The sequence below is a fragment of the Microcoleus sp. Z1_B2 genome (assembly GCF_036700325.1).
Lineage (GTDB): Bacteria > Cyanobacteriota > Cyanobacteriia > Cyanobacteriales > Microcoleaceae > Microcoleus.
Map to the genome: position 1 here is coordinate 1 of NZ_JAUBOQ010000027.1, position 52,530 is coordinate 52,530.

The 52,530-nt window shown below is 44.7% G+C and carries 59 protein-coding genes, 1 tRNA gene and 1 pseudogene; 30 read left to right on the forward strand and 31 right to left on the reverse strand.

Features of this window, described 5'->3' with window-relative positions; translation table 11 throughout:
* Positions 1 to 742 precede the first annotated feature (742 nt).
* The 8 genes from QT984_RS16950 to QT984_RS16985 all read right to left on the reverse strand — a co-directional run bounded on the left by QT984_RS16950 (position 743) and on the right by QT984_RS16985 (position 3,185).
* The gene (locus tag QT984_RS16950) at positions 743 to 931 is read right to left on the reverse strand and encodes a hypothetical protein (protein WP_333053426.1); all 189 of its coding nucleotides are present in this window, start codon (positions 929 to 931) and stop codon (positions 743 to 745) included.
* A 197-nt stretch (positions 932 to 1,128) separates the two neighbouring features.
* Entirely contained in the window at positions 1,129 to 1,467 is a 339-nt protein-coding gene (locus QT984_RS16955) for a hypothetical protein (RefSeq protein WP_333053425.1), read from the reverse strand.
* Between the two features lie 165 nt (positions 1,468 to 1,632).
* Complete coding sequence (locus QT984_RS16960; protein WP_333053424.1) at positions 1,633 to 2,001, reverse strand: DUF5615 family PIN-like protein; 369 nt, start codon at positions 1,999 to 2,001, stop codon at positions 1,633 to 1,635.
* Complete coding sequence (locus tag QT984_RS16965) at positions 2,001 to 2,225, reverse strand: DUF433 domain-containing protein (protein ID WP_190742266.1); 225 nt, start codon at positions 2,223 to 2,225, stop codon at positions 2,001 to 2,003. The genes QT984_RS16960 and QT984_RS16965 overlap by 1 nt, the downstream gene beginning before the upstream one ends.
* Positions 2,226 to 2,260: 35 nt before the next feature.
* Complete coding sequence (locus QT984_RS16970; protein ID WP_333271679.1) at positions 2,261 to 2,395, reverse strand: hypothetical protein; 135 nt, start codon at positions 2,393 to 2,395, stop codon at positions 2,261 to 2,263.
* 4 nt (positions 2,396 to 2,399) lie between these two features.
* Complete coding sequence (locus QT984_RS16975; RefSeq protein ID WP_333053423.1) at positions 2,400 to 2,786, reverse strand: hypothetical protein; 387 nt, start codon at positions 2,784 to 2,786, stop codon at positions 2,400 to 2,402.
* Between the two features lie 10 nt (positions 2,787 to 2,796).
* Positions 2,797 to 2,973, reverse strand: a complete 177-nt coding sequence (locus QT984_RS16980; RefSeq protein ID WP_190738037.1) for a hypothetical protein — start codon at positions 2,971 to 2,973, stop codon at positions 2,797 to 2,799.
* Positions 2,970 to 3,185, reverse strand: a complete 216-nt coding sequence (locus QT984_RS16985; protein WP_333053422.1) for a hypothetical protein — start codon at positions 3,183 to 3,185, stop codon at positions 2,970 to 2,972. The genes QT984_RS16980 and QT984_RS16985 overlap by 4 nt, the downstream gene beginning before the upstream one ends.
* Positions 3,186 to 3,273: 88 nt before the next feature.
* Here QT984_RS16985 and QT984_RS16990 point away from each other — a divergent pair, with 88 nt between their 5' ends.
* From QT984_RS16990 to QT984_RS17000, 3 genes are all read left to right on the forward strand, one after another.
* Positions 3,274 to 3,441: a hypothetical protein gene (locus QT984_RS16990; protein WP_333053421.1), complete on the forward strand. Its 168-nt coding sequence runs from the start codon at positions 3,274 to 3,276 to the stop codon at positions 3,439 to 3,441.
* Between the two features lie 103 nt (positions 3,442 to 3,544).
* Positions 3,545 to 3,802 (forward strand): hypothetical protein, encoded by a 258-nt coding sequence (locus QT984_RS16995; RefSeq protein ID WP_333053420.1) that lies wholly within the window; start codon positions 3,545 to 3,547, stop codon positions 3,800 to 3,802.
* Positions 3,792 to 4,019 (forward strand): hypothetical protein, encoded by a 228-nt coding sequence (locus tag QT984_RS17000; RefSeq protein ID WP_333144411.1) that lies wholly within the window; start codon positions 3,792 to 3,794, stop codon positions 4,017 to 4,019. The genes QT984_RS16995 and QT984_RS17000 overlap by 11 nt, the downstream gene beginning before the upstream one ends.
* Before the next feature lie 147 nt (positions 4,020 to 4,166).
* Here the strand turns inward: QT984_RS17000 and QT984_RS17005 are convergent, their stop codons facing one another.
* Complete coding sequence (locus QT984_RS17005; RefSeq protein ID WP_333374520.1) at positions 4,167 to 6,518, reverse strand: dynamin family protein; 2,352 nt, start codon at positions 6,516 to 6,518, stop codon at positions 4,167 to 4,169.
* Positions 6,519 to 6,817: 299 nt separating this feature from the next.
* A complete protein-coding gene (locus QT984_RS17010) occupies positions 6,818 to 7,033 on the reverse strand; it encodes a hypothetical protein (RefSeq protein WP_333374522.1) in 216 nt (71 codons plus the stop codon).
* Positions 7,034 to 7,259: 226 nt separating this feature from the next.
* Here QT984_RS17010 and QT984_RS17015 point away from each other — a divergent pair, with 226 nt between their 5' ends.
* Entirely contained in the window at positions 7,260 to 7,763 is a 504-nt protein-coding gene (locus QT984_RS17015; protein WP_333374524.1) for a DNA-binding response regulator, read from the forward strand.
* Here QT984_RS17015 and QT984_RS17020 read toward each other — a convergent pair.
* Positions 7,760 to 7,930 carry a hypothetical protein gene (locus tag QT984_RS17020; protein WP_333374526.1) on the reverse strand — a complete coding sequence of 57 codons (171 nt, stop codon included), beginning with the start codon at positions 7,928 to 7,930 and terminating at the stop codon, positions 7,760 to 7,762. The genes QT984_RS17015 and QT984_RS17020 overlap by 4 nt on opposite strands.
* A 4-nt stretch (positions 7,931 to 7,934) precedes the next feature.
* On the opposite strand from QT984_RS17020, the gene QT984_RS17025 reads away from it, so the two are divergent.
* Complete coding sequence (locus tag QT984_RS17025) at positions 7,935 to 9,722, forward strand: cellulose-binding protein (RefSeq protein WP_333211692.1); 1,788 nt, start codon at positions 7,935 to 7,937, stop codon at positions 9,720 to 9,722.
* Positions 9,723 to 9,739: 17 nt separating this feature from the next.
* Here QT984_RS17025 and QT984_RS17030 read toward each other — a convergent pair whose 3' ends face one another.
* From QT984_RS17030 to msrA, 4 genes are all read right to left on the reverse strand, one after another.
* Positions 9,740 to 10,321, reverse strand: coding sequence for a DUF948 domain-containing protein (locus QT984_RS17030; protein ID WP_333053413.1), 582 nt, complete (start codon positions 10,319 to 10,321; stop codon positions 9,740 to 9,742).
* A gap of 37 nt (positions 10,322 to 10,358) precedes the next feature.
* Positions 10,359 to 10,700: a YtxH domain-containing protein gene (locus QT984_RS17035; protein ID WP_333053412.1), complete on the reverse strand. Its 342-nt coding sequence runs from the start codon at positions 10,698 to 10,700 to the stop codon at positions 10,359 to 10,361.
* Positions 10,701 to 10,821: 121 nt separating this feature from the next.
* Positions 10,822 to 11,145, reverse strand: a complete 324-nt coding sequence (locus QT984_RS17040) for a hypothetical protein (protein WP_333053411.1) — start codon at positions 11,143 to 11,145, stop codon at positions 10,822 to 10,824.
* Positions 11,146 to 11,274: 129 nt separating this feature from the next.
* Positions 11,275 to 11,928 (reverse strand): peptide-methionine (S)-S-oxide reductase MsrA, encoded by a 654-nt coding sequence (msrA, locus tag QT984_RS17045; protein WP_333053410.1) that lies wholly within the window; start codon positions 11,926 to 11,928, stop codon positions 11,275 to 11,277.
* 316 nt (positions 11,929 to 12,244) lie between these two features.
* Here msrA and QT984_RS17050 point away from each other — a divergent pair, with 316 nt between their 5' ends.
* Both QT984_RS17050 and QT984_RS17055 read left to right on the forward strand, forming a co-directional pair.
* Positions 12,245 to 12,382, forward strand: a complete 138-nt coding sequence (locus QT984_RS17050) for a hypothetical protein (protein WP_333053409.1) — start codon at positions 12,245 to 12,247, stop codon at positions 12,380 to 12,382.
* A gap of 914 nt (positions 12,383 to 13,296) precedes the next feature.
* A complete protein-coding gene (locus QT984_RS17055) occupies positions 13,297 to 14,313 on the forward strand; it encodes a hypothetical protein (RefSeq protein ID WP_333053408.1) in 1,017 nt (338 codons plus the stop codon).
* Between the two features lie 387 nt (positions 14,314 to 14,700).
* Here the strand turns inward: QT984_RS17055 and serS are convergent, their stop codons facing one another.
* On the reverse strand, positions 14,701 to 15,981 hold the full coding sequence (serS, locus tag QT984_RS17060) for a serine--tRNA ligase (protein ID WP_333053407.1): 1,281 nt from the start codon (positions 15,979 to 15,981) through the stop codon (positions 14,701 to 14,703).
* Between the two features lie 540 nt (positions 15,982 to 16,521).
* Here serS and QT984_RS17065 point away from each other — a divergent pair.
* Together QT984_RS17065 and QT984_RS17070 are read left to right on the forward strand one after the other, a co-directional pair.
* Complete coding sequence (locus QT984_RS17065) at positions 16,522 to 17,697, forward strand: glycosyltransferase family 4 protein (protein WP_333053406.1); 1,176 nt, start codon at positions 16,522 to 16,524, stop codon at positions 17,695 to 17,697.
* A 106-nt stretch (positions 17,698 to 17,803) separates the two neighbouring features.
* Positions 17,804 to 18,184 (forward strand): hypothetical protein, encoded by a 381-nt coding sequence (locus tag QT984_RS17070; protein ID WP_333053405.1) that lies wholly within the window; start codon positions 17,804 to 17,806, stop codon positions 18,182 to 18,184.
* A gap of 135 nt (positions 18,185 to 18,319) precedes the next feature.
* Here the strand turns inward: QT984_RS17070 and QT984_RS17075 are convergent, their stop codons facing one another.
* Positions 18,320 to 18,568, reverse strand: coding sequence for a chlororespiratory reduction protein 7 (locus QT984_RS17075; protein ID WP_333211696.1), 249 nt, complete (start codon positions 18,566 to 18,568; stop codon positions 18,320 to 18,322).
* A 298-nt stretch (positions 18,569 to 18,866) separates the two neighbouring features.
* Here QT984_RS17075 and sir point away from each other — a divergent pair, with 298 nt between their 5' ends.
* From sir to QT984_RS17110, 7 genes and pseudogenes are all read left to right on the forward strand, one after another.
* Positions 18,867 to 20,858, forward strand: coding sequence for a sulfite reductase, ferredoxin dependent (gene sir, locus QT984_RS17080; RefSeq protein ID WP_333053403.1), 1,992 nt, complete (start codon positions 18,867 to 18,869; stop codon positions 20,856 to 20,858).
* A 240-nt stretch (positions 20,859 to 21,098) separates the two neighbouring features.
* Positions 21,099 to 21,914, forward strand: coding sequence for an RsmE family RNA methyltransferase (locus QT984_RS17085; protein WP_333053402.1), 816 nt, complete (start codon positions 21,099 to 21,101; stop codon positions 21,912 to 21,914).
* A gap of 80 nt (positions 21,915 to 21,994) precedes the next feature.
* The gene (locus tag QT984_RS17090; protein ID WP_333053401.1) at positions 21,995 to 22,225 is read left to right on the forward strand and encodes a hypothetical protein; all 231 of its coding nucleotides are present in this window, start codon (positions 21,995 to 21,997) and stop codon (positions 22,223 to 22,225) included.
* On the forward strand, positions 22,215 to 22,562 hold the full coding sequence (locus QT984_RS17095; protein ID WP_333053400.1) for a type II toxin-antitoxin system PemK/MazF family toxin: 348 nt from the start codon (positions 22,215 to 22,217) through the stop codon (positions 22,560 to 22,562). The genes QT984_RS17090 and QT984_RS17095 overlap by 11 nt, the downstream gene beginning before the upstream one ends.
* A 176-nt stretch (positions 22,563 to 22,738) precedes the next feature.
* A pseudogene (locus QT984_RS17100) lies at positions 22,739 to 23,806 on the forward strand (ISKra4 family transposase).
* A 151-nt stretch (positions 23,807 to 23,957) separates the two neighbouring features.
* Positions 23,958 to 24,398, forward strand: a complete 441-nt coding sequence (locus QT984_RS17105) for a lysozyme inhibitor LprI family protein (protein WP_333210353.1) — start codon at positions 23,958 to 23,960, stop codon at positions 24,396 to 24,398.
* A gap of 53 nt (positions 24,399 to 24,451) precedes the next feature.
* Positions 24,452 to 25,204 carry a hypothetical protein gene (locus QT984_RS17110; protein ID WP_333053398.1) on the forward strand — a complete coding sequence of 251 codons (753 nt, stop codon included), beginning with the start codon at positions 24,452 to 24,454 and terminating at the stop codon, positions 25,202 to 25,204.
* Between the two features lie 18 nt (positions 25,205 to 25,222).
* On the opposite strand, the gene QT984_RS17115 is transcribed toward QT984_RS17110, so the two are convergent.
* Positions 25,223 to 25,441: a YgiT-type zinc finger protein gene (locus QT984_RS17115; protein WP_333053397.1), complete on the reverse strand. Its 219-nt coding sequence runs from the start codon at positions 25,439 to 25,441 to the stop codon at positions 25,223 to 25,225.
* A gap of 95 nt (positions 25,442 to 25,536) precedes the next feature.
* Between QT984_RS17115 and QT984_RS17120 the strand changes: the two genes are divergently transcribed.
* Positions 25,537 to 26,694 carry a tetratricopeptide repeat protein gene (locus QT984_RS17120; RefSeq protein WP_333053395.1) on the forward strand — a complete coding sequence of 386 codons (1,158 nt, stop codon included), beginning with the start codon at positions 25,537 to 25,539 and terminating at the stop codon, positions 26,692 to 26,694.
* A 104-nt stretch (positions 26,695 to 26,798) separates the two neighbouring features.
* On the opposite strand, the gene QT984_RS17125 is transcribed toward QT984_RS17120, so the two are convergent.
* Positions 26,799 to 27,260, reverse strand: a complete 462-nt coding sequence (locus QT984_RS17125; RefSeq protein WP_333053394.1) for a hypothetical protein — start codon at positions 27,258 to 27,260, stop codon at positions 26,799 to 26,801.
* A 318-nt stretch (positions 27,261 to 27,578) separates the two neighbouring features.
* On the opposite strand from QT984_RS17125, the gene QT984_RS17130 reads away from it, so the two are divergent.
* From QT984_RS17130 to QT984_RS17145, 4 genes are all read left to right on the forward strand, one after another.
* Positions 27,579 to 28,196: an alpha/beta fold hydrolase gene (locus tag QT984_RS17130; RefSeq protein ID WP_333053393.1), complete on the forward strand. Its 618-nt coding sequence runs from the start codon at positions 27,579 to 27,581 to the stop codon at positions 28,194 to 28,196.
* 2 nt (positions 28,197 to 28,198) lie between these two features.
* The gene (locus tag QT984_RS17135; RefSeq protein ID WP_333053392.1) at positions 28,199 to 28,810 is read left to right on the forward strand and encodes an alpha/beta fold hydrolase; all 612 of its coding nucleotides are present in this window, start codon (positions 28,199 to 28,201) and stop codon (positions 28,808 to 28,810) included.
* 145 nt (positions 28,811 to 28,955) lie between these two features.
* Positions 28,956 to 29,228: a hypothetical protein gene (locus tag QT984_RS17140; RefSeq protein ID WP_333044472.1), complete on the forward strand. Its 273-nt coding sequence runs from the start codon at positions 28,956 to 28,958 to the stop codon at positions 29,226 to 29,228.
* 2 nt (positions 29,229 to 29,230) lie between these two features.
* On the forward strand, positions 29,231 to 29,683 hold the full coding sequence (locus tag QT984_RS17145) for an HNH endonuclease (RefSeq protein ID WP_333053390.1): 453 nt from the start codon (positions 29,231 to 29,233) through the stop codon (positions 29,681 to 29,683).
* A 33-nt stretch (positions 29,684 to 29,716) separates the two neighbouring features.
* Here the strand turns inward: QT984_RS17145 and QT984_RS17150 are convergent, their stop codons facing one another.
* On the reverse strand, positions 29,717 to 30,148 hold the full coding sequence (locus QT984_RS17150) for a VOC family protein (protein ID WP_333053389.1): 432 nt from the start codon (positions 30,146 to 30,148) through the stop codon (positions 29,717 to 29,719).
* Positions 30,149 to 30,159: 11 nt separating this feature from the next.
* On the opposite strand from QT984_RS17150, the gene QT984_RS17155 reads away from it, so the two are divergent.
* Positions 30,160 to 31,026: a TIGR00297 family protein gene (locus tag QT984_RS17155; RefSeq protein ID WP_333053388.1), complete on the forward strand. Its 867-nt coding sequence runs from the start codon at positions 30,160 to 30,162 to the stop codon at positions 31,024 to 31,026.
* Positions 31,027 to 31,325: 299 nt separating this feature from the next.
* On the opposite strand, the gene hetR is transcribed toward QT984_RS17155, so the two are convergent.
* The 4 genes from hetR to QT984_RS17175 all read right to left on the reverse strand — a co-directional run bounded on the left by hetR (position 31,326) and on the right by QT984_RS17175 (position 36,040).
* Positions 31,326 to 32,231, reverse strand: a complete 906-nt coding sequence (gene hetR / locus QT984_RS17160) for a heterocyst differentiation master regulator HetR (protein ID WP_333053482.1) — start codon at positions 32,229 to 32,231, stop codon at positions 31,326 to 31,328.
* 853 nt (positions 32,232 to 33,084) lie between these two features.
* Positions 33,085 to 33,312 carry a hypothetical protein gene (locus QT984_RS17165; RefSeq protein WP_333053386.1) on the reverse strand — a complete coding sequence of 76 codons (228 nt, stop codon included), beginning with the start codon at positions 33,310 to 33,312 and terminating at the stop codon, positions 33,085 to 33,087.
* Positions 33,313 to 33,914: 602 nt separating this feature from the next.
* Entirely contained in the window at positions 33,915 to 34,142 is a 228-nt protein-coding gene (gene patX / locus QT984_RS17170; RefSeq protein ID WP_333053385.1) for a heterocyst-inhibiting protein PatX, read from the reverse strand.
* Between the two features lie 104 nt (positions 34,143 to 34,246).
* Positions 34,247 to 36,040, reverse strand: a complete 1,794-nt coding sequence (locus tag QT984_RS17175; protein WP_333053384.1) for an FAD-dependent oxidoreductase — start codon at positions 36,038 to 36,040, stop codon at positions 34,247 to 34,249.
* 345 nt (positions 36,041 to 36,385) lie between these two features.
* Between QT984_RS17175 and cysC the strand changes: the two genes are divergently transcribed.
* The 5 genes from cysC to QT984_RS17200 all read left to right on the forward strand — a co-directional run bounded on the left by cysC (position 36,386) and on the right by QT984_RS17200 (position 44,724).
* Positions 36,386 to 36,910 (forward strand): adenylyl-sulfate kinase, encoded by a 525-nt coding sequence (cysC, locus tag QT984_RS17180; RefSeq protein WP_333053383.1) that lies wholly within the window; start codon positions 36,386 to 36,388, stop codon positions 36,908 to 36,910.
* A gap of 37 nt (positions 36,911 to 36,947) precedes the next feature.
* A complete protein-coding gene (locus QT984_RS17185) occupies positions 36,948 to 38,675 on the forward strand; it encodes an SLBB domain-containing protein (RefSeq protein ID WP_333053382.1) in 1,728 nt (575 codons plus the stop codon).
* A 143-nt stretch (positions 38,676 to 38,818) separates the two neighbouring features.
* Entirely contained in the window at positions 38,819 to 41,143 is a 2,325-nt protein-coding gene (locus QT984_RS17190) for a polysaccharide biosynthesis tyrosine autokinase (RefSeq protein ID WP_333210362.1), read from the forward strand.
* A 433-nt stretch (positions 41,144 to 41,576) separates the two neighbouring features.
* Positions 41,577 to 42,944, forward strand: a complete 1,368-nt coding sequence (locus QT984_RS17195; RefSeq protein WP_333260228.1) for an NAD-dependent succinate-semialdehyde dehydrogenase — start codon at positions 41,577 to 41,579, stop codon at positions 42,942 to 42,944.
* 142 nt (positions 42,945 to 43,086) lie between these two features.
* Positions 43,087 to 44,724 carry an acetolactate synthase large subunit gene (locus QT984_RS17200; protein WP_333053376.1) on the forward strand — a complete coding sequence of 546 codons (1,638 nt, stop codon included), beginning with the start codon at positions 43,087 to 43,089 and terminating at the stop codon, positions 44,722 to 44,724.
* Positions 44,725 to 44,776: 52 nt separating this feature from the next.
* On the opposite strand, the gene QT984_RS17205 is transcribed toward QT984_RS17200, so the two are convergent.
* From QT984_RS17205 to QT984_RS17215, 3 genes are read right to left on the reverse strand one after another with little or no spacing between them, the layout of a single operon-like run.
* Complete coding sequence (locus QT984_RS17205) at positions 44,777 to 44,944, reverse strand: type II toxin-antitoxin system HicB family antitoxin (protein ID WP_333053375.1); 168 nt, start codon at positions 44,942 to 44,944, stop codon at positions 44,777 to 44,779.
* An 11-nt stretch (positions 44,945 to 44,955) separates the two neighbouring features.
* The gene (locus QT984_RS17210) at positions 44,956 to 45,180 is read right to left on the reverse strand and encodes a DUF4926 domain-containing protein (RefSeq protein WP_333053374.1); all 225 of its coding nucleotides are present in this window, start codon (positions 45,178 to 45,180) and stop codon (positions 44,956 to 44,958) included.
* Between the two features lie 8 nt (positions 45,181 to 45,188).
* Positions 45,189 to 45,524: a DUF6883 domain-containing protein gene (locus QT984_RS17215; protein ID WP_333053373.1), complete on the reverse strand. Its 336-nt coding sequence runs from the start codon at positions 45,522 to 45,524 to the stop codon at positions 45,189 to 45,191.
* Between the two features lie 192 nt (positions 45,525 to 45,716).
* On the opposite strand from QT984_RS17215, the gene QT984_RS17220 reads away from it, so the two are divergent.
* The gene (locus QT984_RS17220) at positions 45,717 to 46,340 is read left to right on the forward strand and encodes a type II toxin-antitoxin system antitoxin SocA domain-containing protein (protein ID WP_333053372.1); all 624 of its coding nucleotides are present in this window, start codon (positions 45,717 to 45,719) and stop codon (positions 46,338 to 46,340) included.
* A gap of 407 nt (positions 46,341 to 46,747) precedes the next feature.
* Here the strand turns inward: QT984_RS17220 and QT984_RS17225 are convergent, their stop codons facing one another.
* From QT984_RS17225 to murA, 4 genes are all read right to left on the reverse strand, one after another.
* On the reverse strand, positions 46,748 to 47,623 hold the full coding sequence (locus tag QT984_RS17225; RefSeq protein WP_333053371.1) for a DMT family transporter: 876 nt from the start codon (positions 47,621 to 47,623) through the stop codon (positions 46,748 to 46,750).
* 195 nt (positions 47,624 to 47,818) lie between these two features.
* Positions 47,819 to 47,900: transfer RNA gene (locus QT984_RS17230), tRNA-Leu, on the reverse strand.
* Positions 47,879 to 48,748, reverse strand: a complete 870-nt coding sequence (locus QT984_RS17235; protein ID WP_333210367.1) for a M48 family metallopeptidase — start codon at positions 48,746 to 48,748, stop codon at positions 47,879 to 47,881. The genes QT984_RS17230 and QT984_RS17235 overlap by 22 nt, the downstream gene beginning before the upstream one ends.
* A gap of 224 nt (positions 48,749 to 48,972) precedes the next feature.
* Positions 48,973 to 50,391: a UDP-N-acetylglucosamine 1-carboxyvinyltransferase gene (gene murA, locus QT984_RS17240; RefSeq protein WP_333053368.1), complete on the reverse strand. Its 1,419-nt coding sequence runs from the start codon at positions 50,389 to 50,391 to the stop codon at positions 48,973 to 48,975.
* A 409-nt stretch (positions 50,392 to 50,800) separates the two neighbouring features.
* Between murA and QT984_RS17245 the strand changes: the two genes are divergently transcribed.
* Together QT984_RS17245 and QT984_RS17250 are read left to right on the forward strand one after the other, a co-directional pair.
* A complete protein-coding gene (locus QT984_RS17245; protein ID WP_333053367.1) occupies positions 50,801 to 51,892 on the forward strand; it encodes an RNA-guided endonuclease TnpB family protein in 1,092 nt (363 codons plus the stop codon).
* A 132-nt stretch (positions 51,893 to 52,024) separates the two neighbouring features.
* On the forward strand, positions 52,025 to 52,530 hold a 506-nt coding region (locus QT984_RS17250; protein WP_333240709.1), incomplete at its 3' end, for an AAA family ATPase.

Genomic DNA, 52,530 nt, shown 5'->3' on the forward strand with positions numbered 1-52,530 from the left:
TAAAATCCTCAAGCCCCCGAATTTATCTCGCGCAAGTCAATCCAAAATCTAAAATCTAAAATCTAAAATCGAATGACAGGTTTAGTCTCCTTATTTGCCCGAAGTGAACCGCAGCAGTTTCAAGAATATTTTTTGAGTTGGGTAAATGCGATAATCGGGGAATTAGAACTAAACGCGATCGCCCTTCATTGATGGCAAAACAATGAAACTATCTTATGACCGAAATGAGCAGCAAAAAGCCCTATATATATTCACTGCATGGTCTTCAACTCATCAATTAGTTTGAGGGCAAAAAAAAAGAGATAAAAAATTTAATGAGCTAGATGAGTATGAATCCGTAGAATGGCGGCTGAGTGTGTCGGAGTTAGTTTGAATAATTCATGTAGGGGCGATTCCCTACGGGATAGCTGCGCTTCATGCACTTTTTGACAATTGGGGATGTAAGGGCGATCGCACTTTCGGAAAAAGAACAATTGCGTTACACCCAAAACATTATCTGACAAGACTGATGCACTCCGACTAAAGAAACGGGGTTTTTTACCGAATTTGCAGGCTACAACGAAGTATTTGGATAAAAAACCCGGTTTCTGGGCCTCATGGGTAAGTCCTATTAAATAGATGACAAGGGATGTCGGCCGCAATCAAAGCTTCGAGAGGGCGATCGAGCTTTGACGAGTCTTCGTAGATGCCGACAAACTGACTAACGCAACCTAAAGATTCGTCTTAAGGCATTTTTTACCTGTCACTGAAGAGTCTGTACATCAGGATATGCCAGAATTTTTGCATCAGCAGTTAGTAAGGGACACCCGCAAATCCTCGCAGTTGCCACAATGATTTGATCTGCTGGATCGCGGTGAAAACCTGTGAGTTTAGTTGACTCAACAATGATGGGAATGGTGAGTTCGAGTAGCTGCACTCCGGGATAAGCCAAAGCTTGTTTTAACTACTCATCAACTATAACGGACAAAGTAAGTCTTCCCATTTCTACTAATTTAGCAACCTCCCAACAAGAAATGATGCTGATTCCTAAACCTTGAGATTGATATTGTTGTATCCTGTCCCGATGTTTCTGAGTTAGTCGTGTGTTATCGTCAACCCACCAAACCCATATATGAGTATCTAGTACAATCATTGTAACACTTCCCAATCTTCCAAGGAAACCGCAGGTTCAAACGGCTCATTATAGCCAATGACAGTGCCTCGCAAAGGATATAGAAAAGTATTTTTCATGGTTTCATTTACCAAATTTAGATAGCTAATGAATTCTCGATATCCATCCAATTCTGTTTGTTCTTCGGGAGTGAGATTTGATGCTTGTTGTTGAGCTGTTAAAGTTTGAATTCGTTCCTGGGTTTGAATAGAAGCGCTAAATATTAAGAGTCCGTTGACTAACTCAATGCGGACAGAACCTTCGCTGGGCAAGCTGTTGGGTAAGTGAGGCAGCTTGATGGGCAAATTAGCAATCATGGCATTAATTGACTGTATTTGATGTTGTTTTTTTAATTATACCGATCGCTCTGTTGAATTTGACAGTGGTTGCCATGCTGAAATTATAGGGCGATCGCACTTTCGGACAATAAGGGCGATCGCACTTTTGGTTATTTGGGGGAAAAGGGATCTCGCTATCAATTTTTACTCTCGAATGCGAATTCTGTAAACTTCTACCAGTAGTAATTTACCTCGATAATGCTCCTCACTATCGTGCAATGATAAGTATTCTGTTAGCCTTGCCATCAACTGAGGAATAATTTCAGGGTGATTTCTCAGTTGAATAGAAATGATTCCTTGATATGAACTTGGCGGATAAGTCACAATATCTGAGAAGTCTCCATTCAGAGAAACAAGTATGGCATTGAATTCCTGAGCTTTGGCAATGACAATAGTATCTGGAGATTCTATTGAGATGTAATCTCCCAATACAAAAACTTCATGTCCGGTATCACGAAGTATTTGAATAATAGACTTAGGAACGCATTGATCGATGAACAATCTTAAACTCATTAGGCAACTGTTTCAAAATCCGACAAATCGCGAGCATAATCAAGACAAGCAGCTATCTGTTCTTTGGTGATATCTGGAAACTCGTCGATGATTTGTTCTACAGTGTTATTTGATGCTAAATATCCTAAAATCAGGCCAACGGGAATTCTAGTCCCTTTGATTCTTGGTTTACCTCGCAGTACATCGGGGGTACTAACGATATGTTCTCTCCAGTTTACAGGCATAACTTGTCCTTTCTGAATCTGAGAAGTTATATTATCTAATCTGACAAGTTATATTTTAACTTAAGGAATGGCGATCGCCCTTTGGGATTTGACATGGGAAAGGCGATCGCACTTTCGGACAATAAGGGCGATCGTACTTTCGGAAAAAGAAACAATTGCGCTACACTCAAAGCATTATGAGACAGCTTTGAGGTATTGCGTTACAGGCTTCAAATCGATGTCATCGTTGTCAGTCAGTATTTTAAATAAATGACGCGGGATGCCGGCTGCAATCAAAATTTCCAAATCGCGATCGAGCTTTGAGAAGTCTTCATAGATGCCCACAAACTGACTTACGCAAGCTAAAGATGAATCTTTCGGGTCATTGACTCCCGTGTATTTGTACTGAATATCAAAACCTGCTTTTTCGCCAATTTCTTCGATATCCCAGTCTACAAGATTAAGATCGATCGCTTCAACGGCCAGGGCAATATGACCGGGCGGTATGGGGTCAAGAGGCTCGCAGCACCAACCCTCAGAATGGTTCCAGACACTTTGACCAACTGATTCTCGAATTTTCATGTATTTTCCCTCACTGAAAGTAGCAGCGAAACCAGGCTTTGCCTTCAGGGCGAACATCTGCAAGAGACCGTTCATATTCAGTTGCTAGCTGTTGGCATTTCTTTTTCGCTTCTTTTAGGTTATACGCTTGTACGGGTTCGTTGATGGGATTGCCAAGCTCTTCTTTTTCCCGTTCTGGATCTCTCACTTGTCCCCCTTTTTGCTGCTCTTGCTGGATGAGGGGACTTGCTGAGCCTGAAACCACATCTCGATCGCCTCTTCCAACCCTTCTCCTATATTTAGCTGCTTCAGAGTACACGCAGCTTTAAACTGAAGTCCTAGTTCTTTTCGGACATCTCCCGATAGCTGTATGTAATTTGGGTCGTGTCGCTTGGCTGGCACTTCCGTACTTTTTCCCATTTAGGCTTCCTCCAATTTTTATATTCTCACGATCGTACACCTGTTCTGCTTATATGTTATCATGTTAACAAGTTGAATATGTGCGCGAGTGAATAAAAAAAGGGCGATCGCACTTTGGGATTTGACATGGGAAAGGCGATCGCACTTTGGGTTATTTGGGAAAATAAGGTATATCGCACTTTCGGACAATAAGGGCGATCGAGCTTTGAGTAGTCTTCATAAATGCCGACAAACTGACTTACGCAAGTTAAAGTAAAATAAGATTAATTAAGCTTGACAATTTGCAATTGAAACTTAGGTTATATTAAAATGTTCTCAACAAGACCGCTTCTCCACCATACCGCACAGGAATCAGTGCCATGTCCATTTCTCAACCTGAAAAGCCACAGTATTTAAAACCGATTAATCCCCCGGATCTTCAAATGCGGGCGATCGCCTACAGTTTAGATACTTTAATTCCAGGGCTATACATTTGGCTGGGTGCTATCAAAATTAGGATTGGGGGTAGCGAGCCCGAAGAAAGCTATCCGGGGACTATTCACAGTCCCATTGGCATTGCTTTAGTATTCCCTGGCTACCGTATCTATAGCACTTACCAAGGTAGCTATGACCCTTGATAAGCATAAGCTTGACGGCATCATTCAAATTACTGCCAAAACTTTGCCTTCTACAGAATTTGAGTTACTTCTATTGACAGCAGGGTATGGTAAAATTGGTACGGCTCCGGCTCAAGGAAATCGCCTGAAAGTATGGTGGACTCATTCTACTTTTAGACGCATCGAAGCCATTTACAGTGCTGATGGAATAGTTGCTATTACTGCTTATCACGTTTAGAGTTGTAGTTCCAACTCAGAAGTTTTTATTGATTGATGAAAGAGCGATCGCACTTTCGGACAATAATGGCGATCGCCCTTTTGGTTATTTGGAGGAAAAGGGCGATCGCACTTTTGGAAGAAAAGGGCGATCGTACTTTCTCTAACTTTACTTAACTGGCTTCCAACTATTGAGAGATTCCCGAATCGAACTCAATTGACTGAGGTACTCAATAAGCTTGGCTTTTTGATACTCAAGACGAGCTAGAATTTCCGGCGCTTCTGCTTCTTTCGTTTTCCGTTCCTTCAAAACGCGATCGAAGTCATTTTGAAACCTTTTTATGTAATCATTAATTTGCTTTTCGGCACTTCTAAAATCAGCCGAAACCTGTTTGTTAATAACTCGCTCTAACAAATCTTTGTTTGTAAAAGTTTGCACATCTATTTTTTGATTTATTGACTGTAATGTTTGCTGTAAATTAACTTCAAAAAAATTGCGATTTTGGGTAACAGGTTCATCAGTATAATAGACTTGATCGGAGTCACAACAACGACTTTTTTTACCTTTTTTCCTTTCTATTTCTACCACGGCTACTTGTACATCTTTAATTCTTGCATCAATTCCGGGAAAATCAAAACTTGGAAACTGAATCGGGTTTATGTTGAGTTTTACTTCTAAAGCATCACCCAGATAATTAGATAATTCATCTGATATTTCTTGGATATCTTCTTGAATTATTATTGCCAATTTTTCGCGAATATTCGTCCCCTCTCGAACTAATTCATCCTGAGTATCTATCCACCAACTTTGAATATAGGGCGGACAAAACTTATTAATTGTTTTAATTATTTTTTCAGCTTCAGCCTTAGTTTTACACCGAATAATGTACGGATCAAACTCTTCACTATCAACAATATGTTCAGAAACAGAAATATTGAAAGCTTCTGGAATAGACTCACTCAGTCCATCCAACAAAGACGTAGTGACTTTGAATGCTTTTCCTAATACTGGACCGAAAGAAGGTATCAATTCTAACAGTCTTTCTCCAATTTCTCCCACTATTTGTCCAAAACCCCCATTGTTAGTCTTAACTTCTACTGATTGGGGCAACAAGAGATTTTCTTTTAACTTAGGAGATTTAGCGGATCGACGAGATTCGGCAATTTTATGAATCTCACTGCCTATCTGCTCTTTAGCCTTATCCGCAAATATGTTAATTCCTTGACTAAATCCTTGGATTAGTATTTGTTTTTCTTGCTCGACAGTATTTTTGACTAACTCAACTTTGTACCTCGCATTCTCTGAGCGTTTCCTGTACTCTTCAACTTTTTGTTTGAGGGCTTCAATCCCCATTTCCCAACCCCTGATATCTGTATTCAGAGTATCTTCAATTGCCTTAGCAGCTTTATCGATTTCTGCCACCACCTCACTCAATAGATTCCACCCAGAATTTTGCGTAATCCTTTGAATGACTGTTTCTTGAATGGTCGGAATACCGCTATCTTGCAAAGCTCTTGGTGCAATCTCTTCAGGTAAAGGAATTACTCTCCTACCTTTTTCATCTCTCTCAGCATATTTGGCACTAAAGAAATCCTCAAAATCTTTTATCTCCTTTTCAGTGGCCTTTTCTTGCTGAATCAGTTTCGCTAGAAGCCCTTGTCGAGAACTAGCAGGGTAAATAACTGGATTGCAAAAGCCAAAGCCAACTAACTCTCGCTCTAAATCTTTAATGACATCAGCAATTTCTTTGTCTCTCTCTGTTTTTTGGTCAACTTTATTCAAAATAAAGTAAATTTTCCCCGTGTTCTCAGCTATAAAATCCTTACGATTTTCAACAACATCCTTAAACAAATCAGCAACTGCATTATCTTTGTAGGAAGCGTAGTTTAAAATAAACAGAATGGCATTGCAGGTTCGCAGTGCTTCTAGTGCTGTCTGCTTCAGTGCATTTATGTTGAAGTTTGCAGACTCCCACTCATTAGGGCCGGGAGTATCAACTAAGGTAAAGCCTGTGAGAGAAGATAATTGGCTAATTGCTTCAATCGGATGCTCTATCTCAAAGCGTGTAGTGTTATCAGGATTGCCTTGTTCTCTGATTTCACGGGTACGCTGCAGGAACTTTTGCTGAATTTCGCCTGCGTCACCCTCAACAAGAATGACTGGTTTTCTTTCTCCTTCTCGATACTCTAAAAGTTTAGGAGTTTCGCCCGGTTTAATGTGTCGGACATCTGTACGGCAGATAGTACAGGCGGCCGTTTCACTCGCCAGCACATCAGCACCGATGATAGAATTTAAGAAGGTGCTTTTGCCAGCTTTCATTGCTGCTATGACGGCTACTTGATATTTCTGATCTTGCAAAGCCTTTAAAGCTTTGTTAATTTCATCTTCAATGCTTTGTAGCCCTTGACTTTCATCTCCCTGAATGCGGAGTCCGTCTCGAAATTCTTTGAGATATTGTAAGAGGAAAGTGCCTGTACTGTCAATGCTGGTGTATGCTGCTTGAAATTCTTGAGAAGACATAAGTTAACACTTTTTAGTTGAGGGACGGGCTAAGTTAGAGCTAGAAATTCGCGGTTCAAATTGAAAGATATTTAGCGCTTACCCACCTATCCGCCAGGGGTTTAAACCCCTGGCTAACAGCGAAAGTCCTCTGAAGAGGACTGAAAATTTTGTACATTAGGTATTTAGTCCTCTTTAGAGGACTTTCGCTATGAGACGGGGGTTTTTAACCCCCGGCGGACTCGTGCAACAAGCGCTAAATATCAACAACCGACTTGAGTTATTAGCCTGGGATTTAAGTCCCTGGCGCGAGTCAATATTTAGTCGTCAGAAAAAGCCTTGCTAATCCCGTAAAATGCCAAACCAGCCAACGCACCTACGGCTATACCAACTGGGCCAGCAGCAGCACCCATACCAGCACCTCCACCAACAGCACCAATTGCCGTAAAACCTGTAGCAGCTACCACACCAGCACCCACAGCACCACCCGCAGCAGCGGAACCTGCCGCTTTCGCTATTTCATCACCTTTAGCCATTGGAATACCTCAGTTTAAGGAACAAAAACTAACTTTTTGACTAATGAAAGTTAACTAAACAGGTAAAATTTGAAATATCACGATCGCGCCTCCCCGCTTAGCTAAGTATTTACACTTATATCTTTAGTATTAGTATAATACTACACTAGCTATCGATAGCAAGCAACTAACAAACGCTAGCAATTTCCGTTATGCTATCGTTAGCCACATCTCACCACACCCGACAATGGTACCAAAGGAAGATTTATTTGCCGAAGGCGCCAAACACTGGGACTTAGAAAGGCTGTACCAAGCTTTTGCAGAAGCTAAACGGCAAATCTCTCCCCGATCGCGCAGGGGACTAACAGAAACAGAAAAACTTTACCTCCGAGGATTGCTTTCCGGTTGCAGCCCCGCCGAAATCGCCCGCCAACTGTTTCAGAGTTCCAAAAGTGCAGAGGTTTATTTATGTAAAACTTTATACCAATATGTTAAAAAACTCGCCGATGTACCTAACGAACCTGTAGGAAATTGGCGCAATATTTGCGATCGGCTACAGGAAGCCGGATATAAAACTCAGTCTTCTCCTGAATTTAAAATAAATAATTCTGTACCTACAGAAGCATTAATAAAGATAGTTAATATAGGTTGGCTGGAGCAAAGTACAATATCAATGGATATTAACATTCAATTAACATTCCCCTCCACTTCAGAAACTACGAAAAAAGAAGATTTGGATAAAGAGGATTAGATGGGCGATCGCACTTGGGGACAAAAAGGGCGATCGCCCCTCCACACAGAGGCAAAAATGTTAATAATCTTATAGCCGATCGTTTTAGAAGGAACTTTTTGATAAAATATCAAAATTAAAACAGCTTCACCCGCTTCGATTTTACCTAAAACAATAAAATCAGTCAAATTTATGTCTCGATTAAGTATCAGATCGAACAAAAAAGCTCTGGGCTTTGTGCTGGGTTTATTAATTTTTGTCATTTTTATTCCCGGATGTTGGGCTTTAACAACTAATATTGCTCCCACAGCAGTACGGCAAGTAGATAACACAGTAGCTGTGCGGGCAGATGTACAAAATACATCAAATTCTCGCTCTTCTTTAGGAGTTGGGCTTCACGGTATTGCTGACTCGTCAACACAATTACCCTTTTTAGATGCTTTCAAATCTTCTAGACAATGGATAACTCAATGCGTCAGCGGACAACCAAACTGTCAAGGTGAATGGGATACAGAAGAGTATAATCTTTTAAACCTTGATGAAAATGGGTGGGTGAAGTCTCTCCCCTCGCCCGAAGATGCTCCTAAATATACTAGGGTAAGTACCCTATTACTTAGGGAAATCCCCAATCGCTATCCTTCAGGGCAATATATTGTTACTTATGAGGGTGAAGGTGCGATCGAATATAGGTTTGATGCCAAAAAAGATGAGGCTGCGTCGAAACCTGGGAGGGATATCATTAATGTCGATGCCACACAAGGCGGAGGCATAATGATTACAATTACTGCTACCGATCCCAATAAAACAGGGAACTATATCCGCAATATTAAAGTTGTTCACTCCCAAGATGAACAGCTTATTCAAAGCGGTGAAATATTTAATCCGCTGTTTATAGACAAGATTAAAAAATTTAGAGTTTTGCGTTTTATGGACTGGATGGAGACAAATGGTTCTGAACAAAAACAATGGTCAAACCGACCTAAACCAGAGAGTGTATCCTATTCTTACAGAGGCAGTGTTCCCATAGAAGTCATGGTGAATTTAGCTAATAAAGTTCAAGCAGAACCCTGGTTTAATATGCCGCATCAGGCTACGGATGAATATATGACTAACTTTGCTAAAATGGTAAAAGATAGTTTAGATCCAAAGCTGAAAGTTTATGTAGAGTATTCTAATGAGGTTTGGAATTGGTTATTTCCACAATCTCATTATGCTTTGGAACAAGGTAAAGCGAAGTGGGGAGATAAAGGCGATGCTTTTATGCAATGGTACGGAATGCGTACTGCTCAAATGTGCGATATCTGGAAAGGTGTTTTTGAGGATCAAAAGAATCGAGTTGTCTGCGTGTTAGGAACTCAAAGAGCCTGGAGAGATTTAGAAACTTATTCTTTAGAGTGTTCCTATTGGGTGGCTGAAGGCAATAAACCTTGTTATCAACACGGTATTGATGCCGTAGCCATAGCTGGATATTTTAGCGGCAACTTGGGCGGGAAAGAAAGTGTCAGCACAGTAGAGTCTTGGTTGAATGACGCAGATGGCGGATTTGGCAAAGCTTTTAAGCAATTAAGAGAGGGCGGGTTACTGCCGGGGTTCAAAGATAGTTTGCCCGATGTTGAGAATGACTTTAAGTATTTCTTAGATGTGGCTCAAAAAAAAGGTCTCAAGTTATTTGTTTACGAGGGCGGTCAACATATTGTAGGTATTGAAGGAGTTGAGAACAACGAAAAACTGACTGAGTTTTTTATGGCATTAAATAGGCGTCCTGAAATGTATGATATGTACACTCAATTACTGAATAGTTGGAAACAAGCTGGAGGCAGTCTTTTCATGCACTTTGTGGACGTTGGTGGATTTAGTAAGTGGGGAAGTTGGGGGGCTTTGGAATATGTGGAACAAAAGGGTTCGCCTAAGTATGATGCTTTGATGGATTTTATTGATAAGAATCCTTGCTGGTGGGATGGGTGTGCTGTGGAGGGATGATCGGGAATTGGGTGCAATCAAGAATCGTTCGATCGCACTTCCTCAAACTCTCCAGCATCCCCCGGCAAACCCGAACCCTCGCTACTCCTCAACCTGGGCGATTCCCCATTACTAGCACCGGCACCGTAAACCCCAGAATGCCTGCCCTCCAAACCCGAATCCCTCAGCGAAAGCGCACTTCTTTGACTCGGCGACAATCTATCTGTCGATCGGCGATTTGTCCCAGACATCGGTGGCTTGCGAGTTAAAGTTTTCCAAGCAGCCTTAATCCCAGTCACCACGCTGCGAGTAGTTACCTGCACATTTTGCGCCTGCTTTTTGGCGCTACCAATACTTCGATCGACCTGTTTGACAACCTCGCCCGCACTTTGTACTCCCTCGCTGACATCATCCGTCAACTCGCTAATTTCCAGCCCCGTCAAGCGAATCGCCTCCAAAGTCGGCGGAAATTCGCGAGAAAGCGTGTCAGCGAGCTTTTCCACGCTGCGGGCCGCCCTGGCCAGCGCTTGCACTGCAGGTATTAAAGTCACTAAAACAGCAGTCAGGCTAACTGCCACTAGCAAAATTGAAAGTCCTAGCCAAAATATAGGATCGCTCACTTGAATCTGGGATTGGGGGTTGAGAATTTCATGCCATTTAGCGGATGGGAGGGCGCGAGGAGGGACTCACTTCAGATTCAGCTTCCGACAGGGTTTGGCGTTCCCGCTGAGTCGCTTCCAAACCGGCCGCGATCGCCTCTTTGAGTCTAATCAAAGTTTCGTCCCAATTTCGGATGGCAGTTTCAGAAAGTCGATCGGCCTGCAACTGCACGCTAGTCGATAAATCTTCCGCCAACTCCGGCAAAGCATCGGCTGATTTTTTCAATATCTGCCGCGTCTCCTTGCCCGGTCGCGGTGCCATCAGCAAGCCAGTCACGGCCCCGATCGCAGAACCCACAAGCAAACCGCCAATAAATAATCCTGAACGTTTAGTTGACATTTTTATAACTTCTCTCCATACACCAATTTTAGGGGCGTTTGCCTGATCGCAGCCCTTTACAAAGGTAGAAATATTGTTGAAAACCCTAGGGAGTCAGCACAGGCGGCAATTTTAGGATAGCTTACCTCAAACGTCGATCGCGCCTGGACCAAAGCATCCGTCCCAAACCCAGCAATCCCAAAAGTTGCTGAACCTGTTGCAGTTGCAATTCTAGTTGTTGATAACGCCGTCGTAGTTGGCGAGTACCTTGCTGCCTTTTACCAAGGAAATCCGGCGACATACTGAGGACATTGCTGCTACAGCGTTCGATTGCTGCGATCCGAAGTTCCAAACGTGCGATCGTCCGCCTGATTTTCCCCACCTTCGCAGCGATATAAAAACAGACCAGAGATATCATTAAATTGATAATTACCACACCCGCCAGCATTATTTTACCTGCTTTCAACTAATCCCTTTTGCCATCTCAATAACCTTTCAGTCGTCTTCAGACGACTTAAGCTTTGAGGCAGGGGTTTAAACCCCTGCCCGACTGCCGGACTATTGTAACAGCCCCAAAATACCCCTTGTAAAAGTTTTAAGCCTGAGACATAGCAGGCAAACAAACCTTAGTACCGCCCAAACCGCAATAACCGTTCGGGTTTTTAGCAAGATACTGCTGATGATAGCTTTCTGCGTAATAAAACTCAGGAGCATCAATAATTTCAGTAGTAATTTTGCCGTAACCGGCCGCCGTCAAAGCCTGCTGGTAAGCATCTCGCGAAGCTTCAGCTAACTGCATTTGGCTAGCTGAATACGTGTAAATGCCCGATCGGTACTGAGTACCAGAATCATTACCCTGACGCATTCCTTGAGTAGGATTGTGACTTTCCCAAAAAACTTTAAGCAGCGTTTCGTAACTAATTACTTTCGGATCGAACACAACCAGAACTACTTCATTATGTCCCGTCATCCCGCTGCAAACTTCATTGTAAGTAGGATTCGGAGTAATCCCAGCCGCGTAGCCAACAGCCGTCGAAAAAACTCCATTTTGCTGCCAAAATTTGCGTTCCGCTCCCCAAAAACAGCCCAGGCCAAACAACGCAGTCTCCATGCCGTTTGGAAAGGGAGGTTTGAGCGGATTGCCGTTAACAAAGTGACTTGCCGGTACCGACATCGACTCTGCCCGTCCCGGTAATGCCTCTTGGGGAGAGGGCAGGCTCGACTTTTTGCCAAATCCAAATAGCACCATAAGTTTGTGAGGGGATCTCTGATAAACATCTTTACCTTACTTAATAATATCAGATGTATACTGAAAACAGTGGTCTGCTTAAAGGTAGAAGGTAAAAACCACAAGGCAGATTTTTTTACGGAAGGTTTTTGGTGATACTGCTCACTGTCCACGCAGTTTTAAATCACATGAGGCAGTGTTCTATGTCACGAAAACATACCTTAAATATCACCTATTGTTGAGGTATAAATCACGCGGATTTTAGGCAAAATAGCCGATTATTAAAGGTATGGTGTTGTAGTAGTTATTCAATGCCATTTATAGGGAGTGTGTAGAGATGGGCGCTAAACCTTGCAGTCAACCTTTAAAATCTAATCCCTTTATTACTTACCGCGACCCAATTACAGGCAAGTGGATTGTGGTAAATCAGACTTTGCCCCAAGCAGCAGAACAAGCACAGCTAGCAGCAGCTTGAGTTTTCCTCTTAATTTTATACCTGAAAAATCAACTATAATTTCAGATTGCGTAGGGGCGGGTTTTACCAACCATCTATGTCGGAAACGAATAATCTGAAAAACCCGCCCTCCCAAGACGAACAATCCAAATGTACATTTTTTCGATGCGTTCACAGACAGCGTTGATGCAGATTATTCATTGTGTGGGGGCGGGTTTATCTAGATTGTTGGCAGTCATTAAATAGTCGTAAGGTGCTTAGGTTGCACCCTACATAAGCTGTGTTGCATCTAGATTGCCTATGGTATTAGAGAGGGAGAGGGTCCGATGGGGATCGGGGGAGAGGACTTGACGATTGTTCGATCGGGACTCGAAATATACAATTTAAATGCACAACAGCTTATAGCCATCCTAAATCATTTGTGAATTTCTTACTCCCTCCCCGCGATTTCGGGGAGGGTTGGGGTGGGGTAAAAAATTTACGACTCCTGCAAAGATTGCTATAAGTAGCACCATACTTTTAAACATTCCTCATCTCTTTTTGCAGTTCCAAATATCGATAGAGGCTCCAAGAACCCTATTGCATGAACGACTTAACCTTGTTCTGCAACAAATCACACCTGAACTGTCGCAGTTCGCTATCTTCTTACAATTTCATTCTTGAAGCTTTATTCTCGGCAGCTTCATATTAAATTGGTATCAGCACTGTACATGACGTAAACCTCTAAAGTTGCTAATTTAGTCGGGTCATAAAATATTTAAAATTGATTGTGCTTTGTGATTTGTAAACTTGCAACGAGCAAGCAGCTATCTTGTAGACTCGCCGGAAATCAGGCAAGTTGAGCAACAGCGGCAACAAATAACCTGAAGTGGGGTGAAGTTTTATGTAATTGAGCCAATATGTAACTAGAGTTCCTTCGCAGCTTCCCGACTGAAATGGATATTGCAAAACTAGATACTTGGTATTCTCCTTCTCAACGCCGCACGGCTGTTTCGCTGTTGATGAAACGAGTAGGCGTAACCCGCACTAGGGCTGAATGCTTTATCAGGCTTTGGGTTTACTTATCGGTGAAACAGCTTCAGGAAAGCCAGCCCCGTCTCAAACCACCGCTGACGAAACTGGAAGTACCCGCAACAGAAGTGCAGTGCACTCACCGGGAAGCCGCCGAACTATTTTACTGCGATTCCGATCGCGGGAGCGATCGCGCCGCCGGAATGATGTTAGATAAATTAGCAGCACTCGGATTAATCGCAAAACACTTTGATGGTAACGCTACGGCAATTAAAATTCAGTCAGTTTCAGAAATTTTAGAAACCGCCGAACCTCAAAAGCCTGTACAACTCCAATTAGATGATTTCAACCCTCGGTGCGACGCAATTATCGTTGCCAATTTATTAGCCACCAATTACAACTGGATGAACCGCAACACTAACACAGTTCCCCACAAAATTGCTAAAATACTCCGGCTTTTTGCCCATCAATACTCAAAGGGAATGCGAGTTTTGCGCCGCTCAGATAATCTAAATCCAGTCGGCTTTTACTTACTTTATCCCACAGCTAGCGAATCGGAAGTGAATTTTTTTAATGCTCCTAGTAAAGGGCTTCATTTAAGCTCTATTTCCGATATCGATCCTTTCAAAATGGCGTTACCAGGAGATCAAAATTGCCAGTCAGTATTTGTCCGCAGTTGGATGATCGATCCGCAGTATTTGTCAGAATACCGCATTGCTTTTCTCGAAGACTCACAAAAAGTTTTAGGCGAAATGCAAACAGATTTTCCCAATCTTTGCGACTTGTACACCCTGATGATCCACCCCATGTACGAAAAACAGTCCCTGGCTTTGGGATTTCAGAAGACTAGCAGCGATAGTCAGTTATCTGTTTATTGGATGTATCTAGCATTGGATAGATTTTTAGCGCTGGATATCAAGGAAGCGTTGCTAAAACTGTAAGAAGAAGGAAGAAGGAAGGCACAACACTGATTTTGACACGGATACACGGATGAATTGTCGAGCCTGAGACATCGTAGGGTGCGTCGCCATCAGTCATCTAATTGGGAACCTGAAAATCTCATAGCGACGCACCATACTGATTTTGACACGGATACACAAATGAATTGTCGAGCCTGAGACATCCTAGGGTGCGTCGCCATCAGTCATCTAATTGGGAACCTGAAAATCTCATAGCGACGCACCATACAAGGGAGCTCGTTACCAACAATAATTCCCTAAAACCAACAATCTCATAGACGGCCGGACTCATATAATTCTGATGAAGCGCCGATTAGATATAATGGAGATTGGGAAGAAGTTGAGGATTTAACAGCACCACAAACCAGCCTACAAAACTTCCCGTCCCAAATAGGGTTGTAAGGCTTCCGGCACTTTTACCGTCCCGTCGGGCTGCTGGTAATTCTCCAAAATAGCCGCCATTGTCCGGCCCACAGCTAAACCCGAACCGTTCAGCGCGTGAACGAATTGAGTGCCTTTTTTACCCGCTTCTTTAAAGCGAATATTTGCCCGCCGCGCCTGAAAATCTGCGACGTTGGAACAACTGGAAATCTCGCGGTATTTGCCCGCAGATGGCAGCCACACCTCTAAATCGTAGGTTTTGGCGGCCGCGAAACCTAAGTCGCCGGTACATAGCGCGATCGCCCGATAAGGCAATTTCAGCGCCTGCAAAACTCCCTCAGCATCCTGCACTAACTTTTCGTGCTCTGCCTCGGAGGTACTCGGATGCACGAGTTTTACCAATTCAACTTTATTAAATTGGTGCAATCGAATTAATCCCCGCGTATCTTTGCCGTAACTGCCAGCTTCCCGGCGAAAACAAGGAGTGTAAGAACAGTGATAAATTGGCAACTGTTCTGCTGTCAAAATTTCACCTCTGTACAAATTGACAACCGGAACTTCGGAAGTAGGAATTAACCACAAATCATCTTGGTCGCACTTGAAACTTTCTTCAGCAAATTTGGGTAATTGACCCGTAGCTGTGAGAGATTCAGTGTTAACTAAAAGTGGGGGAATCACTTCTACATAACCAGCTTTTGTGTGGCGATCGAGCATGAATTGAATAATCGATCTTTCCAGGGCTGCCCCAGCTCCCATTAAGCTCACAAAGCGGGGCTGAGCAATTTTTACCGCCCGTTCAAAGTTGATAATTCCTAATTTTTCGCCGATTTCCCAGTGCGGTAAAATACCGGGATTTTGGGGTATATATTCGTCTCCCCAGCGCCGGATTTCGACGTTTTCCTCTTCATTTTTGCCGATCGGCGTTGAGGAACCAGGCAAGTTTGGCAGTGGCAGCAATAAAGCTTCTATTTGAGCTTTTATGTCTTTTTCCTGTGCTTGCAGTTCGTTCGACTCGGTGCCGACGGCGTTGCCTTCTGCCTGCAGTTCCTGAATTTCGGGAGATTCGAGGGGTAAACCCGATTTTCTTTTTTGACCGATGAGTTTGGCAATTTCGTTGCTGCGGGCTTGTAGTTGCGATCGCTTGCCTTCCAACTCCCGCTGCTGTTTGTCTAATTGCAAAATCGGCTCGATTTCATAGTTACCTCCGCGCAGGTTGAGGCTTTCTTGCACGGCTTGCGGGTTGTCTCGGATTAATTTGAGGTCTAGCACAGATTTATTCTAAATCTTAAATTTTATCGGACTTGCGCTCAGAAACCCGGTTTCTGGGAAAATATTGGCTTTGGCAAGGATAAATCTAGGAATCAACGGGGTTTCTGAGGATTCCTGCGCCTGTCCTATCTTAGATTAACAGGGACAATACGGTCTAAAGTACAAGCTTTGTTAATCATTTACAGCCTTGATTATAAGTTATTGTCATTAAATGATCGTCGTTGGTGTCACCCATCAGGGGTGACACCCCACAAATCATGCTATACTGAGCACATTAGTAGATGCACCCTGATAATTTTCTACCCCAGCCAGCGATGGCAGGGGTTTTTTGTTGTCGCACCGAAAAGAAAACCCCAGAAGGGGTTTGCTACCCGGATGTGGCGCGCGGGGATGGTTTCCCTCGATCCAATGCTGCGCCCGCATCCGAAAATTAGTCGATCGCGCGCGCACTACTTCGACAACAGGCTATATATAGGCTATGGTGCGCGAAGAATTCCCAGCATCATCGAAATCTGGCGGGAGTTTTAATTGGATCGAAAAATGCGATCGACAAATCACCTATTCTGTTTCCTAGAAATATTTGCCAGCGAAGGCGGCATTCAATCCTACGTTAAAGATATTCTCAAAGCTTACCAGTCAATAACCGCAGGGACAAACTCGCCCCCGCAAGCTGAAGTTTTGCTGTTGCGAGATTCCGAAGACTGCAACAATCCTTACAACTCAAAAAATCTGAAATTTTATTATCTCAAAACCGAGAATCTCTGGTTTGGTCGTCTTAATTTTGCTACAGTATTACTAACTCGATTGCTGCAAAAACGACCGCAGCGGGTTTTTTGCGGTCACATCAAACTCGCACCGCTAATTCAAACTTTATGCCCGCCACTGGGAATTCCCTACACAATTTTAACTTATGGCAAGGAAGTTTGGGAACCGCTTCCGCCTAAATATCAAACAGCAATGAGACAAGCTGACAGTATTTGGACTATTAGCAGGTACACGCGCGATTCCCTACGGGATAGCTTCGCCGCGCGTACTTGCGAAATTAACAATTTAAATCACGAAAAATTCCAAATAGTGCCTTGTACGGTAGATGAAAATATATTTACCACTGGGCGGAAGCCACAGGATTTATTAGAGCAGTACAATTTGGTTGGTGCTAAAATATTGATGACTGTAGCCAGATTGCGATCGACGGATATTTACAAAGGCGTCGATGTCACAATTCAAGCTTTGCCACAAATAGCAAAAACGTTTCCCAATGTGAAATACTTAGTTATTGGACGGGGAGACGATCGATCTAGATTAGCCAAACTCGCTGATGATTTGGGAGTTAGCGAAAGAGTAATATTTGCGGGTTTTGTAGCGACAGAAAAATTACCAGCATATTACCAGTTAGCCGATGCTTATGTAATGCCATCCCAGGAAGGGTTCGGTATAGTTTATTTGGAAGCGCTGGCTTGCGGAGTACCCGTGCTGGCGGGAGACGCGGACGGGTCGGCAGATCCGCTGCAAGATGGTAAACTGGGGTGGCGAGTTCCTCACCGAGATTCGGCAGCAGTAGCGGTTGCTTGTGTGGAAATGCTGCGAGGAGAGGATAAAAGGTGCGATCGCCATTGGTTGAGGGAACAAACCCTGGCAAGATTTAGTTTTGAATCCCTTTGTCAATCCTTACTAGGAATTTTTCAACCCTCTGACTCAGATCAGCTTATGCCGTAGAGAGCGGTTTCTGGGTGTACAATGGGAAAATTAACTCGATCGACCGCCTGAATTTCTGAGTAGGATAGAGTTATGCCTACCTGCAAAGACACCCAAGGAGACCACCGTGAACCAAGGCACCCCCAAAATATCTTTCAAGCTACCCCGTATTAGCAATTGGCTGATACTGCTGGGCATCGCGTATTTGTTGGTGTCTATTGGTTTGGGTTGGATAGTTAAATCAGTGTTGATTTTAGTAGCTTTTTTGTTGCTGACGCCTGTGGTTGCATTTTTCGCGCTTCAGTGGTGGCTGAAAAGCAATTTAATTGAGGACAAGTGTCCAGTTTGTCAATACGAATTTACAGCCTTAAATCAAACTCAGCTTCAGTGTGCCAACTGTGGCGAACCTCTGAAAATAGAGGAAGGTCATTTTAGTCGCTTGACACCGCCCGGTACGATCGATGTTACCGCAGTTGAAGTATCATCGGTTCAACAGTTAGAAGAATAGTTAGTTGTTATTGGTTATTGGTTATTTGTTACTTGTTACTTGTCAGTAGTTTTTGGTTGTTAGTTGTTAAGTTCTTAGTTGTTGGCTCTAATAACCAATAACCAATAACCAATAACTAACAACCAATTCCCAAAATTACTTTTCCAAGCGCACTGCATACCACTGCAAAAATTTTCCAGGCCCGACATCTAATTCACAATAAGTATCAATCAAATACTTGGCTTGATCTTCCACGCCAGATATTTTATTCACCTCCTGCGGCAAATCTTCGTGTTTCTCGGTTAAGACGGCTTTCAGCTTTTCTAACAGTTCCGCCGCCGTCAAAAACTGCTCTGGCTGGTTTGTTTCTAACACCACAAAAGTGTCTTCGTCATACAGTGACATAGTTTCAAAGGTTGAGGTTAATTATTTCTAAAGTTTCGTAAACTTAAGCGATCGAAAGTATAAACTCTTAATTACAATTTTTCAGCCCCGGCTCGATCGTGTTACAATTGAACAACATCAGAATTCCTAGCGGATTACCGTTATTAACTTACTTGTTAACTTACTTGTTAACCGAGTTGTCAACAGATCCGACACAGCATTTCTGAGGAGATTTGTCAAGTGCAAATTTGTCAAGTGTCAAATTGTCAAGAAATATTCGATCGGCTGTATCTAATTATAACTGGCACTATACATTCCCATGATCACATCTTCCACTTCAACCCCAGTTGCGCGCAAACCCTCTAAATCAGAAGGTCTGAAAGAACGCAGCAACTATTTACGAGAACCCGTTGCGACTGAACTGTTACAAGAAACTACCCACTTCACCGAAGAGGGGATTCAGATTCTCAAATTTCACGGCTCGTACCAGCAAGACAACCGCGACAATCGAGTTAAAGGACAAGAAAAAGACTATCAGTTCATGCTCCGCACCCGCAATCCCGGCGGGTTCACTCCGCCGCAATTATACCTAGCCCTAGACAAGCTATCTGAAGAATACGGCAACCACACGATCCGCGTTACAACGCGCCAAGGTTTCCAACTGCACGGCGTGTTGAAAAAAAATCTTAAAGTAGTGTTTTCCTCAATTATTAAAAATATGGGGTCAACCTTGGGAGCTTGCGGCGACTTGAACCGCAACGTCATGGCACCGCCAGCACCGTACAAAAATCGCCCAGAATACCAGTATGCGCTGCAATACGCCAACAATGTAGCCGATTTGCTGACACCGCAAACCGGTGCTTATTACGAAATTTGGTTGGACGGCGAAAAAGCTGTTTCAGCCGAGGAAGACCCCGCAGTCAAGGCCGCGAGACAGAAAAACGGCAACGGCACAATCTTTAGCGACGACAAAGAAGAACCGATTTACGGCAGCCATTATATGCCGCGCAAGTTCAAGTGTTCCGTTACCGTGCCGGGAGACAATTCAATTGACTTGTACTCTCAGGATTTGAGCTTGGTGGTAATTACCAATGAAGCTGGCGAGTTGCAAGGTTTTGACGTGTTTGCTGGCGGCGGTTTGGGCCGTACTCACAACAAAGAAGAGACTTTTGCGCGGGTTGCGGATGAGATTTGCTATGTGGCCAAGGACGATGTTTACGATTTGGTCAAGGCAATTGTAGCAACCCAGAGAGATTACGGCGATCGCACAGACAGACGGCACGCGCGGCTGAAATACCTGATTAACGACAAAGGCGTACAGTGGTTCCGCGAAAAAGTAGCCGAATATTTTGGCAAGCCGCTAGAAGCCTTTAAACCGCTGCCAGAGTGGAAGTATTTGGATTTCTTGGGCTGGCACGAACAAGGAGACGGCAAACTGTTTGTCGGCATTTCCGTGGATAATGGCCGGATCAAGGATGAAGGTTCATTTCAGCTAAAAACAGCTTTGCGGGAAATCGTGCAGAAGTACAACTTGCCGATACTGGCGACGCCACACCAAAACGTGCTGATTTACGATGTTTCGCCGGATGTTAAAGAAGAAATTCAGGGAATACTCCATCGATGCGGCATTCAGCGAGAAACTGATCTCGACCCCCTAGTGCGCTATGGGATGGCGTGTCCAGCAATGCCGACTTGCGGGTTAGCGATTACCGAGTCTGAGCGCGTGATTCCCAGCATTTTAGAGCGAATTCGGGCACTTTTGACCAAAGTTGGCTTGGCAGACGAGCATTTTGTGGTGCGGATGACTGGTTGCCCAAATGGATGCGCCCGTCCTTATATGGCAGAATTGGGGTTTGTCGGGAGTTCCCCGGAATCCTACCAGATTTGGCTGGGCGGTTCTCCCGACCAAACGCGGCTGGCAAAACCCATTGAGGAAAAGCTGCACGTCAAGGATTTTGAAGCTTTTCTGGAGCCGATTTTTGTTTATTTCAAGCAAAAACGGCAACTGAGCGAGAGTTTTGGCAATTTTTGCGATCGCGTCGGGTTAGAATCTATCCGTCAATTTGTAACCAACTACCAATCTGCTGACTCGATGACAACTGAGATAAATGAATTAGAAGTTACGTCTAGTAACGGCGATGAAAACGAGACTGCCACTGCTGGCGGCGGCAAAGTCCGCCGTCGAATTAGCGTCCGCGATGAAATCTACAACGAGCTCAAGGAAGAAGCAGCCCGTCAGGGCAAGCCGATCACGCAGCTAGCTACAGAAGCGATTTCCACTTATTTAAAGAAGATTAAGGAGGAAGGATAAGCCGATTTTCGATAGTATTCAATAGACTTCTGGCAAAAGTAATATAAAGGCAGAGCATTTGCAGAAAAAAACTTGAATTTGTAAAATAATTCCGGTTGTAGATGCTTTGCCTTTATAGTTTTTTGAACAATTGAAACCCCCCCTGCCTATCCCCTCTCATTCTCTCTTCCTCTGCGTTCTCTGCGTTCTCTGCGGTTAAATAAAAAAAATCTCTAATAGAAAACGAACAATCCCAATTCAATGCCTCAACTACAAAGATTAGCAGTTACAGCAGCTCAAATTTGCGATCGCCAAATCGACCTAACTAGAGAACAACAGCATTATTTAAATCGAGTGCTACGTTTGCAACCGGGCGATCGATTTATTGCAATGGACGGCCGGGGACACTGGTGGTTAGCAGTCTTAGAAGCCCAGGAAAGCGGGTTATTTGCCTCGATAGCAGAGGAGATTGCGGTGGACAGGGAGCTACCCGTGGCAGTAACTTTGATGGCTGCATTGCCCAAGGGAAACGCCTTTGACGAGGTTGTGAGACAGGGGACGGAGTTGGGTGTGGCAAGTATTGTGCCCGTAACGAGCGATCGAACTTTGCTCAAACCAAGCGATCAAAAAGTCGATCGGTGGAGAAGAATTGCTGCGGAGGCGGCGGAACAGTCGGAACGTCAACTTGTGCCGACTATTTTCGAGCCGATTTCGTTTGATTTTGCTGTGAAAAATTGCGGTCAAAAATATCGATTTATTTGTGTTGCTCGCGGGGAAAATCGGCATTTGTGGGATTGTTTGTTGGGTAATTTAGAACCCCCCCAGCCCCCCTTGGTAAGGGGGGAGCAAGAATTAGAACCCCATTTTGTAGGGGCGGTGTCCCCGTGCCCGCCCCCTGGGGGAGAATTATCGATAGTAATAGCAACGGGCCCGGAGGGTGGATGGACTGAGGGTGAGGTGGAAAGGGCGATCGAATTTGGTTTTGAAGCTGTTTCTTTGGGGAGTAGAATTCTGAGAGCGGTGACAGCTCCGATTGTGGCTTTGTCTTTAGTTGGCGCGGCCTTTGAGAAGTGCTAATATCCACCAAGCCGATCGGAGACTTGATGGGTTTGGCGATCGCAGTTAAAATGTAAATAGATAATTATCAGAGGAGTAATATGTTACAGTCAGTAGAGGGGATATACCGAAATGGCAAAATTGAGTTATTGGAAATGCCTGCCGACATAGAAGAAGCGCAAGTTATTGTTACTTTTATGCCAAAATTAGGGTTAGTAAACTTGCAATCTCGCGGTATCAACCAGGAAGAAGCAGCAGATTTACGGGTTCGGTTGAGTAGATTTGCTCCTGATTGGGAACTACCGGAGATGGATGCTTACGATGCCTTATAGTCGCGGTGATGTGGTTTTGGTTTTGTTTCCCAGCTCGGATTTGCGTACTGCGAAACGCCGTCGAGCTTTGATAGTTCAAGCTAATAATCTGGGGACTGGTTTAGGGCAAACAATTACGGCAATGATTACTAGCAACTTAGCCCGTTCAGGACACCCAAGCCGGGTTTTTGTTTCCCTAGCAACACCGGAAGGGCAGCAAACGGGATTGCTAGCTGACTCGGTAATTATGACAGACAATCTTGTGACTCTTCTAGAAGTTGAAATCGATCGCAAAATTGGTATTTTGTCGGATATGGTGGCAGTGGATGCAGCACTCAAGCACACTTTTGGAATCTGATAAAAAAGGCGTTTTAATTCAGTAAGCTGTTGTGCATTTAAATAGAATGTCAAAAAACAATCTAATTCTTGTGGGGTGGGCCGTCTAGCCGGGTGCATCTCACTTTGGCGAATATGTCGCAAAAGGGTTAAAATGGAAAAGCTAGTAAAATTGCCAAAAAATATGAGGTAAAGAAAATGACACCCTCAGACCAAGAACAGCTAAAAGCCTACTTAAAAGCGGCAGCATCCATTCTTTACAGAAATACAGATCCAACGCCTGTTAGAAAGTTTTGACAGCATAGAAAAATCTCTCCGTCAGAAAATGCTAGAACAAGTGGGACCAGAACTAGGTAGCTTTTTTTTTCAGCAGTATCAGGGATTCAAACAGGAAAATCCAGAAAAAGAAAATCAATAGTCGGTTCGCTCGAAATTACAGACAATCAAGCGAAATATTTTGGATTGAAAGCGTATAGTCAATTCAGTCCAATGATGGAAAAATGCTGTCTTTTAATCAGTGCCAACGAATCTTATCAAATGGCAGAAAAAGATTTAGAAATTTTCACGGGGGTCAAAGTCTCTCATAGTACATTACACAGATTAGTCAAACGACAAGAATTTGAATTACCTACATCTAAACAAGGAGTCCAAGAAATTACATTAGATGGCGGGAAAGTCAGGCTACGCAACGAAACCAAAGGCGAGGGGTGTTATTGGAAAGACTATAAAGCCATTTGTTTAGATAATGTTTATTCGGGAGCATTTTTTCAAAATAATCAAGATTTAATTGATTGGACTAATAGCCAAAAATTACTACATCCTATGTATTGTTTAGGAGATGGTCATGCCGGAATTTGGAACATATTTAAAGAAATAGGAGATACTGAACAAAGACAAGAAATCTTAGATTGGTATCATCTGAAAGAAAATCTTTACAAGGTAGGAGGTTCGCTAAAACGTTTAAAGTTAGCAGAAAATATGTTGTGGCAAGGTAAAATAGATGAAGTTATCAATCTATTTAAAGAGATGACAAAAAAAGGATTTAAAATATTTTGTAACTATTTAGAGACCCATCGCTGCCGAATAGTCAACTACCAATACTATAAAGAGGAGTCCATAAGTTCGATTGGTTCGGGAACAGTTGAATCAATTATTAAACGAATTGGGTTCAGGGTGAAAATATCAGGAGCGCAATGGAAAATTGAGAGCGTTCCCTCTATCCTTTCTCTTCGCTGTGCTTATCTCAACGGTCAACTTTCAATTTGATGTATTTGCCAAAGTGAGATGCACCCGTCTAGCCCGCCCTGAATATGCAATTTAAATGCGTGACAGCTTAAATATAAAAAAATACTTAAATTAATCAAATCCACTCTGTCTCGTGTTAAGAGGAATTATCAGATAAATGGGTTGACGAGTCATGAAAATAGAGTTGAGGAAAGGTCGATCGCGCTTTTGGTCGATTCCCTACGGGATAGCTTCGCTTCACGCGCTTGTAGCAATTTTCAGTACAACATCAGTTTCTGCACAATCTCCGAGCTTTCCCATTGCTCAACAGATTAATTGCGATCGCCCGCAAGGAGATGTGCAAGTCAGAGCTTGTATTCGGTTGAATTACGAAGCCTCGGATAAACGACTGAACGAGATTTACAAACAACTGATTTCCCAATTGAGCGGCGAAGAGCGGGCGCAACTTTCCGAAGCACAATTAGGGTGGATTCAGTTAAGAGATAAAACCTGTGAATTTGAAGTTTATAAAAATCGTGGCGGTACGGGTTATGGAGGTTTCCTCAATGAATGTTTGGATCGCATGACGAAACAGCGCACTGCGGAATTAGAAAAGTATTTAAAACAGAGATAGAATAGGAAGTACAGCGTACAATACCTGACAACAATAAATAGAAACAAGTATTTATGAAAACCCGATCGCCCTTCCCCCTCACCCTCACCCTCATCTCAGCAATTGTCACCACCACCGTCCCAGCAGTTTTCGCCCAGCGACAGCCATCAGCCAACGAAATATACATCGATAAAAATTGCCAGAGCAACCAGCAATTACCGCAACTTGAAAGATTCACTATCTTTAGCAGAAACGAATTTACAACTAACGGTCAAAACTATTGGTTCTACGCCGCCCGCTATCTAGACGGATCCGTGCTTTTCTGTACCTCACAACCCAACTTCAACCAACCTAAACCTCTAACAGCAAAACAAATACAATCCCAATTTATTGACAAAATAGTCCGAGACCCCAACAACAAAACAGCCTTTATCATCGCAGTCAGAAACGGAAATGGCCTCGATGTACCCATGACCAATTACGGCTTAGAATTGAGCAATGTCGATCGACCAAAACTCACATCCCTTTCCCTCCTACAGCAGCGGGGAACCCTCAAAGACGGCGACAAGAGCGAACACACCTTTCAAGGACGCGCAGGTCAATCTATGACGATCGACCTCAAAAGCAGAGCATTCGACCACAACATAACACTGTTCGACACCAGCGGCAAAAATATTGCCCAAAAAACAGGCAACTCCCAGAATCGCCGAGAGTCTCAACTCACCGTAAAATTGCCTAGTAACGGCACTTATAAAATAGTTGTTAAAGGAGGCGATCGCACAAGCAAAGGTACTTACACATTAAGCGTTAATTCCAATCAGCTTTAACTCAATTTAAACCAAGTGCTAAGCAAACTCAAAAACAGGTGTTTTAATCACCCTAATAGGCTTTCTCTCTTCCCAAATCATCTTTTGCAACTGTTCCACAGTTTCAGGTGAAAAAAAGCGATCTCCCGTTTCCACACACACTCTAGCAGGAACATTTTCAATGATAATAAACTTACCATTGACTTCAAGCGTGTAAGTTACTTTTTGTTCCACCATTGTTTCTTTCCGGCATATCATATCTATAAGTTAACACAACAGCAAAATTTTTTAACCAGTGGCGAAACCACCCAAACATCAGCCAAGATAGAAACAACGCCATTCCCCCAATCGCCATGACAGACATCAAAGAAATAGTCGCCGCCCTCGATGGTAAAGAATACAAACAAGCTGCCCAACTCATCAAAAAACTACAAAAAGACTCCCCCGAAAATCCGTGGGTACAATACTATATCGCCCGCTACTACGAACTCACCAACAAGCTCGAAAAAGCCCAAACAACCTACAAACAAATACTCCGCGACATCACCAACCCCAAAATCGTCTCCCAGACCCGCCAAGCTATTCAACGGATTGAAACCGCACAACAAAACCTCCGCCAACAAGCCATAGAAACTGCTAAAAACGACCCCAGCAACCTCGAACCCGGACTCCTCATCCTCGAACCCGTGAGTCCCGAAAACAAAGCCGCAGTCGTACAAAATATCAGCAGAATCTTTAAAATCGACGCCTACACCACCCGGATGCAAATCCAAAGCCGTGGCTGGAGACTCTACAAAACTGGCCCCATCGCCGAACTGCGAATTTACGGTCAAGAACTCCTCAACGCCGGCATTCCCGTATTTTGGGCAACCTTAAGCGATATTCAAAAAATCCAAATCTTCCGAGTGCAACACTTCCAGTCTCTCTCTTCTCCAGCCGTTGTTTGCAAAGATAAACTCTCACGACTCGGTGCGATCGAATTTAGCTGGTCAGAAGTTACCCAAAGAGTAGAAGGCTTGTTGCCGATGTTCATCGAAGTCATGGACTACTCGCCCAACCGAAGAAAGGATCAATTTCGCCACAGAGAAATCCGGCAAGATTACGCTCAAATCTGTGACTTACACATTCCCAGCAGAAACTGCATTCTGCGAATTTGCGACCAAAGTTACGAATTTCAACAAGGAGTTGACTTTACCAAAGTTTCAGCCGAACTTCCCACTTCACCGAACCCGAAAAACAAAACATCGACAGTCAAAAACTCTCAACAAATTCCTCAAAGTACCACCAGAATTAACTGGAATAACTTATTGGAAATATTCGATCGCCAGCTTGACGTTACAGTTTGGTCAGAATTTACGCCCTTTGCCGAGACAGTGCTCGATTACACTAATATGTTGAGCAAGATCGAATCTCATATAGAAGTCGAGCGCAAATCCGAAACTCCTTGGGACTCAGCTTTTCAGCTATACAGCGGATTAGCCTTCCTCAGAAACTCAGAAAATAGGGAATAGAACAAATAGTTAAAATTAAAAATGAGCAATCCCATTTTTAAATTGTTAACGCCAGCATTGGGAATTATCCCATGCCCAATTCCCTATTATCAATTCCCAATTTCCTACTTCGTTTTCACCTGACGAGCCATTTCCCGGAAATTGTTCATGCTGGGGCCAGGGCTCCGACGACTTCCAGTTGGTGTCGGCATTAAATTATTAGGAGCAAAAGTCCGATTCGGTTCAGCTTGACTCGGCACTTTGCCGTTAGTTGCTGCAACCGCAGGTACCTTCGCAGGTTCGGGAGTATTAGCAGGAACGCTAGCGACTGGTTCCTTGTCTTTCTTAGACTTTTTCTCTACCTTAGCCTTCTTAGCAGGTTCAGACTTCTCAGACTTCTCAGACTTAACAGGCTCAACTTTTGCCGGTGCGATCGCAACAGGCTCAGCCTTCGCAGGCGCAACTTTTGCTGGTTCCTTCGTTCCAGATTCGCCCAAATCTAGGAAATATTCAGACTTTTTCAAGCCCAATAGTCTGCCGAAAAAGCCGAAAATACCGCCGAAGAAATTTTTGATAAAACCAAACATTAGACTTACTCCTTTTGTTCTTTTAGAGAAATTTTTACAAGCTTGTCAACAAAATTAGACTACGAGGTAAGGCAACTTTTGTCTACATTTCTTAATCAAAATTTACATTTTGCTGTATCTAAGCTAGCTCATCAAAGCAAATTTTAGGTATAAATACTCGCACTGCTTTGCACTTATTTACAAAGTATCTCAGAATTTGTTAGGGATTCCCACTCATTGTCGATCGTACCTCGATCCGATTCGCTAGCTGTCCTAGTACGGGTAAAACTCCCTAGGGGAGTGATTTATGCTGTAATTAGCAAGCAATTTTCTTTTCAAATGAACAGTTCGCTCGATCGCAATCCCGTCATCCTGATACACGGCATCTGGGACACAAAGATGATTTTCAGCAAAATGTCCGCCCGCCTCACCGAACTTGGATGGTCAGTCCACAGCCTCAACCTCACCCCCAACGACGGTAGCCTCGGCCTCGACTTACTCGCCAAGCAACTCGCAGACTACATCTCTGAAACCTTCGACCCAGAACAATCTTTAGACATAGTAGGCTACAGCATGGGCGGCATCGTCAGCCGCTACTACGTCCAGCGACTCGGAGGAATCAACCGCGTACAGCGTTTCATCACCCTCTCTTCCCCCCACCACGGCACCCTCACCGCCTATTCCCTACGCCTACCAGGATACCTGGATATGCGCCCCGATAGTGGCTTGCTGCGCGATTTAAATCAAGATGTGACAATGCTCAAACGCATAAACTTTACATCAATGTGGACGCCATTTGACATAATGATTGTACCGGCGAACAGCTCCCAAATGCCAGTAGGTAAAGAAGTTAAAGTCAACGTTTTGCTGCACCGCCAAATGGTGACAGAACCCCTAAGTATTAACGCAATAGTTGAAGAACTCAAAGCACCTATAGAAAATAAAATTCCCACTTAAAAATGAATAGCAATTTCAGCCGCAACCCAGTCTTGCTAATTCACGGAATCTTCAGAAAATCGGGAATTTTTCACAAAATGTCTGCCTACCTGACCCAACTGGGATGGTCAGTCTACACCCTCAATCTCTCGCCCCATTGGGGCAACGCCAGCATAGACGAATTAGCCCAACAAATAGCAGATTATATAGACAAAACCTTTGCGCCCGAACAGCATCTAGATATAGTAGGATTGAGCATGGGCGGTTTAGTAACTCGCTACTACCTGCAAAGGTTAGGCGGCATTAACAGAGTGCAGCGCTTTATTGCCATATCTTCTCCTCACAGCGGTACTTGGATGGCTTACACTCTCTGGGGAAAAGGCTGTATCCAAATGCGTCCCGGCAGTGCTTTTCTGGAAGATTTAAATCGAGATTCTGCCTTGTTGGAAAAGCTCAATTTTACTTCGATTTGGACAGATTGGGATTTCATCATCGTACCGGCTTCTAGTTCCCAAATATCTGTTGCCAAAGAAGTAAAATTGTCGGTTTTTGCCCATGCCATGATGGCGAGGCATTCCAGCAGTTTAAAAGCGGTCGCTGAAGCACTGTCAGAACCATTAAAGATTGATAAATAGCTGGCTGTAAAGTAAAACGCTCTGCTTTGAAAACCTCGATTTTTTTTTAAAAGTAGGGGTTCGGTCTTCGGTATTTTCGAGTCTAGCTAGACGGATTTAAAATTTATTGATATAATCTTAATTGACACCCATAAAATCAACAATTATGATCGTCCTGCCAAAACTGGAAAAGCTGCGAGACACTCTGCCTATAGAAGGAGCCGTTCGCATTGAATTAGTGGAAGGAATACCGATTTTTCGAGCCTCTACAACAGTCAAAAATCGCATAGAAGAACTGTTGGAAAAACAACAAAATTTGCAACTCAATCCCGAAGAAGACCAAGAACTGAATCTTTACGAAGAAATCGACGATTACCTCAGTTTTGTCAATCGAACTGTCCGCAATCTTTTCTTGGGCCAGATTCAGCCTACAGTATAGAAATGTCAGCTCGCCGTCAAATTCCTGAGAATATCCAAAATCAAGTTCGTCAGAGAGCAAACTGTCTGTGTGAATATTGCCATGCTTCCGAACAATGGCAGTATGTAGAGTTTACGATCGAGCACATCATTCCTCTCACTAAAAAAGGGAGTAACAATATTGACAATTTGGCACTAGCTTGCTTTCATTGCAACCGTCAAAAATCCGATAAAACTACAGCCATAGATACCCAGTCGAGTGTAGAAGTACCATTGTTTAATCCCAGACTAGATACCTGGAACGAACATTTTATTTGGTCGGCGGATGGATTATCAATAGTTGGTTTAACTACAATTGGACGAGCTACAGTTACAGCATTAGTCTTAAATCGAGAAAGAGTTATTAATATTCGTACTGCTGACAAAGCTATAGGGCGACATCCACCAGCAGGTGATTTGATTCAATCCGAAAGTTGATATGCTGCAACTGGTTGTTATTTCGCGCAGCAATCAAACAGCATCGCCAACTTCAGCGTATTCGCTGCGACCAAAAATTGCTTCAGCTTCACAATAATACTTGAACTCAAGTATATTGTGGAAAGGATCTTCTAAGAAGAAAGTACGGTGTTCTGTAGGCAAACCGACAAATCGCCGTCTCGGTTCTTGATAGAAATTTAACTTGTTTTGCTGGGCTTTTTCTAGCAACGCTTCCCAGTCAGCTTCGGAAGTAAAAATTAACCCAAAATGCCGGGGGTAGATGCCTCGCTGAGGCGTCAAAGGTTCGTGGCTGACGTGGGCGACAATTTGATGGCCGCACAAGCCCATAATCGCAGAATTTGGCGATTCGCGACCTAGGTCGCAGCCGAGCCCGTCTACGTAGAACGCTTTGGTTTGGGCAATATCGGTCACGGGAAAGGCAAGATGAAATAAGACTTGGTTCATGGAGGTACTAAATGCCGAATTCAGAATTGTTCTTTAATTATTTATCTTGGTCTAATCCTTGGTTGGTGGCGATCGCCCTAAATACATTTTTACTCACGATCGCCACCATTGCTCCTAAAAAATTGCTCACTCCTGCTGGGCAATTTCACGGCTGGGTATTGGGCGTCCTCATCTGGGGCTGTTTGGGATGGCAAGGCTATGCTGTCGTGATGTTTTACTTTCTTGTCGGATCGGGAGTTACGCGCATCGGCAAAGCCCAAAAAGAAGCAGAAGGCATAGCCGAAAAGCGTTCAGGCGCCAGAGGCCCAGAAAATGTCTGGGGTTCGGCTTTAACCGCTACTTTTTGCGCTTTGGGAGTTTTGGCATTATCTATTTTAGGAGATACAGGCGAGATGTCTGTTTTAGGAGAGACAGGCAAGATGTCTGTTTTAGCAGAGACAGGCAAGATGCCTGTGCCACAAGATGCTATTTCCCTGTTATTGCTGGGTTACGCGGCGAGTTTTTGCACCAAACTTTCCGATACCTGCGCCAGCGAAATCGGCAAAGCTTACGGTTCGCGGACTTTTTTGATTACCAGCTTGCAGCCTGTACCTAGGGGTACGGAAGGGGCCGTAAGTTTGGAAGGAACGATCGCAGGTATTGTCGGCTCAATTTTGATTGCGCTTTTGAGTTGGGCCGTCGGTTTAATTGACTTGACAGGAATTGTTTTTTGTGTTATTGCGGCTTTTATTGCCACGAACATCGAGAGCGTGATTGGGGCGACGGTGCAATCAAAGTTTGAGTGGCTGACCAACGAGGTGGTAAATTTTTTTAATACACTCATAGGAGCGATCGCAGCGATTATTTTAGCTGCGACCTGGAGAGCTTTTTTAACTTAGTTAATCCTGGACGCATTCGCGCCCCAAGAAACCTAGTTTTTTACGAGAATTCAAACGATTAATATTACGTCCGGTCGATTACCCCTAATACGGTAGGGGCTCCCCTCACGAAAAATATCTGTCAATAATTGACAATCTCAAAAACCCGCCCTTTTAATCGCGGTCACTCGATCGGACATGATATAACAAAGTATTTTTGGAAAAAAAGCCGGTGGCCCCGTCCAGGGCTATTAGCTATTAATCATTAGTCATTAGTCTCAAGCAATCAACTCATGACTAATGATTAATAGTTAATCAAACTAAGCGTCGTCTTGCGGCCCAAAAACCATTTGTAAAATCATCGTCGGTTCTCCCCGCTTGTGATAGCGATCGGCCCAATTGCGAATAATTTCATCTAATTCCTCAAGAGCTTGGTCGAGCCGTTCCGGCGGAATATCCAAAGTCTCCATAATTCGCATCACATTCGGTTGTTTTTCCGCCCAATCCTTCATCAGCCGGAAATATCTAGCCGTATCCTCAACCATAGTAAATGTCCGCTCTTCCTGCTCTGCCGGAGAGTAAGTAGCGCGAGTGAGGGCATAAAACGGCATTCCCCAAGGAGAATCAATGCGAGTTACTGTCCCAGAATAGATCAAGCGCCGCTTAATGTGTTCTGCTAGAGCTTCGCTCAAAGGCATTCGCCTTTCTGGAGACATATCTTCTTGCGATCGCCTGTGCAGAAACTCAATCAACTCCATAAACTGAAAAGAATTGATCAGTTGAGCATCCGGCGGATTCGGAGGAATCTTGCCTTCGAGATATTTTTTTTCATCTACAGTCAAATTGTTTCCCGGAATGCGAGGGCGTCCCGGCATCCAACCATACTGTTCCAGCCAGACATAAGGAAACTGAATCAAATATCTAGGTTCTTGCGAACCCAACATTTTCAGCAATTTTCCCTGAGTCAGAGCTTCCTGGACTTCTTCAACAATCACCTTCACCCGTTTAGGCTCAATGTGATGCAAGTGTCCGGTCATCCGCAGGTTGTTTTTTTCCTCAATATAAGTCATATAAATGGCACACTTAGCCGCCGTTGCGGCCGCGTCTAGAAACGCCCCGTGCCTGTGCCCACTGGTTCTCATGGCGCTAAACGCCAGATATAGCATGATCTGATCCATTGCACTAGGGCTGAGGCTTTTGACCAGATCTAAAGAGTCATTTTTCATCACTATCCCCGAAATAGCCAAATTAGGAGGCATTTTGTCATCCTCCATTAAATTATTGCGAGAGCGCCGAATCAAGCATAGCCGACTGTTGCCGGAAAGCTTGCCAGCTACCCTAATATTCAGGTTAGTTAATTTCCCTGAGGTAACAGGGGCATGGGCTTAAAGGCTATCAACACCGCATAAGTGGTTCTTATTGGTGGCCAATTTAAGTAGATTGCTGCACCCTCTGCGCTGACAGTTTACCTATATATAAGTTAGTTATCGCACGTTTATTATAGTGCAGCGGTTGAAAATTAAACCCTACCTGTGGGGGGGAGAAGGTAAATAACTGTTGCGATGCCAGGAATTTGAGGCGACTCCGAGCCCCTAATTCTTGAATAGTCATGGATGCCCAAACCCGGTTTTATCAACTAAAATAAGGCTGTTGCATAATTGCGGGAAGATTTTGATAGTTTGGTGGGATGGGATATCGTAGCCAGTCCGCTGTATTTTCACAGCAGGCGGGACAGCCCACAAAAATCCGCCTCAAATTGTGCAACGCCAAAATAAGGCGTGGGGGGCGAGGGATATCGGTTGAAAAACCCAGATGATCCGAGGCCTGTGGTTAGTGCTTGTTTAATTGAAGCGTTTTCAATACAAAACCGCCACATACTAGAATCTATCTCTAGGTAGATGGCGGTTCCGCGTTTATATGCTAACATTTTTTACACTAAAAAAAATCTCCTAATAACTGTCCACAAAAAGTGCAGTTGTCGCTTAACCTGAAAAACTAGAATCCCAGAAAATCCGATCGAGCGATCGAATGAACGACCCAAAGCAACTCACTTGTGGTAATCACTTGCCTCCAGTGCGATTAGAAATCTTGTAGCGGATGAGTGTAAACATTAGACTCGGTAAAATCCCTGCGGTTGCCTCGCCTCTTAATAGGACGCTCGGGCTTTTGTTGAGTTTGGGCTGACAACATATATTGGGCGGTGGCAGTTTCGAGCATGGGGAGTGGAGATTCAAAAGCTTGAGCGGCGCTGGCACTCAAGGTAATGCCCAACAGGCTCAGTAAAGCAATTGCAGTGTAGGTTTTCATGGGTAGTATTCGTCTCAGTATCTATTTAGAGATACGACATTTACCCTGGCCTATCAGGATGAATTTCCCTGAAATTATCAAACTAGAGAATTAGGAATCAGGAATCAGGAATCAGGAATCATAAGGAAGAAGGAAAAAGAAAGAAGGAAAAAGGCTTTAGTTAAGCTATCGCGCCTTTAAATTGTCTCCTAAAATCATTGTATAAAAAGCGGAAAATTATCTTTCCCTCTCCCTTTCTCACCCTCTCCCCCTTCCGAAGCAACAGACACTTTAGATGCGTAGCATCTGATCTATGAGAGCAGCCAGAAGTCGATGTAAAATGAAATAAAATTTCTTGCTTCAGTAAAAAAAAATCCTAATTGCACTACCCAGAAGGTTGCAATAATATACAAAACCGCCAAATACGAGCTTCAATGTCTCGATAGATGGCGGTTTAAGGTTTATATGCTATCATCACATAAAAGAATATCCTAATGACTGTAAACAAGAAATGCAGTTGCCTTGGAAACCAGAAAAACTATCATCCCAGGAAATCAGATTCAGCGCTCGACACGGGCGGCAGAAACTAACTCAATAACGGAAATCGCTTTCGTCCAATGTCATTAAAATGCTTGTAGTTGATGAGTGTAAAGATTAGGTTCACTGAACTCTCGGCGTCCGCTGCCTCTTTCAGGAGAACGATCGCCCCTTTGTTCGGTTTGGGCGGATAAAATGTATGAAGCGGTGGCAACTTCCAGCAGTCCGACGAGGGATTCAAAGGCTCGAACGACAGTGGCGCTCAAAGTAACGTCCAAAAGACTCAGTAAAGCAACTGGTGTGTAAGTTTGCATGGGTAGTATCCGTGTCAGTGTCTATTAACTGATACGGACTCTCCCCGATCTATCAGGATAAATTTCTGTGAATTTTCGGATCTCTGCAAAAAACCTCACCTCTTCTATTCTACTGCTACCGCCAGCAGCCAAGCACCTGCCGAATTCAGCCGGCCCCATACTGTCAGAGGCTTTTCGGTTTCGCAATTGTGTAAAAATTTGTCGGTTTCCGAGTCCAAAGTCACGAGTTGCCAAGTTTGACCGGCCGCAGATGCGGGGCTTGTCAGCGTTAGTGTCCAGTCTTGTTCGCCGAGGCGACGGAAAATGCCAGAAAATTGGCTGTGGGTATTTGCTGTTTGACTGCTTGGTTTTTCTACTGACTCCTGACATTCGCCGCTGGCGGGATATGCTTGGGGTCGATCGAGATAATAGCGTTGCCACTCCAGCCAGTCCGATCGATCCCGTGTCAAATTAAATAAAGGAATAACCGCCGCACTCGCCTCGGAATCTTGCAGCAAAGCTTCCTGCAAAACTCTCACCGGCAACTCCCGCGGCTGACATCCAGATTCCGCGCACAAAGCCGCCGCCATCCCCGCCGCCTGTCCAATATTCATTACCGTCGGTTGCAAGCGAGTTGCACCGTTAGCGATGTGAGATACGGAAATATTTTTTTCGCAGACTAGCAAACCGTCCGTACTCGCAGGAATTAGCGCGCTGTAAGGAATGGTAAACGGAGTTCCAGTCCAGCGGCCGCCCCAGCGGATCGATTTTGGCTGCAAGGGAATGTCGCCACTGGTGTAGTGGTGATCGTTGGCATAGTTCCCGATCGCAATTGTTTCACAAATGCCCTCAGAATTTATCGGCAACTTCGCGACTCTGCCACCGACAATAGGCAAAATATCTTGTTCTCTGATTGTTTGTACTCCCCGCAAGCGCCGACTTTCTCGGTAGTAAGGATGTAAGGCAAAGGAAGAAAGAAGGGAAGAATTTTGTTGATTGTCGATCGTTGAAAGGGGGAAAATATTCTGTGCAAGGCCGTAGCGGGGGCCGAGTTGCGTTTGAATGAAGCGGGCGAAACTTTGACTGTGCCAGAGACTTTCTTGGAGGAATTCTTGTCGAGATGCTTTAGATGCAATTAGTCGATCGACTCCTTCACCATAATCATTACCTCGAATCGGCCAATTAATCATCAACAATCCCCCCGGAAGCCTGCCGTAATTGAGAAATTGTTCGGGAGTGTAACCGTCCCAAGCACCGATAAATCGATCGAGATTCTCAACAGGCGGCGCGGGAATTTCTGGCGCCACCGCACCTTTACCAAAATCCTGCATAATTGCCACCCAAGTCGGAGCTTGCACCGAATAACGCTCTGTGAGAGCATTAGAGGCAGCCGGCGCGCTGGGTTCTCCCCACTCGGCTTGGAATTCCCAACCCCAGCGGTGCCCAACATCCGCTAAAGCCAGCAAATCTCCCAATTCCGTTGCATCCAAAGTGATTTTGGCCGAAACAGTAAAATCTGCAAACCGAACGCCAGAAATGCGAGATCTTTCCCGTAGCACATCATGAGCGATTTGTCCAGAAATCCACTGTAAGTTCGGCAAACATTTAACCCAATCAGCAAAAATTTCAGCACCGATGCGGGGATCGTAAGTAAAAAAACTTACCCAGCCCCAATCCAAACCTCCCGGCTGTCGCTGCTGGAGTTCCCGGAGAAACGCGCCCCACAAACCAGTTTGAAAAGCTGCTAATTCATTGCCATCGGGGGCAGAAACGCCAGCAGAAGTCAGCATTCCTCCCAGCCAGGGGAATTCACTTACTAAAATAGTTTTGGCCCCTCGGCGGGCTGCTTGCACGGCTGCGGCAGTGCCGCCAGTGCCGCCACCGACTACCAAAACATCTGCTTTTAAGACCGAAGACATGGGCAATACCATTTTAGATTTTAGATTTTAGATTTTAGATTGCAAGAGGCTCATTCATCATGTAAGGTGCGACCACAAGCACCCAGAGGATAGATGTTCGGCGTTGGCGCCCATTGAATGTAAGGGTACACAGGCGGCGCACCCTACAGATTTTAAAATTACCTCTTTCTCCTCTTCCCTCTACCTCTGCGTCCTCTGCGTCCTCTGCGGTAAAAAAAAAAATTAGTTATTGTGAAAGTCAGATCGCATCTCAAATCAAAAAGAATCAGAAAATGGGGAACCGGGACACTAAAGTCATACGTCGCGTAATTTCCCCACTACTCACTACTAACCAAGCAATTGAAAATGGAAAAAGGTTTTATTTTGTGGTTCACCGGGCTGAGCGGTTCCGGCAAGACAACTATCACCAAAGCTCTCGAACCTGAATTGAAGGCAAGAGGTTGCAAAGTGGAAATATTAGATGGAGATGTCGTTCGCACCAACTTGTCAAAAGGTTTGGGATTTAGCCAAGAAGACAGAGATACTAATATTCGGCGGATTGGATTTGTAGCTCACCTGCTGAGCCGCAATGGAGTAGCCGTAATGACCGCAGCTATTAGCCCCTACAGAGCAATTCGCGACGAAATTAGAGCAATGGAGCCCCATTTTGTTGAAGTATATATCACAGCGCCGTTAGAAGTGTGCGAAGGTCGCGATGTCAAGGGGTTATACGCTAAGGCGAGAGCAGGAGAAATTAAGGGTTTTACGGGAATTGACGATCCTTATGAAGAACCGCTTAATCCTGAGATTATTTGTTACACAGAGCGAGAAACTGTGGAAGAGAGTGTTAAAAAAGTTCTGACCAAGTTAGAACAGTTGGGTTACATTTGATGTTGGCGGGGTTGGATGAGGATAGGGGCAAAAAGCGATGGTGGTGAAAAGTTATTCGCACGGCGTGCAACTTGAGAAAAAAGCTCACCCTTGTGTTCCCTTCGCGGAGAGGGAGGGTGAAGAATTTCTCCCATTTCCTGCAAGAAGAGGGGCTCAGGGAGACATTTCCAGCAAAAGCTGCAAGCTAAGTTATTGGGCAAGCAATGCTGTCAAAAGTTTAATGATTCAAAGTTTAACAGTGTCAGTGCTGGCGGCGGTGGGTTCATCTCCTGCAGCGGCCCAGTTTATGCCTCCTCCTCCTCCTCCTGCGGATGCGGGTTCTCCTGTTCCTGTACCAGTACCCGCAGCGCCGGGATTTCCGGGATTTCCGGCAACTGAACCTTCAAGTGTACGATCGGAAGTTTACACTTTAGGCGCGGGCGATCGTATTCAAATGGACATCTTCAACGTCCCGGAATACAGCGGCCCCAACGGTCAACACCAAGTACAGGCCGACGGTTCCCTGAGTTTGCCGTTAATTGGCAGCGTTTCGGTGTACGGGATGACCCTAGAACAAGCTTCTAATGCTGTTAAAGACAAATACGGCAAATACCTCAAACGCCCTTGGATTACCCTGAAACTGCTGGCGCCGCGTCCTTTGCAAATTGCGATCGCGGGCGAAATCAACCGCCCCGGAGCCTATACAATATCCTCAGCAGCAGGCCCCGGAGGCACAGCAGAGCAAATGGGAACTCAAATGCCAACGATATCGCGGGCTCTGCGAATGGCAGGCGGAATTACCCAGTCAGCAGACGTGCGACAAATCAAAATCCGCCGCCCCCAGCGCAACGCACCGGAACAAATTATTAGTGTGGATTTGTGGGAATTATTGCAAAACGGCGATTTGCGGGCCGATATGACTTTGCGCGACGGCGATACTATATTTATTCCCACTGTAACTAGCCTCAACCGCCAAGAAGCACCGACTTTAGCAGTAGCTAACATTACCGGACAAAGCACTCAACCAATTAATATTGCTGTGGTGGGCGAAGTAACTCGCCCCGGTACTTATACTTTGACAAAAGAGGCTCAAAGTAGGGTACAAGAGAATGAAATGGGTGAAAATTCTGGTTTGTTTGCTGCCAGCGAAACCAACGGCGGGGAAAGTGTTTTGCAGCAAACTGTAACGAGGGCAATTAAAATGGCGGGCGGCATTACGCCGGTAGCTGATATCCGACAAATACAAGTTCGCCGCCTGACGCGGGCGGGTACAGAACAAATTATTAATGTCAATTTGTGGCAACTTTTGGAAGGGGGAGATGTATCCCAAGATTTAGCGCTACAACAGGGAGATACAGTAATCGTCCCCAAAGCCGAAAACCTCGATGAAACCCAAGACGAACAAGTTGCTAATTCTAATTTTTCACCGGATACGATTAGGGTGAACATTGTAGGAGAAGTCGTGAAACCGGGAACGATTGCGGTGGTGCCCAACACTACTTTAAATCAAGCGCTGGTAGCAGCGGGAGGTTTTAATAAAGCGCGGGCAGAAATGGATTCGGTGAATTTAATTCGCCTCAATCCTAACGGCACCGTTTCGCAGCTAACTGTTAAGGTGGATTTTTCTGCAACTGCCAATGAAGAAACTAATCCCAAACTGAAAAATAATGATGTAATTATGGTAAGGCGATCGGGTCGCGCTACGTTCTCGGATAATGTAGGAGGGACTCTCGCTCCTCTCAGCCCGCTGTTAGGAATATTTCGGTTGTTCGATATTTTTCGGTGATTTGAATAAACTGGCATTAAGACCTCAAAAACCCGATTTAGAGAAAATATTGCGGTTTGGTAATGCAATATCGAGGAATCAACCGATTTCCTGAAACTCCGCCACCAATACAGACGTTTAAACTAATAAGTTGTAGAAATCAAATGAAACCAGGGAAACAATCTCAAGTAGCACTGTTTAATCATAAAAAAGCCGCTGATTTGCAAAAAATGTCTTCTGGGCTTTATGGAGAAGATCAATTTTTAGGCAGCAACAAAACCGAGACAGAAGAGTTAACTTTTTGGGAAGTTTGCCGCAGTCGCTCCATCTTAGTAATCGGCGTAGCAGCGGCAGTGACTACCGGAGTTTTCGCCTGGACACTGAATCAAAAAAGCGAGTACGAAGGGCGCTTTCAATTATTAGTAGAACCAGCCGTTACGCAAAATACTTTAGCCAAAATTTACTCGGGTGAGCTGAAACTGCAACCAGCGGCGCCCGCGACGACAGAAAATGCTGGTTTTGACTACGAATCGCAAATTCAAGTTTTACAAAGCCCGCAAGTAATGGCGCCGATTGTTAAAGAGTTGCAGGCTAAGTATCCTGACATAAATTACAACTACCTCTTGAACCAAAAAGCAGATAATTTGCCGTTTTCTCAGGAAACTAGGTTGTCAATTAATCGATTCAAAAATACCAAGATTATCGAAGTTAGATATCGGGATTACGATCCGAAAAAAATTCAGTTTGTTTTGGAAAAAGTTGCGCTAGGCTACCGCAACTACAGCGTGCAAGATACCACAACTCAAATTAGTCAGACTCTGGATTTTGTAAAATCGAAAATTCCCAATCAGCAAAAACGCCAACAAGCTCTGCAAACAGAAATTCAAAAGTTGCGGCAGCAGTACAATTTCATCGACCCGCAAATTCAAACGCAACAACTCGCGCAGCAAATCAGTGAACTTCAAACGCAAAGATTGGAAGCGCAAACGCAGCTCAATCAGCAGAGATTGCTCTATTCCAATCTGCAAAATCAGCTTGGATTAAACCAGAAGCAAGCGCTGATGGCCTCGGCTCTGAGTCAAGCTCCCCGCTATCAAGGGATGCTGACTCAATTGCAGCAATTAGAAGGGCAAATTGCGATTAACTCGGCTACGTTTACAGACGAAACTCCGCAAATGCAATTGTTGCGAGAACAGCGCAAAAACCTGATTCCTTTATTGAAGAAAGAAGCCCAACAAGTTCTGGGAACTGATTTGGCTAAGGTAAATTCACAAGTGCTGGCTTTTCAAGATCCGGTGCGGATTAAGTTAATCGAGCAGTTTATCGGTACTGCTAATTTAATTCAGGTGCTGGGCGTGCGGAATCAAGTTTTGGAACAAGCTGCTAAGCAGTTGAATCAATACTCTCAAAAATTCCCGGTGATTTTGCGGCGCTATTCCGATTTGCAGCGCGAGTTGGACGTGACTAACAATACGCTGAATGGTTTGCTGGCAAAACAGCAAGCTTTGCAGCTTGAAGCTGTGGGCAAAAAAGAGGTGGCTTGGGAAGTTATTGCTAAGCCTGAAATTCCGCGTTACAAAAATGGCGAGTTGATGGCTGTTGCTCCGATTATGCCTTTGAATTTGGCTTTGGGGGGATTGGCTGGTATGCTGTTTGGTATGCTGGCGGCGCAGTTGGCGGAACGGTTTAAAAATAAAACGGTGTTCCAAACTCCAGAGGATGTTAAACAGTCGATTCGCCTGCCTTTGTTGGGGGTAATTCCTGCTAGCGATAAAATTTTGAGACTTCCTCCTGCTGAGACAAGCCCGGTGGATGTGGCAATTTCGCCGATGCCGACGGATGCTTTTCAGGAAGCTTTTCGATCGCTCAATGCGAATATTCGCTTACTAAACGTTGATACTCCGATCAATTCTTGTGTAATTACTTCTTGTCAAGTAGGTGATGGCAAGTCTACGGTAGCAGTCAATCTGGCGCGGGCGGCGGCTGCAATGGGGCAGCAAGTGCTGTTGGTGGATGGGGATTTACGGCGCCCGCAGGTACACGAAATGCTGGGTTTACCGAATTGGCAAGGCTTGCACAATGTGATTGCTGATGATCTGGATGTGCAACAGGTGATTGTGCGATCGCCCCGCGATGAAAATTTGTTTGTGTTAACTTCCGGCCCGGTTCCTTTCGATCCCACAAAGGTGCTTTCTTCCAAAAAAATGCAGCATTTAATGGCAGCTTTGTCAAGTCATTTTGATTTAGTTATTTACGATACTGCACCACTTTTGGGTTTGGCGGATGCGAATTTGTTGGCGGCTCACACTAACGGATTGATGCTGGTAGTGGGGCTGCATCAAACTGAGCGGGAGGCGCTGTTGTTGGCTTTTGAAGATTTGAAAATGGCGGGAATTCCGCTGTTGGGAATGGTGGCGAATAACGATAAAGGCAGCAGGTATTACTATCAGTCTTACGTGCAGGATTACGTTCAGGAACAGTCTGTTTGAGGGAGAGGAATTGAGAAATGTTTAGTGGAACAGGCCGTCGGGCCTGTTCTTGAGAATGCAAGGCGGGCGGGACACCCGATCAGATATTTATATTTCCTCCATCTTGCACCTTTAATTGTGAATCAAGCTGTCTGGGGCGGGCGGGACGCCCCAGAAGAACATTTAACTTTTGTGGAACAGAACAGGCCGTCTAGCGTGTTCTGGTGATTTGTGCGTGATTTCAGAAAGACAAATTTTCTTAAGATTTGCGATCGAGACTCTGAACTATAATAAAAAGTAGAGAAATTTAAACAAATCGCGGCACTTGCAACTTAGCAAAATCTGAAAGAAAACGTGGCTGGTAAATTCCTATTTTGTAATACCTTGATACAACTCCCTGCCTCGGCTCAAAACTAGCAGGGAGTTTTGTGTTTTTCACACAGGAGATGAAACAATGGCTATTGCTACTATCAACCCGGCAACGGGAGAAACGCTGAAAACTTTCGAGCCGATCGCGGATGAGGTAATCGAAGCTAAGCTGGAATTAGCACAGCAAGCTTTTAAAAAATACCGCCAACTGCCGTTTGAGCAGAGAGCTCTGTGGATGCAGAAAGCTGCAGACATCTTGGAGCGCGATCGCGAAATTTACGCTGAAATGATGACTCTGGAAATGGGTAAAACGCTCAAATCTGCGATCGGCGAAGTCGAAAAATGCGCCTTAGTTTGTCGCTATTACGCCAAAAATGCCGCTCAATTTATGGCAGACATACCGGCAACCACTGACGCTAGCAGCAGCTTTGTCCGCTACCAACCGCTAGGCGCTATTTTAGCCGTTATGCCGTGGAACTTCCCATTTTGGCAAGTTTTTCGGTTTGCGGCGCCGGCGCTGATGGCGGGCAATGTCGGCTTGCTTAAACACGCTTCCAACGTGCCTCAGTGCGCTTTGAAAATCGAAGAAATTTTCAGGGAAGCTGGCTTTCCCGAAGGCGTTTTTCAAACTTTGTTAGTGGGCGCCGACAAAGTAGCCAATATCGTTGCGGACGATCGTATAAAAGCAGCAACCCTCACCGGTAGCGAACCAGCGGGTGAAAGTTTGGCAGCAAATGCGGGCAAAAATTTGAAAAAAGTAGTGCTGGAATTGGGAGGAAGCGACCCATTTATTGTGATGTCGAGCGCCGATGTAGCAGCAGCTTTATCAACTGCTGTGACATCCCGGATGCTCAATAACGGTCAATCTTGCATCGCCGCCAAACGCTTTATTTTAGCAGAAGAGATAGCCGACGAATTCATCACAGGATTTGTCGAAAAATTCGAGCAATTAAAAGTAGGCGATCCGATGTTGCCAGAAACCGATATCGGCCCTTTAGCTACTCCCGCCATCCTCAAAGACTTGGACAATCAAGTGCAAAATTGCATCCAATCGGGAGCAAAAATTCTGACAGGTGGCCGCCCATTGTCAGAGAAAGCCGGCAATTTCTACTTGCCAACTATTCTGACAGATATTCCGCCGAATGCCTCTGCCCGTCAAGAAGAATTTTTCGGGCCCGTAGCTTTAGTATTCCGGGTTGCAGGCATCGAGGAGGCGATCGAACTCGCAAATAGCACATCTTTTGGCTTGGGTGCGTCAGCTTGGACTACAGTAAACTCAGAGAGCGATCGATTTATTTCCGAACTAGAGGCGGGCGCGGTATTCATCAACGGTTTAGTAAAATCCGACCCTAGATTGCCCTTCGGCGGTATCAAACGCTCCGGTTACGGACGCGAATTGAGCATCCAAGGAATGCACGAATTTGTTAACATAAAAACAGTGTGGGTGAAATAAGCTCCCACTCTCTCAACCGATCGCACAAATCTACATAAGTCTGCGTTTATCTGCGTTTATCTGCGGTTAAAAATTCCCATTTAGTATTTTTGCGATCGGTTGAAAAAGACAAAAAAACCATTAACCGAGGAGAGAAACGGAAATGAACACAGCTCAACTATTGGTAAAATGTTTAGAAAATGAAGGCGTCGAATACGTCTTTGGACTTCCCGGAGAAGAAAATTTAGAAGTTCTAGAAGCCCTGAGAAACTCTTCAATTAAATTTATTACTACTCGCCACGAACAAGGCGCCGCATTCATGGCAGACGTTTACGGTCGTCTCACCGGCAAAGCCGGCGTTTGCTTGTCCACCTTGGGCCCTGGGGCAACTAACTTAATGACAGGAGTTGCTGACGCCAACTTAGACGGCGCTCCTTTAATAGCAATTACCGGACAAGTCGGCACAGACAGAATGCACATAGAATCGCACCAATATTTAGATTTGGTCGCCATGTTTGCGCCAGTTACTAAGTGGAATGCTCAAATTGTTCGCCCCAGCACGACGGCAGAAATTGTCCGCAAAGCTTTTAAAGTAGCTCAAAGTGAAAAGCCGGGAGCAGTTCACATTGACTTACCTGAAAACATCGCAGCCATGCCTGCTGAAGGAGATCCGCTCACCAAAGACAACCGCGAAAAAACTTTTGGCGCTTACCAAAGCTTGAATAAAGCCGCTGTGGCAATTTCCAAGGCAAAAAGTCCTCTGCTTTTAGTAGGAAACGGTGCGATCCGCGCTAACGCCAGCGATGCTTTGACACAATTTGCTACTCGATTGAATATCCCTGTAGCTAATACTTTCATGGGCAAAGGTGTGATTCCTTACACTCATCCTTTGGCACTGTGGACGACGGGCTTGCAAAAACGCGATTACATTAGCTGTGCTTTTGAAGAAACGGATTTAGTGATTGCTGTTGGCTACGATTTGATTGAATATTCCCCGAAAAAGTGGAATCCTGAAGGAAAAATTCCGATTATTCATATTGGAGCTCTGCCAGCAGAAATTGACAGCAGTTATATTCCTCTTATAGAAGTTGTGGGGGATATTTCTGATTCTCTCAATGAAATTTTGCAGCGTGCCGATCGCATGGAGAAAGTAGACCCTTTTGCTAAGCAATTGCGGGCGGATATTCGGGCTGGGTACGAACAATATGCAGCCGACGACGGTTTCCCGATCAAGCCACAAAAACTCATTTACGATTTGCGGCAAATCCTGGACCCGGAAGATATTCTTATATCTGATGTCGGAGCTCACAAAATGTGGATCGCGCGGCACTATCATTGCGATCGCCCGAATACCTGTTTGATTTCCAACGGCTTTGCGGCGATGGGAATTGCGATTCCGGGTGCGGTAGCTGCAAAACTCGTTTATCCCGATCGCAAAGTAGTAGCCGCCACCGGCGACGGTGGTTTTATGATGAATTGCCAAGAGTTAGAAACTGCTTTGCGAGTCGGTACTAATTTTGTGACGCTGATATTTAATGACGGCGGTTACGGGTTAATTGAATGGAAGCAGCAAGATTATTTTGGTCATTCCGATTTCGTCAAATTTGGCAATCCCGATTTTGTGAAATTTGCGGAAAGTATGGGTTTAAAAGGCTATCGAGTGGAATCTGCAACAGATTTTATTCCGATTCTGAAAGAAGCCCTTGCTCAAGATGTCCCTTGCGTGATTGACTGTCCGGTAGACTATCGGGAAAATGCGCGTTTCAGTCAATTATCTGGGGATATGAGTTGCAATTTGTAAGAGTAGCTAGAGCCTCGGCTTCTTTAATAAGTCGGGGTTCTAATAATGGACATTATTCGAGATAGAGTTTTGTAGCTTGTTTAAGATTGGCGATCGCTTCTTCTATGGTTTCGCCTGGGTCAACCGTGCTGACTTCAGGACATTCGGCAATGTACATATCTTCTTCTTGGTAAATGATGCCTGTGAAGCTTGGATTTTTCCTTATAATTTTCGCTTCCATTTAGATAGGGCTCAAGCTAGCATCCGGGCGTGAGCAATTTCTCTATCACCTATGAGACGGACTTGGGAGCTAAAGAGTGAAATAATAGCTAATGTTTTCCCCGTCAAGGTAACAAATTCTACTTCATATCCTACCCCACCTTGATGTACTAAAACAACAGTGCCAATATCGCCTTGGCTTAATTTTTTTTCTGGGATATCAATTGTTAAAACAATGCTGTCAAGTTCTTGAATCATTTTATTTTTTAATCTGGTGGATAGGCACTTACTAGCCTGGGAGTGTCGCCTCCGGTTTCAATAAACCAAACAGAACGCACAAAGGGTTTTCTGCCATCTGCTGCTAGCATTTCTTCTTCAATAACGTACCGACTGCCAAAAGGAGATTCTTCAATTTTAGCTAATTCATGGTCGGCGGCATGACGCAGCAAGGCCGTTGCCATGATTTCCCAAGCATCAACTGAAAAGCCAAACCGTAAAAAAAATTTTGCTTTGCTTTTCCCGTCGCGGTGGGTGAGTGAGAGCAGATATTCGGTAATTTTCTTTTCAGGAACGACTGCTCTTTCATAATTGGGCAGTTTCAAGCACTCTTTCCAAAGCTTACTCTTGTATATTAACCAGAGTGGAGGCGATCGGTCAAGCAGGGGCGATTACCTACGGGATAGCTGCGCCTCGCGTGCTTTTTGACAAGTTGGGATGTAAGGGCGATCGCTATTACGTCAGTCATTATTCCGCACTGTTTGCTAGAATTATTTAAGTCAGCTATAAGGACGGCTATGACTGAAGCTATCTCAACAAAAAATGAATATCAAATAACTGTGAGTTCTCCAGTTTGGCAAAGAGTTGAGCAAATTGCCGCAGAATTTAACTTGTCAGTTTCGGAACTATTGGAACAGATAGGCAAAAATCAACTCAAAGTTGTTGCGGTTCCCGGTAATTCAGTAAAAGTGAGTGAGCAAGATATTGCAAATGCTTTTATTTGGTTAGCCGCCCAAACTAATGTAGCAATCAACGCCTACAAGCTACAAAAACTTATATATTACGCTCAAGCTTGGTATTTAGGAGTTTACGGAAAGCCACTATTTGATGCAGATTTTCAAGCAGGGATTCACGGGCCGGTTATTCCTGATTTATTAGAAAAGTATCAACGCCAATTTAGTTGGGAACGCATTACAGAGAAAATCGAACAACCGAAAATTCCCCAAAAAGTTGGGCAATTTATCGAAGAAGTTGCGGAGGCATATTTTGAGTATGATGATGAAACTTTGGAACGAATGATTTGCAGTGAAATGCCTTGGCTGGAAGCGAGAGGAGATTTGCCGAGAGACGAATCTTGTCATGGGATTATTTCTCACGAATCGATGAAGAAATATTATTCGGGCCGTTTCTTCTCTAAATAATATAAGGGCGATTCCCTACGGGATAGCTGCGCCGCGCGTGCTTTTTGACAATTTGGGATGTAAGGGCGATCGCACTTTTTCAGCTTCAAGTATTCGGATTAGCTGTTACCTGCGTGATGTACGGGATAATCAGGTCAAAATCCTTACGGATTTCTGCCAGTTGTTTTACCTAAGTATGAGAAGCATAAATCACTTCCTCTTACTTCGGGCGATCGGTTGCAATTTGCTTCTCAATCTCTCCGTAGAGTTTTATTTTAACTTGTCGGATTTGATATGATGCGTTTTTTCAGTCAATTCAGACCTAGTTGAGTTTTTGGCTACTTAAACTAATATTTAAGGACACTAACTAAGAAAGAGCCTATTTTTTGATTGTTTAGCGACACGCCACACTTCTCTCTAAAATATCATCACTTCAAACCCAATAATAAGGCGATTCCGCCGATCGCACCAACTACCCCCACAACAGCCCGAAGGCTCACTTTTTCGCCCGCCAGCACCGCTAAAGGCAGTATAAATAGGGGACTGGTAGAACTGAGTGCTTGAGCGATTGCTGCGGGTGCATATTTCAGCGAAGTCTGTTGCAGAAAAATTCCGAGATAGGTTCCTAAAAAAGCTGCTATAATTATTGCACCTAATAGTTTTGGCGCTTTTAATTGTTTGAAACTATCAAGATTTTTTGGGTTCAAAAAGCATAGCATAACTGCCATGCCGCCGCTCAAACGCAAAGCCGCAGTCCACAGGGGATCAATATCTATTTGAGTGAAGGCGGCGCGGGATAAAATAGCTCCAGCGGCGTGGGATGTTTGTCCTAATAAACTAATGGCTAATCCTTGCCAAAGATGTTTTGATGGTAAGGTTGTTTCGGCTGTTCGTTCTGCAATTACCCACGCTACGCCGCAGATTGTTAAAAGAATGCCAGTACAAGCAATGGGCGATAACTTTTCTTGCAAAAATATTAAGCCCAATAAAGCTGTTAAAGGGGGAGATAGGGTTTCTAAAAGCAGCGTTCGCCTCGCGCCTAAATATTTTAATACGATAAAGAAAGCGGTGTCTCCGATGCCAATTCCTAGGGCGCCGCCGATCAGCAGCATTGCTAAAATATTAGGGTTGATTGCGGGTAAGGGTTTACCTAAAATTAGTACAGTGGCAAGGAGCATGAAAAGGGCGATCGCGCCTTTGAGCAAGTTTAGCACCACTGCGGGGATTTGCTGTCCCACTCGCTGCCAGATGGTGGAAGATAGAGCCCAGACAAATGCAGCGCCTAAAGCGGCGATTTCACCCATAAAATTTGTTGACTGTTGACTGTTGACTGTTGACTGTTGACTGACTAACGACTAACGACTAATGACTAATGACTAATGACTGTTGTTACCGATGCCCGATGCCCGATGCCCGATGCCCAATGCCCGATACCCAATATAAATTAGGGTTCCAGACTTATCATCTGGAACCCTAAATTTATTAAGCTTCTTTAGTAGTGGGCGGGGAGAGAATCGAACTCTCATACCTTTCGGTGTCAGATTTTGAGTCTGATGCGTCTACCAATTTCGCCACCCGCCCTTTTTCGTTTCACCATCATAACACACCGATCGATTTCCTGCAAGCAAAGATTCATAATCTTTTGAACTTGCCCAGCGATCGATCTCTCTGGCGCGCAATACTGGTACAGGATGGGACAACTGAGCCGTTTGAGCTTGTTTGAGCATTTCTCCCAGTTGAGTGCTGCTGAGGTCATCGTAGGCCCGCGCCTGCGCCAAAAACGCATCGACATTCAGTTTGGGAGCTAAAGTCGGCGAACCTCCGGCCAGTTTCATCAACAGCGATGCTACCACTCTTGGGTCTTGAGTGGCGAGCAAGGCGGCGCGATCGCACGTAAATTCCGCACACCGCAACCATTCCAACATTTGCGCCTGCAAACCCTGGGCGAGCACGGCTCCCACCGGCGAAATTTGGCCGGCGGCCAACACAATTAAATTAGCCAGAGTCAGGTAAACTCCGTGTTCGCACTTCAAATGCCCCAACTCGTGAGCAATTACTGCCTTAACTTCCTCATCTGTGAGCAAATCAATCAGAGAAGTGTGCATCACCACAAAAGGCTGTTTTCCCCGCATCGCGAAGGTGTAAGCATTCGGCATCGGATGCTGGCGGACATAAAGCTGCGGCGGTTCCAAATCCAGAGTTTTGCAGGCATCCAACAACAATTGATGCAGGTGGGGCAATTGATTTTCCCCGACTTGGACGCTGGAAGCCAGATTTTCCAGCATGAAAAACTGTTCGCCCAGTTGTCCCAGCAACTGCCGCACCATCAAATCCAGGCCGGGCAGTTGTTTGAGAGTGCTGGTAGCTTCCAAGTCTAGGGGGTGGCGAAACTGGTCTGCTTTCAAACCGATGAGCGGTATGTTCGACATTTTAATCCTGAGTCATTAGTCATTAGTCATTAGTCATTGGTCATTGGTCATTAGTCATTGGTCATTGGGAATTGGGAATTGAGAATTGGGAACTGGGAATTGGGAATTTTCTTCCTTCTTCCTTCTTCCTGACATCCGTTACATCCGCTACAGAATCCGTTGCCGAACTTCCTTTTTCCTTCTTCCTAATGACTAATGACTGCTGACTAATGACTAATGACTAATTAACAGTTTAAACCCGATCGCACGGGATTGACAGGAGCCTCAGCAGTCGCCGGGTCTGTACCCTCTTTCACGCGTCGCAAATTCGCGCCCAATTTTTGCAGTTTCACCTCTAACTGCTCGTAGCCGCGGTCTAAATGCTGCAAGCTGCTGATGGTGGTGACACCATCGGCTGCAAGTCCCGCTAACACTAACGCCGCCGAAGCCCGCAAATCTGTTGCCACTACCGGCGCACCCGACAGCCGCGACACTCCGCGCACAATCGCGACATTGCCTTTAAGGCGAATGTCGGCGCCCATGCGGTTGAGTTCTGCTACGTGGCGCAAGCGATTCTCAAACACGGTTTCTTTGATCAAGCTGTCGCCCTCGCTCAGCGTCAGCAAAGCCATAAACTGAGCTTGCATATCTGTGGGGAAACCAGGGTAAGGCAGAGTTTCGATGTCTGTGGCCGAGTGAGTTTGGCCGGGAACTATCCGCAAAATGTCGGGGGATTCTGCAATAATTTTCGCCCCAATTGTCTGCAATTTGGCAATGACTGCGGTCAGGTGGTCGGGAATTACCGGCGACAAACTGATTTCGGAGTGAGTGATGGCTCCGGCTACTAAAAATGTTCCGGCTTCAATGCGATCGGGAATAATTGGATAGTCTACCGCGTGCAGCTTGGGAACTCCCGAAATGACGATCGTATTCGTGCCAGCGCCTTGAATTTTTGCTCCCATGGCGCAGCAGAAATTCGCCAAATCTGCGACTTCCGGCTCTTGAGCCGCATTTTCAATCACGGTTTCTCCTTGGGCCAGAGTCGCCGCCATCATCAAAGTTTCAGTTGCGCCAACGCTGGGGTAGTCCAAATAAATTTTGGCTCCTTTCAGGCGGCGGTTCGGCCCTTTGACGTAAGCGTGAACGGTGCCGTGGTCGATGTGGACTTCGGCACCGAGGGCTTGCAAACCGCGAACGTGGAGTTCAACGGGTCGGGCACCGATGGCGCACCCACCGGGCAAGGGTACTTTGGCAAATCCCAAACGCGCTAGCAGTGGGCCGATAATAAAGAAGCTCGCCCGCAGTTGGCTGACTAATTCGTAGGGGGCTTGAGCGTCTATGAGGTTGCTGGCGTTGATGTCTAAAACGTCCCCGTGCTGCTGTAATTTGACTCCTACAGCCGAGAGAATTTGCCCCATGCGGGCGACATCGACTAGACCGGGAACGTTGCGGAGACGGCAATCCTCTGGGCATAGCAGGGCTCCTGCCATGACGACTAAGGCCGAGTTTTTGGCGCCGCTGATTTTGACGTGTCCTTTAAGGGGCTGGCGACCCCAAATTTGTAATACTTGTTGGTCGCTTTCAGGTGAAGCTGGCAGGTTAGATGAGTTCTGAGCTGGTGTAATGGGTTTGCCCTCCATAATTCGCTTCGTTACTTTATACATTATTAATTTTGGTTCGATTTTACCGGAAAGTTTTTATATGTCTAGGGGTAACATTAGGGATTCTCGGCATTATATTTGCCAAGCTTCAGTCTGGGTAAGGCTTTCAGGTTTAATCGCATAAATAATGTCGATCGAGTCTCATGAAATTATCTGTATCAAAATTTACGTTCATTTGTAGCGGTCGCTCGGATCACAGATGTTATAGCTTTGTCAACGATCTTTTGAAGTAAAAGCCGGCTGGGTTGTTGACAAAGGTGTAAGATATCTGTTCGATCGACAATGCTAGAAAGTTAACACATTGTCGATCGCCCCATTGCCTGTGCTAACCTGTGACAACAACCTAGAGTAAAACTTAAGTGCCAAATACTTTGCTAAACTTATTCACAGTTAATCACCGAGAGGAAGTTTCATGTTTGCTGTCAAGCGGGCGCTAAAATTAAATAACAAGGAAGCGACGTTGATGGCAAAACACGCAGGATTCCGGCGCGTAGTTTTCAATTTTGGGTTGAGCCTGCGAACTCAAATGTACAGTGAGGGGAAATTTACCGACTCGAAGGTACTCAACGAAGTCAAGAAGGTTCTCACCAATCACGTCAAGAAAACGTCTGAATTTGCTTGGATGAACCAGTTGTCTAGCCGAGTTTATCAAAACGCTTTGATTGACTTAAAAGATGCTTTTAGTCGATATCGTTCGGGGAAAGCAGGTCATCCGAAGTTCGCCAGCCGGCGAGACGGTCAATCTTTTACGGTTGATTCATCTAACGGTAAACTTTTGTTAGTCGCTGGTAGCACTATCAAGATTCCTACGTTGGGAACTTTTCGACTTTTTGAGCCGTTAGAATGTGGTTTTATTTCTCAAACTTTTACGGTTTCAAAAGAAGGTAATCGCTGGTTTGTTTCCTTTTGTGTGGATGCAGAGCGCCTGCCCGGTGGGCAGTCTGAAGGTTCTGTAGGAATTGATGTCGGCATCAAGTATGCGGCCACGCTATCAACCCAACAGAGTTTTGATGCACCAAAGCCGCTAAAGCAAGCGAAAACCAAGCTTGCTACTTTACAGCGCCAAGCATCTAAACAGGTAAAAGGCTCTCGAAATCAGCGCAAAACCTACAACAAAATTAGTCAGATCCATGCACGAGTCGCTCGTATTCGCTTAGACTTCCTTCACAAGTTAACAACTTACCTAGCTAAAACTTTCAAGCTAATTAAGATTGAGAACTTGAATGTTCAAGGAATGATGGCGAATCATAAGTTAGCTGGAGCAATATCTGACCTGGGATTTTACGAATTCAAACGTCAGCTCGACTACAAATGCCTTATGTATGGAGCTAGTTTAGTGCTAGTAGACCAGTGGTTCCCTAGTACGAAAACTTGCTCAAATTGTGGCACAAAAAAAGATATGCCACTAAGCGTTCGGACTTTTGACTGTCCTACTTGTGGCATATCTTTGGAGCGGGATTTTAACGCAAGTTTGAATATTTTAAATTGGGAACCCTCGGCTTGAGGGGAATAGCCTACTTATCTTGGGATTAGCCGTCTACCCAACAGCGTAGGAAGTGAAATCGAATTGTGTCTAAAAATGAGTTTAGACAAGTTTAGATAAGTTTCACGAAGCAGCCAAAGCTACTCCTAGCATATGGTTCACATTAAACGGATCGAACTGACTAACTTTAAATCTTTTGGCGGCACGACGGCCATTCCCGTGCTGCCCGGTTTTACTGTGGTTTCCGGGCCCAACGGTTCTGGGAAGTCCAACATCCTCGACGCTTTGCTGTTTTGTCTCGGACTTTCGAGTTCTAAGGGAATGCGGGCTGAACGTTTGCCGGATTTGGTGAACAGCGCCCAAAACAAACGCGGTACGATCGAAGCTAGCGTGACTGCGACTTTTGCGTTGGAAGATGTGGGGGACGAATGGTTCGCCCAGGATGAAGATGAGGAGGAAAATGCAGCAGATGAGTTATCTGTTGAAGCAGAGGAAGTCGAAGGGATAGAAATTGCCGAAACTCAAGACAACAACGGCCAATCATCTGCCAATCGAAAATCCAAAATCCAAAATCCAAAATCGGATGAGTTATCTGTTGAAGCAGAGGAAGTCGAAGGGATAGAAATTGCCGAAACTCAAGACAACAACGGCCAATCATC

What these genes read in the sequence shown, in the direction of transcription:
- QT984_RS16995 (WP_333053420.1), top strand. Translation starts at nt 3,545, where the DNA reads ATGTCCATTTCTCAACCTGAAAAGCCACAGTATTTAAAACCGATTAAT.
- patX (WP_333053385.1), bottom strand. Translation starts at nt 34,142, where the DNA reads ATGCAAACTTACACACCAGTTGCTTTACTGAGTCTTTTGGACGTTACT.
- msrA (WP_333053410.1), bottom strand. Translation starts at nt 11,928, where the DNA reads ATGGTGCTATTTGGATTTGGCAAAAAGTCGAGCCTGCCCTCTCCCCAA.
- QT984_RS17000 (WP_333144411.1), top strand. Translation starts at nt 3,792, where the DNA reads ATGACCCTTGATAAGCATAAGCTTGACGGCATCATTCAAATTACTGCC.
- QT984_RS17085 (WP_333053402.1), top strand. Translation starts at nt 21,099, where the DNA reads ATGCCTCAACTACAAAGATTAGCAGTTACAGCAGCTCAAATTTGCGAT.
- QT984_RS17150 (WP_333053389.1), bottom strand. Translation starts at nt 30,148, where the DNA reads ATGAACCAAGTCTTATTTCATCTTGCCTTTCCCGTGACCGATATTGCC.
- QT984_RS17105 (WP_333210353.1), top strand. Translation starts at nt 23,958, where the DNA reads ATGAAAATAGAGTTGAGGAAAGGTCGATCGCGCTTTTGGTCGATTCCC.
- QT984_RS17210 (WP_333053374.1), bottom strand. Translation starts at nt 45,180, where the DNA reads ATGATTCAAGAACTTGACAGCATTGTTTTAACAATTGATATCCCAGAA.
- QT984_RS17190 (WP_333210362.1), top strand. Translation starts at nt 38,819, where the DNA reads ATGAAACCAGGGAAACAATCTCAAGTAGCACTGTTTAATCATAAAAAA.
- cysC (WP_333053383.1), top strand. Translation starts at nt 36,386, where the DNA reads ATGGAAAAAGGTTTTATTTTGTGGTTCACCGGGCTGAGCGGTTCCGGC.
- QT984_RS17130 (WP_333053393.1), top strand. Translation starts at nt 27,579, where the DNA reads ATGAACAGTTCGCTCGATCGCAATCCCGTCATCCTGATACACGGCATC.
- QT984_RS17155 (WP_333053388.1), top strand. Translation starts at nt 30,160, where the DNA reads ATGCCGAATTCAGAATTGTTCTTTAATTATTTATCTTGGTCTAATCCT.
- QT984_RS17055 (WP_333053408.1), top strand. Translation starts at nt 13,297, where the DNA reads ATGGATATTGCAAAACTAGATACTTGGTATTCTCCTTCTCAACGCCGC.
- QT984_RS16985 (WP_333053422.1), bottom strand. Translation starts at nt 3,185, where the DNA reads ATGGGAAAAAGTACGGAAGTGCCAGCCAAGCGACACGACCCAAATTAC.
- QT984_RS17205 (WP_333053375.1), bottom strand. Translation starts at nt 44,944, where the DNA reads ATGGAAGCGAAAATTATAAGGAAAAATCCAAGCTTCACAGGCATCATT.
- QT984_RS17140 (WP_333044472.1), top strand. Translation starts at nt 28,956, where the DNA reads ATGATCGTCCTGCCAAAACTGGAAAAGCTGCGAGACACTCTGCCTATA.
- QT984_RS17200 (WP_333053376.1), top strand. Translation starts at nt 43,087, where the DNA reads ATGAACACAGCTCAACTATTGGTAAAATGTTTAGAAAATGAAGGCGTC.
- QT984_RS17165 (WP_333053386.1), bottom strand. Translation starts at nt 33,312, where the DNA reads ATGAAAACCTACACTGCAATTGCTTTACTGAGCCTGTTGGGCATTACC.
- QT984_RS17245 (WP_333053367.1), top strand. Translation starts at nt 50,801, where the DNA reads ATGTTTGCTGTCAAGCGGGCGCTAAAATTAAATAACAAGGAAGCGACG.
- QT984_RS17225 (WP_333053371.1), bottom strand. Translation starts at nt 47,623, where the DNA reads ATGGGTGAAATCGCCGCTTTAGGCGCTGCATTTGTCTGGGCTCTATCT.
- QT984_RS17235 (WP_333210367.1), bottom strand. Translation starts at nt 48,748, where the DNA reads ATGTCGAACATACCGCTCATCGGTTTGAAAGCAGACCAGTTTCGCCAC.
- QT984_RS17185 (WP_333053382.1), top strand. Translation starts at nt 36,948, where the DNA reads ATGGTGGTGAAAAGTTATTCGCACGGCGTGCAACTTGAGAAAAAAGCT.
- QT984_RS17110 (WP_333053398.1), top strand. Translation starts at nt 24,452, where the DNA reads ATGAAAACCCGATCGCCCTTCCCCCTCACCCTCACCCTCATCTCAGCA.
- QT984_RS17010 (WP_333374522.1), bottom strand. Translation starts at nt 7,033, where the DNA reads ATGGCTAAAGGTGATGAAATAGCGAAAGCGGCAGGTTCCGCTGCTGCG.
- QT984_RS17145 (WP_333053390.1), top strand. Translation starts at nt 29,231, where the DNA reads ATGTCAGCTCGCCGTCAAATTCCTGAGAATATCCAAAATCAAGTTCGT.
- QT984_RS16955 (WP_333053425.1), bottom strand. Translation starts at nt 1,467, where the DNA reads ATGATTGCTAATTTGCCCATCAAGCTGCCTCACTTACCCAACAGCTTG.
- QT984_RS17015 (WP_333374524.1), top strand. Translation starts at nt 7,260, where the DNA reads ATGGTACCAAAGGAAGATTTATTTGCCGAAGGCGCCAAACACTGGGAC.
- QT984_RS16960 (WP_333053424.1), bottom strand. Translation starts at nt 2,001, where the DNA reads ATGAGTTTAAGATTGTTCATCGATCAATGCGTTCCTAAGTCTATTATT.
- QT984_RS17005 (WP_333374520.1), bottom strand. Translation starts at nt 6,518, where the DNA reads ATGTCTTCTCAAGAATTTCAAGCAGCATACACCAGCATTGACAGTACA.
- QT984_RS17075 (WP_333211696.1), bottom strand. Translation starts at nt 18,568, where the DNA reads ATGTCACTGTATGACGAAGACACTTTTGTGGTGTTAGAAACAAACCAG.
- murA (WP_333053368.1), bottom strand. Translation starts at nt 50,391, where the DNA reads ATGTATAAAGTAACGAAGCGAATTATGGAGGGCAAACCCATTACACCA.
- QT984_RS17050 (WP_333053409.1), top strand. Translation starts at nt 12,245, where the DNA reads ATGGGCGCTAAACCTTGCAGTCAACCTTTAAAATCTAATCCCTTTATT.
- QT984_RS17025 (WP_333211692.1), top strand. Translation starts at nt 7,935, where the DNA reads ATGTCTCGATTAAGTATCAGATCGAACAAAAAAGCTCTGGGCTTTGTG.
- QT984_RS16975 (WP_333053423.1), bottom strand. Translation starts at nt 2,786, where the DNA reads ATGAAAATTCGAGAATCAGTTGGTCAAAGTGTCTGGAACCATTCTGAG.
- QT984_RS17195 (WP_333260228.1), top strand. Translation starts at nt 41,577, where the DNA reads ATGGCTATTGCTACTATCAACCCGGCAACGGGAGAAACGCTGAAAACT.
- QT984_RS17115 (WP_333053397.1), bottom strand. Translation starts at nt 25,441, where the DNA reads ATGATATGCCGGAAAGAAACAATGGTGGAACAAAAAGTAACTTACACG.
- QT984_RS17035 (WP_333053412.1), bottom strand. Translation starts at nt 10,700, where the DNA reads ATGTCAACTAAACGTTCAGGATTATTTATTGGCGGTTTGCTTGTGGGT.
- hetR (WP_333053482.1), bottom strand. Translation starts at nt 32,231, where the DNA reads ATGAAAAATGACTCTTTAGATCTGGTCAAAAGCCTCAGCCCTAGTGCA.
- QT984_RS17095 (WP_333053400.1), top strand. Translation starts at nt 22,215, where the DNA reads ATGCCTTATAGTCGCGGTGATGTGGTTTTGGTTTTGTTTCCCAGCTCG.
- QT984_RS17125 (WP_333053394.1), bottom strand. Translation starts at nt 27,260, where the DNA reads ATGTTTGGTTTTATCAAAAATTTCTTCGGCGGTATTTTCGGCTTTTTC.
- QT984_RS17120 (WP_333053395.1), top strand. Translation starts at nt 25,537, where the DNA reads ATGACAGACATCAAAGAAATAGTCGCCGCCCTCGATGGTAAAGAATAC.
- QT984_RS17220 (WP_333053372.1), top strand. Translation starts at nt 45,717, where the DNA reads ATGACTGAAGCTATCTCAACAAAAAATGAATATCAAATAACTGTGAGT.
- QT984_RS17175 (WP_333053384.1), bottom strand. Translation starts at nt 36,040, where the DNA reads ATGTCTTCGGTCTTAAAAGCAGATGTTTTGGTAGTCGGTGGCGGCACT.
- QT984_RS17065 (WP_333053406.1), top strand. Translation starts at nt 16,522, where the DNA reads ATGCGATCGACAAATCACCTATTCTGTTTCCTAGAAATATTTGCCAGC.
- QT984_RS16965 (WP_190742266.1), bottom strand. Translation starts at nt 2,225, where the DNA reads ATGCCTGTAAACTGGAGAGAACATATCGTTAGTACCCCCGATGTACTG.
- sir (WP_333053403.1), top strand. Translation starts at nt 18,867, where the DNA reads ATGATCACATCTTCCACTTCAACCCCAGTTGCGCGCAAACCCTCTAAA.
- QT984_RS17135 (WP_333053392.1), top strand. Translation starts at nt 28,199, where the DNA reads ATGAATAGCAATTTCAGCCGCAACCCAGTCTTGCTAATTCACGGAATC.
- QT984_RS17090 (WP_333053401.1), top strand. Translation starts at nt 21,995, where the DNA reads ATGTTACAGTCAGTAGAGGGGATATACCGAAATGGCAAAATTGAGTTA.